This window comes from Klebsiella sp. SYXHC3 (assembly GCF_057196925.1).
The window spans coordinates 1-57,671 of sequence record NZ_JBXUNG010000012.1 but is presented as its reverse complement, the minus strand read 5'-3'; the positions used below and the strand labels follow the sequence as shown (position 1 = coordinate 57,671).

51 protein-coding genes and 1 other annotated feature (1 of these 52 running past the window's edge) are annotated in these 57,671 nt (G+C 52.8%); of the genes, 40 read left to right on the top strand and 11 right to left on the bottom strand.

Translation table 11 applies throughout. The features are described 5' to 3' along the window. On the top strand, window positions 1–392 hold the 3' portion of the coding sequence (creC, locus tag AC2CGP_RS21575; protein WP_015368365.1) for a two-component system sensor histidine kinase CreC. 1,033 nt of this gene lie to the left of the window's left edge; the window shows 392 of its 1,425 coding nt (coding positions 1,034–1,425); its start codon lies beyond the left edge, outside the window; the stop codon is at window positions 390–392. A gap of 59 nt (window positions 393–451) precedes the next feature. Next, on the top strand, window positions 452–1,807 hold the full coding sequence (gene creD / locus AC2CGP_RS21570) for a cell envelope integrity protein CreD (protein ID WP_045388799.1): 1,356 nt from the start codon (window positions 452–454) through the stop codon (window positions 1,805–1,807). A 65-nt stretch (window positions 1,808–1,872) separates the two neighbouring features. Here creD and arcA read toward each other — a convergent pair whose 3' ends face one another. Then, a complete protein-coding gene (gene arcA, locus AC2CGP_RS21565) occupies window positions 1,873–2,589 on the bottom strand; it encodes a two-component system response regulator ArcA (protein WP_002887843.1) in 717 nt (238 codons plus the stop codon). A gap of 95 nt (window positions 2,590–2,684) precedes the next feature. On the opposite strand from arcA, the gene yjjY reads away from it, so the two are divergent. From yjjY to thrC, 6 genes are all read left to right on the top strand, one after another. Continuing rightward, the gene (gene yjjY / locus AC2CGP_RS21560; protein ID WP_001541509.1) at window positions 2,685–2,825 is read left to right on the top strand and encodes a YjjY family protein; all 141 of its coding nucleotides are present in this window, start codon (window positions 2,685–2,687) and stop codon (window positions 2,823–2,825) included. Window positions 2,826–3,221: 396 nt separating this feature from the next. After that, window positions 3,222–3,908, top strand: coding sequence for a tRNA/rRNA methyltransferase (locus tag AC2CGP_RS21555; RefSeq protein ID WP_047036853.1), 687 nt, complete (start codon window positions 3,222–3,224; stop codon window positions 3,906–3,908). A 210-nt stretch (window positions 3,909–4,118) separates the two neighbouring features. Next, window positions 4,119–4,187, top strand: coding sequence for a thr operon leader peptide (gene thrL / locus AC2CGP_RS21550; protein WP_004222578.1), 69 nt, complete (start codon window positions 4,119–4,121; stop codon window positions 4,185–4,187). After that, window positions 4,126–4,244 (top strand) — a sequence feature (Thr leader region). It overlaps the preceding gene by 62 nt. Before the next feature lie 25 nt (window positions 4,245–4,269). Further along, entirely contained in the window at window positions 4,270–6,732 is a 2,463-nt protein-coding gene (gene thrA / locus AC2CGP_RS21545) for a bifunctional aspartate kinase/homoserine dehydrogenase I (RefSeq protein ID WP_047036855.1), read from the top strand. Between the two features lies 1 nt (window position 6,733). Then, the gene (gene thrB, locus AC2CGP_RS21540; protein WP_020079659.1) at window positions 6,734–7,663 is read left to right on the top strand and encodes a homoserine kinase; all 930 of its coding nucleotides are present in this window, start codon (window positions 6,734–6,736) and stop codon (window positions 7,661–7,663) included. 3 nt (window positions 7,664–7,666) lie between these two features. Continuing rightward, the gene (thrC, locus tag AC2CGP_RS21535) at window positions 7,667–8,947 is read left to right on the top strand and encodes a threonine synthase (protein WP_015368359.1); all 1,281 of its coding nucleotides are present in this window, start codon (window positions 7,667–7,669) and stop codon (window positions 8,945–8,947) included. A gap of 50 nt (window positions 8,948–8,997) precedes the next feature. Here thrC and yaaA read toward each other — a convergent pair whose 3' ends face one another. Further along, window positions 8,998–9,771 (bottom strand): peroxide stress protein YaaA, encoded by a 774-nt coding sequence (gene yaaA / locus AC2CGP_RS21530; RefSeq protein ID WP_047036859.1) that lies wholly within the window; start codon window positions 9,769–9,771, stop codon window positions 8,998–9,000. Window positions 9,772–9,848: 77 nt separating this feature from the next. Beyond that, entirely contained in the window at window positions 9,849–11,279 is a 1,431-nt protein-coding gene (locus tag AC2CGP_RS21525; protein ID WP_015704336.1) for an alanine/glycine:cation symporter family protein, read from the bottom strand. Between the two features lie 202 nt (window positions 11,280–11,481). Between AC2CGP_RS21525 and tal the strand changes: the two genes are divergently transcribed. The 3 genes from tal (at window position 11,482) to AC2CGP_RS21510 (ending at window position 14,545) form a co-directional block, all read left to right on the top strand. After that, on the top strand, window positions 11,482–12,435 hold the full coding sequence (gene tal / locus AC2CGP_RS21520; RefSeq protein ID WP_015368356.1) for a transaldolase: 954 nt from the start codon (window positions 11,482–11,484) through the stop codon (window positions 12,433–12,435). A gap of 110 nt (window positions 12,436–12,545) precedes the next feature. Continuing rightward, window positions 12,546–13,133 (top strand): molybdopterin adenylyltransferase, encoded by a 588-nt coding sequence (mog, locus tag AC2CGP_RS21515; protein ID WP_015368355.1) that lies wholly within the window; start codon window positions 12,546–12,548, stop codon window positions 13,131–13,133. A gap of 113 nt (window positions 13,134–13,246) precedes the next feature. Then, entirely contained in the window at window positions 13,247–14,545 is a 1,299-nt protein-coding gene (locus AC2CGP_RS21510) for an MFS transporter (RefSeq protein WP_116289440.1), read from the top strand. 46 nt (window positions 14,546–14,591) lie between these two features. Here AC2CGP_RS21510 and satP read toward each other — a convergent pair whose 3' ends face one another. Next, entirely contained in the window at window positions 14,592–15,158 is a 567-nt protein-coding gene (gene satP, locus AC2CGP_RS21505; protein ID WP_015368353.1) for an acetate uptake transporter, read from the bottom strand. Between the two features lie 442 nt (window positions 15,159–15,600). Here satP and dnaK point away from each other — a divergent pair, with 442 nt between their 5' ends. From dnaK to AC2CGP_RS21485, 4 genes are all read left to right on the top strand, one after another. Continuing rightward, window positions 15,601–17,517 carry a molecular chaperone DnaK gene (dnaK, locus tag AC2CGP_RS21500; RefSeq protein ID WP_020079654.1) on the top strand — a complete coding sequence of 639 codons (1,917 nt, stop codon included), beginning with the start codon at window positions 15,601–15,603 and terminating at the stop codon, window positions 17,515–17,517. Between the two features lie 87 nt (window positions 17,518–17,604). Further along, window positions 17,605–18,747 (top strand): molecular chaperone DnaJ, encoded by a 1,143-nt coding sequence (gene dnaJ, locus AC2CGP_RS21495; protein ID WP_020079653.1) that lies wholly within the window; start codon window positions 17,605–17,607, stop codon window positions 18,745–18,747. Between the two features lie 169 nt (window positions 18,748–18,916). After that, complete coding sequence (locus tag AC2CGP_RS21490; RefSeq protein WP_015704338.1) at window positions 18,917–19,861, top strand: LysR family transcriptional regulator; 945 nt, start codon at window positions 18,917–18,919, stop codon at window positions 19,859–19,861. A gap of 126 nt (window positions 19,862–19,987) precedes the next feature. Then, window positions 19,988–20,332, top strand: coding sequence for a phage holin family protein (locus AC2CGP_RS21485; RefSeq protein WP_047041279.1), 345 nt, complete (start codon window positions 19,988–19,990; stop codon window positions 20,330–20,332). A 60-nt stretch (window positions 20,333–20,392) separates the two neighbouring features. On the opposite strand, the gene AC2CGP_RS21480 is transcribed toward AC2CGP_RS21485, so the two are convergent. Both AC2CGP_RS21480 and AC2CGP_RS21475 read right to left on the bottom strand, forming a co-directional pair. Beyond that, a complete protein-coding gene (locus AC2CGP_RS21480) occupies window positions 20,393–20,926 on the bottom strand; it encodes a glycoside hydrolase family 108 protein (RefSeq protein ID WP_015368347.1) in 534 nt (177 codons plus the stop codon). Between the two features lie 15 nt (window positions 20,927–20,941). Next, window positions 20,942–21,385: a winged helix-turn-helix domain-containing protein gene (locus tag AC2CGP_RS21475; RefSeq protein ID WP_015368346.1), complete on the bottom strand. Its 444-nt coding sequence runs from the start codon at window positions 21,383–21,385 to the stop codon at window positions 20,942–20,944. A gap of 390 nt (window positions 21,386–21,775) precedes the next feature. Here AC2CGP_RS21475 and AC2CGP_RS21470 point away from each other — a divergent pair, with 390 nt between their 5' ends. The 14 genes from AC2CGP_RS21470 to nhaR all read left to right on the top strand — a co-directional run bounded on the left by AC2CGP_RS21470 (window position 21,776) and on the right by nhaR (window position 38,503). Beyond that, window positions 21,776–23,893 carry a glycoside hydrolase family 18 protein gene (locus AC2CGP_RS21470; RefSeq protein ID WP_047041281.1) on the top strand — a complete coding sequence of 706 codons (2,118 nt, stop codon included), beginning with the start codon at window positions 21,776–21,778 and terminating at the stop codon, window positions 23,891–23,893. Window positions 23,894–23,981: 88 nt separating this feature from the next. After that, the gene (locus tag AC2CGP_RS21465; RefSeq protein ID WP_411303382.1) at window positions 23,982–27,008 is read left to right on the top strand and encodes a chitinase; all 3,027 of its coding nucleotides are present in this window, start codon (window positions 23,982–23,984) and stop codon (window positions 27,006–27,008) included. 318 nt (window positions 27,009–27,326) lie between these two features. Next, a complete protein-coding gene (locus AC2CGP_RS21460; RefSeq protein ID WP_015704343.1) occupies window positions 27,327–28,019 on the top strand; it encodes a winged helix-turn-helix transcriptional regulator in 693 nt (230 codons plus the stop codon). 315 nt (window positions 28,020–28,334) lie between these two features. Further along, on the top strand, window positions 28,335–28,877 hold the full coding sequence (locus tag AC2CGP_RS21455; RefSeq protein ID WP_015704344.1) for a fimbrial protein BcfA: 543 nt from the start codon (window positions 28,335–28,337) through the stop codon (window positions 28,875–28,877). Window positions 28,878–28,915: 38 nt separating this feature from the next. Then, window positions 28,916–29,635, top strand: a complete 720-nt coding sequence (locus AC2CGP_RS21450; RefSeq protein WP_020079648.1) for a fimbria/pilus periplasmic chaperone — start codon at window positions 28,916–28,918, stop codon at window positions 29,633–29,635. A gap of 7 nt (window positions 29,636–29,642) precedes the next feature. Beyond that, entirely contained in the window at window positions 29,643–32,246 is a 2,604-nt protein-coding gene (locus AC2CGP_RS21445) for a fimbrial biogenesis usher protein (protein WP_162618998.1), read from the top strand. After that, window positions 32,247–33,254: a fimbrial protein BcfD gene (locus AC2CGP_RS21440; protein WP_049034834.1), complete on the top strand. Its 1,008-nt coding sequence runs from the start codon at window positions 32,247–32,249 to the stop codon at window positions 33,252–33,254. After that, the gene (locus tag AC2CGP_RS21435; protein WP_046883348.1) at window positions 33,255–33,791 is read left to right on the top strand and encodes a fimbrial protein BcfE; all 537 of its coding nucleotides are present in this window, start codon (window positions 33,255–33,257) and stop codon (window positions 33,789–33,791) included. 10 nt (window positions 33,792–33,801) lie between these two features. After that, a complete protein-coding gene (locus tag AC2CGP_RS21430; RefSeq protein WP_047036880.1) occupies window positions 33,802–34,320 on the top strand; it encodes a fimbrial protein BcfF in 519 nt (172 codons plus the stop codon). Further along, window positions 34,313–35,011 (top strand): pili/flagellar-assembly chaperone, encoded by a 699-nt coding sequence (locus AC2CGP_RS21425; RefSeq protein ID WP_047036882.1) that lies wholly within the window; start codon window positions 34,313–34,315, stop codon window positions 35,009–35,011. Before AC2CGP_RS21430 ends, AC2CGP_RS21425 begins: the two co-directional genes overlap by 8 nt. A gap of 58 nt (window positions 35,012–35,069) precedes the next feature. Further along, window positions 35,070–35,909 carry a DsbA family protein gene (locus tag AC2CGP_RS21420; RefSeq protein WP_411303383.1) on the top strand — a complete coding sequence of 280 codons (840 nt, stop codon included), beginning with the start codon at window positions 35,070–35,072 and terminating at the stop codon, window positions 35,907–35,909. Window positions 35,910–35,969: 60 nt separating this feature from the next. Next, the gene (locus tag AC2CGP_RS21415) at window positions 35,970–36,260 is read left to right on the top strand and encodes a hypothetical protein (RefSeq protein WP_047036889.1); all 291 of its coding nucleotides are present in this window, start codon (window positions 35,970–35,972) and stop codon (window positions 36,258–36,260) included. 120 nt (window positions 36,261–36,380) lie between these two features. Then, entirely contained in the window at window positions 36,381–37,553 is a 1,173-nt protein-coding gene (nhaA, locus tag AC2CGP_RS21410) for a Na+/H+ antiporter NhaA (protein WP_047036913.1), read from the top strand. A 50-nt stretch (window positions 37,554–37,603) separates the two neighbouring features. Beyond that, window positions 37,604–38,503, top strand: a complete 900-nt coding sequence (nhaR, locus tag AC2CGP_RS21405; protein WP_032709857.1) for a transcriptional activator NhaR — start codon at window positions 37,604–37,606, stop codon at window positions 38,501–38,503. A gap of 72 nt (window positions 38,504–38,575) precedes the next feature. On the opposite strand, the gene rpsT is transcribed toward nhaR, so the two are convergent. Next, entirely contained in the window at window positions 38,576–38,839 is a 264-nt protein-coding gene (gene rpsT / locus AC2CGP_RS21400; RefSeq protein WP_002887965.1) for a 30S ribosomal protein S20, read from the bottom strand. Window positions 38,840–39,169: 330 nt separating this feature from the next. Here rpsT and ribF point away from each other — a divergent pair, with 330 nt between their 5' ends. From ribF to rihC, 6 genes are all read left to right on the top strand, one after another. Beyond that, complete coding sequence (gene ribF / locus AC2CGP_RS21395) at window positions 39,170–40,108, top strand: bifunctional riboflavin kinase/FAD synthetase (RefSeq protein ID WP_015704352.1); 939 nt, start codon at window positions 39,170–39,172, stop codon at window positions 40,106–40,108. Between the two features lie 45 nt (window positions 40,109–40,153). Next, the gene (gene ileS / locus AC2CGP_RS21390) at window positions 40,154–42,970 is read left to right on the top strand and encodes an isoleucine--tRNA ligase (RefSeq protein WP_020079643.1); all 2,817 of its coding nucleotides are present in this window, start codon (window positions 40,154–40,156) and stop codon (window positions 42,968–42,970) included. Further along, window positions 42,970–43,467 carry a signal peptidase II gene (gene lspA, locus AC2CGP_RS21385; protein WP_015368327.1) on the top strand — a complete coding sequence of 166 codons (498 nt, stop codon included), beginning with the start codon at window positions 42,970–42,972 and terminating at the stop codon, window positions 43,465–43,467. Before ileS ends, lspA begins: the two co-directional genes overlap by 1 nt. A 125-nt stretch (window positions 43,468–43,592) precedes the next feature. Then, complete coding sequence (fkpB, locus tag AC2CGP_RS21380) at window positions 43,593–44,042, top strand: FKBP-type peptidyl-prolyl cis-trans isomerase (protein ID WP_015368326.1); 450 nt, start codon at window positions 43,593–43,595, stop codon at window positions 44,040–44,042. Between the two features lies 1 nt (window position 44,043). Then, complete coding sequence (ispH, locus tag AC2CGP_RS21375; RefSeq protein ID WP_015368325.1) at window positions 44,044–44,994, top strand: 4-hydroxy-3-methylbut-2-enyl diphosphate reductase; 951 nt, start codon at window positions 44,044–44,046, stop codon at window positions 44,992–44,994. Window positions 44,995–45,061: 67 nt separating this feature from the next. After that, complete coding sequence (gene rihC / locus AC2CGP_RS21370; RefSeq protein ID WP_484502452.1) at window positions 45,062–45,976, top strand: ribonucleoside hydrolase RihC; 915 nt, start codon at window positions 45,062–45,064, stop codon at window positions 45,974–45,976. 3 nt (window positions 45,977–45,979) lie between these two features. Here rihC and AC2CGP_RS21365 read toward each other — a convergent pair whose 3' ends face one another. After that, complete coding sequence (locus AC2CGP_RS21365) at window positions 45,980–46,918, bottom strand: LysR family transcriptional regulator (protein ID WP_015368323.1); 939 nt, start codon at window positions 46,916–46,918, stop codon at window positions 45,980–45,982. A 266-nt stretch (window positions 46,919–47,184) separates the two neighbouring features. Here AC2CGP_RS21365 and AC2CGP_RS21360 point away from each other — a divergent pair, with 266 nt between their 5' ends. From AC2CGP_RS21360 to AC2CGP_RS21345, 4 genes are all read left to right on the top strand, one after another. Continuing rightward, window positions 47,185–48,240 carry a 4-oxalomesaconate tautomerase gene (locus tag AC2CGP_RS21360; RefSeq protein ID WP_047077423.1) on the top strand — a complete coding sequence of 352 codons (1,056 nt, stop codon included), beginning with the start codon at window positions 47,185–47,187 and terminating at the stop codon, window positions 48,238–48,240. A gap of 44 nt (window positions 48,241–48,284) precedes the next feature. Further along, window positions 48,285–49,718 (top strand): anion permease, encoded by a 1,434-nt coding sequence (locus AC2CGP_RS21355; protein ID WP_048230097.1) that lies wholly within the window; start codon window positions 48,285–48,287, stop codon window positions 49,716–49,718. Window positions 49,719–49,797: 79 nt separating this feature from the next. After that, a complete protein-coding gene (locus tag AC2CGP_RS21350; protein ID WP_047077421.1) occupies window positions 49,798–51,060 on the top strand; it encodes an SLC13 family permease in 1,263 nt (420 codons plus the stop codon). 55 nt (window positions 51,061–51,115) lie between these two features. Further along, window positions 51,116–53,401 carry a hydratase gene (locus tag AC2CGP_RS21345; protein ID WP_163374642.1) on the top strand — a complete coding sequence of 762 codons (2,286 nt, stop codon included), beginning with the start codon at window positions 51,116–51,118 and terminating at the stop codon, window positions 53,399–53,401. Between the two features lie 69 nt (window positions 53,402–53,470). On the opposite strand, the gene AC2CGP_RS21340 is transcribed toward AC2CGP_RS21345, so the two are convergent. Next, on the bottom strand, window positions 53,471–54,403 hold the full coding sequence (locus AC2CGP_RS21340) for a LysR family transcriptional regulator (protein WP_020079639.1): 933 nt from the start codon (window positions 54,401–54,403) through the stop codon (window positions 53,471–53,473). 92 nt (window positions 54,404–54,495) lie between these two features. Here AC2CGP_RS21340 and AC2CGP_RS21335 point away from each other — a divergent pair, with 92 nt between their 5' ends. Then, complete coding sequence (locus tag AC2CGP_RS21335; RefSeq protein WP_020079638.1) at window positions 54,496–55,125, top strand: alanyl-tRNA editing protein; 630 nt, start codon at window positions 54,496–54,498, stop codon at window positions 55,123–55,125. Between the two features lie 5 nt (window positions 55,126–55,130). On the opposite strand, the gene citB is transcribed toward AC2CGP_RS21335, so the two are convergent. Further along, the gene (gene citB / locus AC2CGP_RS21330; protein WP_015368314.1) at window positions 55,131–55,835 is read right to left on the bottom strand and encodes a citrate response regulator transcription factor CitB; all 705 of its coding nucleotides are present in this window, start codon (window positions 55,833–55,835) and stop codon (window positions 55,131–55,133) included. Continuing rightward, window positions 55,828–57,456 carry a citrate sensor histidine kinase CitA gene (gene citA, locus AC2CGP_RS21325; protein ID WP_045358816.1) on the bottom strand — a complete coding sequence of 543 codons (1,629 nt, stop codon included), beginning with the start codon at window positions 57,454–57,456 and terminating at the stop codon, window positions 55,828–55,830. The genes citB and citA overlap by 8 nt, the downstream gene beginning before the upstream one ends. Window positions 57,457–57,671: the final 215 nt, after the last annotated feature.

Here is a 57,671-nt window from a genome sequence, read left to right as displayed (position 1 = left end):
TGACGGCGAAGGCCATCACCTTACGCTGGCAGGAGAGCGGGGTAACGGTGAATGGCGATAGCGAACTACTGGGGCAGGCGCTGGGCAATCTTATCGACAATGCGATTGACTTTACCCCGTACGGCGGTGAAATTTCCCTGGCGGTAGAGATGCGTAATGAAGAGGCGTGGTTGAGCGTCACGGATAACGGTAGCGGAATTCCTGATTTTGCGCTGGAGCGCATCTTTGAACGCTTTTACTCGCTGCCGCGGGATGACGGCCATAAAAGCAGTGGTCTTGGCCTGGCGTTTGTTCGTGAAGTCGCGCGTCTACATCAGGGCGATATTAGTTTGCACAATCGCCCTGAAGGCGGCGTGGTCGCGACGCTACATCTTCACCGTCCCTTCACATAACTTCAAACACACTGCACATAGCCCCCTTACAGTGAGCCCATCACGATTGGGAGAAGGCTATGATGAAATCACCGTTGTTCTGGAAAATTAGTACGTTGTTGGGCTGTATTTTGCTGTTGTCCGTGCCGCTGATGATGGTCAGAGCGCTTATTGTCGAGCGGGCGGACTATCGTAGCGATGTTGTGGATGCGATAGAGCACAGCACCAGCGGTTCACAAAAGCTGGCCGGGCCGCTGATCGCCATCCCGGTAACCGAGACGCTGACCCGAATGGAGAACCAAAAAGAGGTCGAATATCAGCGTCGCTGGATCTACTACTGGCTACCGGAATCGCTGGCGGTCAGCGGCGCGCAAAATGTGGAGTCGAGAAAAGTCGGCATTTACAGTGGGCAGGTCTGGCATAACACCCTGCAAATTAAGGCGCAGTATGATCCTACGCGGCTGACGGAGCTGAAAAAAGCGAATACCACGTTAGGAAAGCCGTTTTTAGTTCTCAGCGTGAGCGATGCCCGCGGCATCGGCGCCATCAACGCGCCGGTCATTAACGGTACGGCACTGGTCGTTGAACCGGGGCTGGGATTGAACGGCGGCGGTATGGGCATTCATATGCCGATGCCGGTATTAACCGCAGACAACAAACCGCTGGAGATTGCTTTTACCCTCGATCTTAATGGTACCGGCGACTTCTCTGTCGTACCGTTGGGCCGCAACAGCGAGCTGCGGCTAACCAGTAACTGGCCGCATCCGGGATTCCTGGGCAACTTCCTGCCTACAAAGCGCGAAGTGAGCGCCTCGGGTTATAGCGCGCACTGGCAAAGCAGCTGGTTCGCCAACAATATGGGCAGCTATTTCAACGATGATACCGATATTGAATGGCCGCGTTTACCCGCCTTCAGCGTGGACGTGATGTCGCAGGCCGATCAATATCAGCTCACCGACCGGGCGACTAAATACGCCATCCTGTTAATCGCGCTAACTTTTATGGCCTTCTTCGTTTTCGAGAGCCTGACGCATCGCCGTCTGCATCCAATGCAGTATCTGCTGGTGGGGTTATCGCTGGTGATGTTCTACCTGGTGTTGCTGGCGCTCTCGGAACATGTTGGGTTTACGCCTGCCTGGGTCGTTGCCAGCCTGATTGGCGCGGTGATAAACGGCGTTTATTTACAGGCGGTACTGAAAGGGTGGCGTAATAGTCTGTTATTTGTTGCAGCGCTACTGCTGCTGGATGGCGTGATGTGGTTACTGTTGCGTTCGGAGGATAGCGCGTTGCTGCTCGGTACCGGGGTTCTACTGTTGGCGCTGTGCGCGTTGATGTTCCTGACCCGCCGCGTGGACTGGTACGCCTTGTCACTACCGCAAAGCAATCCGCAAAAACCGCAAAGTAAGGATGACGACACGTTACGTATCTGGAAGTAAAAGAGAGATAAAAAAACAGCGCCAGAAGGCGCTGTTTTTGCATTATAGCTGCGGCATAACCGAAGTTATTCCTGCAGATCGCCACAGAAGCGGTAACCTTCACCGTGAATAGTGGCGATGATTTCCGGGGTATCCGGCGTGGATTCGAAATGCTTACGAATGCGACGAATGGTCACGTCCACGGTACGGTCATGCGGCTTAAGCTCGCGACCGGTCATTTTCTTCAGCAGCTCTGCGCGTGACTGGATTTTGCCCGGGTTTTCGCAGAAGTGCAGCATCGCGCGGAATTCACTGCGCGGCAGCTTATACTGCTCGCCGTTTGGGCTCACCAACGAACGGCTGTTGATATCCAATTCCCAACCGTTGAACTTGTAGCTCTCAACGCTGCGACGCTCTTCGCTCACGGTACCGAGGTTCATGGTACGGGAGAGCAGGTTGCGCGCGCGGATAGTCAGTTCACGCGGGTTAAACGGTTTAGTGATATAGTCATCGGCGCCGATTTCGAGGCCAAGAATTTTATCAACTTCGTTGTCGCGGCCGGTAAGGAACATCAGCGCGACGTCAGCCTGCTCACGCAGTTCACGCGCGAGCAGAAGACCATTTTTACCTGGCAGGTTGATATCCATGATCACCAGGTTGATATCATTTTCAGACAGGATCTGATGCATTTCCGCGCCATCGGTCGCTTCGAATACATCATAACCTTCTGCTTCGAAAATACTTTTTAACGTGTTGCGTGTTACCAACTCGTCTTCAACGATAAGAATGTGCGGGGTCTGCATGTTTGCTACCTAAATTGCCAACTAAATCGAAACAGGAAGTACCAAAGTCCCTGACCTGCCTGGTACATGCCACAAATTAACATGTCCGGCGTAACATGACTAAAGTACGTAATTGCGTTCTTGATGCACTTTCCATCAACGTCAACAACATCATTAGCTTGGTCGTGGGTACTTTCCCTCTGGACCCGACGGTGTCAAAAACGGCTGTCATCCTAACCATTTTAACAGCAACATAACAGGCTAAGAGAGGCCGAACACCCAATAAAACTACGCTTCGTTGACATATATCAAGTTCAATTGTAGCACGTTAACAGTCTTGTGAAATCATTGCATCGATTTGCGACTTATCGTCACATTTCTTACACAGCTCAATTAGTTGCAACTATGAATTAATAAATGCAGTGAATCCAAAGCCTGTGGGCAAATGAAAACTGAAATATCATTGCCAAACATATGGATAAATGCGTTCTGTTAACATACTCCGTATTGGTGTCCAATGTGAACAGTTTAGTTTTTTTTAAGAGTAAGAAAGCCCATTTTTAGTGATTTTTGTTGCAGATTTGTAAATTTTCGCCGCGTAAAATGGGGGAGACCGCAGAGTCGCGCCGCGTAAGAGGATAAAGAGAAGCACAATGCGTTTATCAATTATTTTGGTGGCGCCCGCCAGGGCGGAGAACGTGGGCGCGGCGGCGCGAGCGATGAAAACCATGGGATTCAGCGAATTGCGGATTGTCGATAGCGAAGCGCATCAGCAGCCCGCCGCGCGCTGGGTGGCGCATGGTTCGGGAGATATTTTAGATAATATAAAAACCTACCCGACGCTTGAGCAGGCCCTGCACGATGTCGACTTTACCGTCGCCACTACCGCCCGCAGTCGCGCGCGTTTTCACTACTACGCCACGCCGCAGCAGTTGCTACCGCTGCTGGAAGAAAAAGCACAATGGATGAAACATACGGCGCTGGTCTTTGGCCGTGAAGATTCCGGATTAACTAATGATGAACTGGCGCTGGCCGATGTGCTTACCGGCGTGCCGATGGTCGCCGATTATCCCTCCTTGAATCTTGGGCAATCGGTGATGGTGTATTGCTATCAGCTGAGCTCACTGCAGCAGCAGACTGCGGTTCAGCAGCCTGAAACCGACGAAAAACAACTGCAGGCGCTTCGTCAGCGGGCGCTTTCACTACTTGGACGGTTGGGGGTCGATGACGACATGAAACTGGCCGACTGGCTACAACAGCGAATCGGCCTGTTACAGCAGCGCGACACCGCCATGCTGCATCGTTTGTTGCATGATATTGAAAAAAGTCTATCGGAATAAAATGCCGTAATAAGTTTTTTTTATAGTTTTATGTACTGATTGCAATAGCAACAGGCTGGTAATGCGGCGGAAATATCGGGGCGCTGTGGCGGAATGATGATGTTGGTTGAAAAGTCGCCAATTTAGAAATTCGTTGACTTAAGCAGGCAGATACTTTAACCAATATAGGCAGGACACAAGACAGATAAAAATACAGAGTACACAACATCCATGAATCGCATCGGCATGATTACCACCATTATCACCACCACCATTACCACAGGTAACGGTGCGGGCTGACGCGTACAGGAAACAACAGAAAAAAGCCCGCACCTGAACAGTGCGGGCTTTTTTTTTGACAAGAGATCAAGGGGTAAGAACCATGCGAGTGTTGAAGTTCGGCGGTACATCAGTGGCAAATGCAGAACGCTTTCTGCGAGTTGCCGATATTCTGGAGAGCAATGCCAGGCAGGGGCAGGTTGCGACCGTGCTGTCTGCCCCGGCGAAAATTACTAACCATCTGGTCGCGATGATTGAAAAAACTATCAGCGGCCAGGACGCTCTGACCAATATCGCCGACGCCGAACGTATCTTTGCTGACCTGCTGCAGGGGCTGGCCGACATGCAGCCGGGCTTCCCGCTCGCACAGCTGAAAACCTTCGTTGATCAAGAGTTTGCGCAGATTAAACACGTCCTGCACGGTATCAGCCTGCTGGGGCAGTGCCCGGACGGTGTTAACGCCTCGTTGATCTGTCGCGGTGAAAAGCTCTCTATCGCTATTATGGCGGCGCTACTGGAAGCGCGCGGTCATAAAGTCAGCGTGATTAACCCGGTCGAAAAACTGCTGGCCGTCGGCCACTACCTTGAATCCACTGTCGATATTACTGAATCCACTCGCCGTATCGCCGCCAGCCAAATCCCGGCAGACCACATGGTGCTGATGGCCGGTTTTACCGCCGGCAATGAAAAGGGTGAACTGGTGGTGCTGGGGCGTAATGGCTCTGACTATTCCGCAGCCGTGCTGGCCGCCTGTATGCGTGCCGACTGCTGCGAAATCTGGACCGATGTCGATGGCGTTTATACCTGCGATCCGCGTCAGGTACCGGATGCGCGCCTGTTGAAATCCATGTCTTATCAGGAAGCGATGGAGCTTTCCTATTTTGGCGCTAAGGTGCTGCACCCGCGCACCATCGCGCCCATCGCCCAGTTCCAGATCCCATGCCTGATTAAAAATACCGGTAATCCGCAGGCGCCGGGAACGCTTATCGGCGCCAGCCTTGATGAAGACGGCCTGCCGGTAAAAGGGATCTCGAATCTCAACAATATGGCGATGTTCAACGTTTCCGGGCCAGGAATGAAGGGCATGGTTGGCATGGCGGCGCGCGTCTTTGCCACCATGTCCCGCGCCGGTATCTCTGTGGTGCTGATTACCCAATCCTCTTCGGAATACAGCATCAGCTTCTGCGTGCCGCAAAGCGACTGCGCTCGCGCGAAGCGGGTGATGGAAGATGAATTTTATCTCGAATTGAAAGAAGGTCTGCTGGAGCCGCTGTCAATCATGGAGCGCCTGGCAATCATTTCCGTCGTAGGTGATGGGATGCGTACGCTGCGCGGTATCTCGGCGAAATTCTTCGCCGCGCTGGCGCGCGCCAATATTAATATCGTGGCGATTGCCCAGGGCTCTTCCGAGCGCTCAATTTCGGTGGTCGTCAGCAATGACGATGCGACCACTGGCGTGCGCGTCACGCATCAGATGCTGTTTAACACTGACCAGGTTATTGAAGTCTTCGTGATTGGCGTCGGCGGCGTCGGCGGCGCGTTAATCGAACAGATTAAACGCCAGCAGAGCTGGTTGAAGGGCAAGCATATCGATCTGCGCGTATGCGGCGTCGCCAATTCGCAGGCGCTGCTGACCAACGTCCATGGTTTGAATCTGGAAAACTGGCGTGGCGAACTCGCGGAAGCGAAAGAACCCTTTAATCTGGGCCGTTTAATCCGCCTGGTGAAGGAGTATCACCTGCTGAACCCGGTTATCGTTGACTGTACCTCCAGCCAGGCGGTAGCCGACCAGTACGCTGACTTCCTGCGTGAAGGTTTCCACGTGGTGACGCCGAATAAAAAGGCCAACACCTCTTCACTGGATTACTATCACCAGTTACGCCACGCCGCCAGCAGCTCGCGGCGCAAATTCCTCTACGACACCAACGTCGGCGCGGGTCTTCCGGTCATTGAAAACCTGCAGAACCTGCTGAATGCCGGCGATGAACTGCTGCACTTCTCCGGGATCCTGTCTGGTTCGCTTTCATTCATTTTTGGTAAGCTGGATGAGGGTATGAGCCTCTCCGAAGCCACTAAACTGGCGCGTGAGATGGGCTATACCGAACCGGATCCGCGCGACGATCTTTCCGGCGTGGATGTGGCGCGCAAGCTGCTGATCCTTGCCCGCGAAACCGGGCGCGAGCTGGAGCTCTCGGATATTATCGTTGAGCCTGCGCTGCCTGCCTATTTTGATGCCAGCGGCGATGTCGAAAGCTTTATGGCGAGCCTGCCGACGCTTGACGATCAATTCGCCGCGCGGGTTGCTAAAGCGCGCGACGAGGGTAAAGTCTTACGTTACGTCGGCAATATTGAAGAAGATGGCGTCTGCCGGGTGAAGATCGCCGAAGTGGACGGTAACGATCCGCTGTATAAGGTGAAGAACGGCGAGAACGCGCTGGCGTTTTACAGCCACTATTATCAGCCGCTGCCGCTGGTGCTGCGCGGCTATGGCGCGGGTAACGATGTAACCGCGGCTGGCGTGTTCGCCGACCTGCTGCGTACCCTGTCATGGAAGTTAGGAGTTTAAGATGGTCAAAGTATACGCCCCGGCTTCCAGTGCCAATATGAGCGTCGGGTTTGATGTGCTGGGGGCCGCGGTGACGCCGGTCGACGGCACGTTGCTGGGTGATAACGTCTCGGTAGAGGCGGCGGCGGAGTTTAGCCTGCGTAACGTAGGCCGCTTCGCCGGCAAATTACCGTCGGCGCCGCAGGAAAATATCGTCTATCAATGCTGGGAAGCCTTTTGCCGCGAGATCGGTAAAACGGTTCCGGTGGCGATGACCCTGGAAAAGAATATGCCGATTGGCTCGGGCCTTGGCTCCAGCGCCTGTTCGGTGGTCGCCGCGCTGGTGGCGATGAACGAACACTGCGGCAAGCCGCTGAATGAAAACCGGATGCTGGCATTGATGGGCGAGATGGAAGGGCGCATCTCCGGCAGCGTTCACTATGATAACGTGGCGCCGTGCTATCTTGGCGGTATGCAGTTGATGATTGAAGAGCAAGGCATCATCAGCCAGCAGATCCCGGGTTTTGATGAATGGTTGTGGGTGCTGGCCTATCCGGGCATTAAGGTCTCTACCGCCGAAGCGCGCGCGATTCTTCCGGCACAGTATCGCCGTCAGGATTGCATCGCCCATGGTCGCCATCTGGCAGGTTTTATTCACGCCTGCTATAGCCGTCAGCCGCAGTTGGCGGCAAAGTTAATGAAAGATGTTATTGCCGAACCGTACCGCACCAAACTGCTGCCGGGCTTCAGCGAAGCGCGTCAGGCGGCGATGGAAATCGGCGCGCAGGCTTGTGGTATTTCCGGCTCCGGCCCGACGCTGTTCGCGTTGTGCGATAAACCGGACACCGCGCAGCGCGTCGCCGACTGGCTGGCCGCGCATTATCTGCAAAATCAGGAAGGCTTCGTTCATATTTGCCGGCTGGACACGGCGGGCGCTCGAGTAGTGGGATAAGTGATGAAACTGTATAACTTAAAAGATCATAACGAACAGGTCAGCTTTGCGCAGGCCGTGACGCAAGGGCTTGGCAAACAACAGGGGCTGTTCTTTCCGCACGATTTGCCGGAATTCAATCTGACCGAAATCGATGAAATGCTGGAGCAGGATTTCGTGACCCGCAGCGCGAAAATCCTGTCGGCCTTTATTGGCGATGAGATCCCGCAGAATGAACTGCAGGCCCGCGTAGCTTCGGCGTTCGCCTTCCCGGCGCCGGTCACTCAAGTACAGGATGATGTCGGCTGCCTGGAGCTGTTCCACGGCCCGACCCTGGCGTTTAAAGATTTTGGCGGCCGTTTTATGGCCCAGATGCTGACGCATATCGCAGGCGATAAGCCGGTGACGATCCTGACCGCGACCTCCGGCGACACCGGCGCGGCCGTGGCGCATGCCTTCTACGGCCTGCCGAACGTCAAAGTAGTTATCCTCTATCCGCGCGGTAAGATTAGCCCGCTGCAGGAGAAGCTGTTCTGCACCCTGGGCGGCAACATCGAAACCGTGGCGATTGACGGTGATTTCGACGCCTGTCAGGCGCTGGTTAAGCAGGCGTTTGACGATGAAGAACTGAAGGTCGCGCTTGGTCTCAACTCCGCCAACTCTATTAATATCAGTCGTCTGCTGGCGCAGATCTGCTACTACTTCGAGGCGGTCGCGCAGCTGCCGCAGGAGGCCCGTAACCAGCTGGTGGTGTCGGTGCCAAGCGGCAACTTCGGCGATCTCACCGCCGGCCTGCTGGCGAAATCGCTGGGGCTGCCGATTAAGCGTTTTATTGCCGCTACCAACGCCAACGATACCGTGCCGCGCTTCCTGCAGGATGGCAACTGGGCGCCGAAGGCGACGCAGGCGACCCTGTCTAACGCCATGGACGTCAGCCAACCGAACAACTGGCCGCGCGTGGAAGAGCTGTTCCGCCGCAAAATCTGGCGTCTTAATGAGCTGGGATACGCCGCGGTTGATGATGAAACCACCAAAGCAACCATGCGTGAACTGAAATCCATCGGCTACACCTCTGAACCGCATGCGGCGATTGCTTATCGCGCGCTGCGCGACCAATTGCAACCGGGCGAGTACGGGTTATTCCTCGGTACCGCGCATCCGGCGAAATTCAAAGAGAGCGTAGAAGAGATTCTGCAGGAGACGCTGCCGCTGCCGAAAGAACTGGCTGACCGCGCCGACCTGCCGCTGCTGTCGCATAATCTGCCGGCTGATTTCGCCGCGCTGCGTAAGCTGATGATGGGCTAATTAAGACTGAAAACACCCCTGTCGCTTACCGGACAGGGGTGTCGTCGTTTTTACTGCTCGTGGCGCTTAAACACCAGTTCGCCTTTCTCCGATGCTTCCCCATCAAAGAAATAGCCTTCGCTATTAAACGCCTGCAGCTGCTCCGGCCTGGTTAAACGGTTTTCAATGATGTAGCGGCTCATCAGACCGCGCGCTTTTTTGGCATAGAAGCTGATCACCTTGAATTTGCCGTTTTTCTCATCGAGGAACACCGGCTTAATCAATTGGCCCCGCAATTTTTTCGGTTTGACCGATTTAAAATACTCATCGGACGCCAGGTTGATGACGATATCGTCGCCCTGGGCCTGCAGCGCCTGATTGAGCTTATCGGTGATGATATCGCCCCAGAAATGATACAAATCTTTGCCCTGCGGATTTTCCAGCTTAATACCCATCTCCAGACGGTAGGGCTGCATCAGATCCAACGGGCGTAATACGCCGTAAAGGCCGGAAAGCATGCGCAGATGCTGCTGGGCAAAATCGAAATCCGCTTCGCTAAAGGTTTCGGCCTGCAGACCGGTATAAACGTCGCCTTTGAACGCCAGTATCGCCTGACGGGCATTCTGCGGGGTAAAGTCCGGATGCCAGTCGTGAAAACGGGTGGCGTTGAGATCGGCCAGCTTATCGCTGATGCTCATCAGCTTACCGATTTGCGGCGCCGTCAGCTTACGGGCGATACCGATAAGCTGTTGAGAATGCTCCAGCAGTTCGGGCTGGGTATAGCGCGTCGTTGCCAGCGGGCTTTGATAATCGAGCGTTTTAGCAGGTGAAATCAGAATCAGCATATCCAGTCCTTGCAGGGAATTTCGACGAATTTTAACAAAAAAAGAGTACGGTGGGATCGATTGCTGCGATTACCGCGCTATTCACGCGGTATCTCATCCCAGGCGCCGGGCGCCAGATGTTGCTGAATTTCCGGATAGCGAGCGGGGTCGAAGACCGGTTGCACGCCGAGTTTGCGCTGGCGCAGATAATCGCTGGCGAGGATCCGAACCGTTGGCGACAGCAGCAAAATCGCCGTTAAGTTGGTGATCGCCATTAGCGCCATAATAATATCCGCCAGTTGCCAGACCACCGGAAGACTCACCAGGGTGCCTGTCAGTACCATCAACACGGTGATAACCCGGAGCGTCCAGATATGTAGCGGCTTATTGAGACGCAGGAAGATCAGATTGTTTTCGGCATAAATATAATTGGCAACAATCGAACTGAAAGCGAAGAACAGTAGCACGGCAGCCACCAATCCCGGTCCCCAACTGCCAATAAGATCGCCCATCGCGTGCTGCATGGTTTGAATACCGCTGACCGCACTGTCGCGGTTTTCGCGCGGCGCCAGCATGATAATGACCGCGCTGGCGGTACAGATAACAATGGTATCAATAAAGACGCCAATCATCTGTACGATGCCCTGCGCCGCGGGATGCGGAGGCCATGATGCAGCGGCAGCGGCAGCATTTGGCGTTGAGCCCATGCCTGCTTCGTTGGAAAACATCCCGCGCTGGAAACCGCCGGTAAGCGCCTGGCTGATGGTATAACCCACCGCGCCCGCCGCCGCTTCCTGCCAGCCAAAAGCGCAGCGGAAGATGGTTTCAAAAACCGCCGGCAGGGCGGCGAAGTGCCAGAGGCCAATCAACAGACTGGCGCCCACCCATATCAGAGCCATAAGCGGCACAAACCACTGCATCAATCGCGCCACGCCGCGTAGACCGCGGACGATAATCAACAGTGTTGCGGCAGCAAGCGCGGCGCCGACGGCGACCATCGGCAAATCGAAGGCATAGGCCATGGCGTGCGCCACCGAGTTGGCCTGCACGGTATTAAAAATCACCCCATAGGCCAGCAGAAGCAGAATTGAGAAGACCACGCCCATCCAGCGCATCTCGAGGCCGCGGGCCATATACCACGCCGGGCCGCCGCGAAACTGGCCTTCGCCATCGCGCTCTTTGTACAGTTGGGCAAGCGAACATTCGGCGAAGCTACTGGCCATGCCGAGTAGTGCGGAGACCCACATCCAGAACACGGCGCCTGGGCCGCCGGCGGCAATCGCTAACGCCACGCCCGCCAGATTACCGCTGCCGACGCGAGCCGCCAGGCTGGTGCACAGCGCCTGAAAAGACGTTAATCCGCCGGGCTGCGGGCGAAGGCTTTTTTTAAGACTTTTGCCAAACTGGCGAATATAACGGAACTGAATAAACTCCGTTCGCCAGGTGAACCAAATGCCGGCGCCCAGTAACAGGTAAATCATTACCGAGCCCCAGAGTATTTCATTGATAAACGAGAGAAAATCAGGCATTAAACGTCCTCTTGTCCATGCCGGCGCGCGGTGTAAGCGCTACCACTCCGGTGACAATCCTTTAGCATTCAGATAATTAATATGTCGAGTTTATCACACTCTGCGCTCTTGCATTGTCGGCGGTTGCGCTGACCCTATGGCGTGTTATCATCTTGGCAGACCGGTTACATCCCCTTAACTGCTGTTTAAGAGAAACACTATCATGACGGATAAATTGACTTCTCTGCGTCAGTACACCACTGTCGTAGCTGACACCGGAGATATCGCGGCAATGAAGCTGTATCAGCCTCAGGATGCCACCACCAACCCTTCTTTGATCCTCGGCGCGGCTCAGATCCCTGAGTACCGTAAGCTGATTGACGACGCTGTTGCCTGGGCTCGCGGCCAGAGCAGCGATCGCGCGCAGCAGATTATCGATGCTTCCGACAAACTGGCGGTGAACATCGGTCTCGAAATCCTTAAACTGATCCCGGGCCGTATTTCTACCGAAGTTGATGCCCGTCTGTCCTACGACACCGACGCCTCTATCGCGAAAGCGAAACGCCTGATCAAACTGTATAACGATGCCGGTATCGGCAACGATCGTATCCTGATCAAACTGGCTTCCACCTGGCAGGGCATCCGCGCCGCCGAGCAGCTGGAAAAAGAAGGCATCAACTGTAACCTGACCCTGCTGTTCTCCTTCGCTCAGGCTCGCGCTTGCGCCGAAGCGGGCGTCTTCCTGATTTCTCCGTTCGTTGGCCGTATCCTCGACTGGTACAAAGCGAACACGGATAAGAAAGAGTACGCGCCGGCAGAAGATCCGGGCGTGGTTTCCGTTAGCGAAATCTACGAGTACTACAAGCAGCACGGCTATGAAACCGTCGTGATGGGCGCAAGCTTCCGTAACGTTGGCGAAATCCTTGAGCTGGCCGGTTGCGACCGTCTGACCATCGCCCCTGCGCTGCTGAAAGAGCTGGCGGAAAGCGAAGGCGCTGTCGAACGTAAACTGGCGTTCAGCGGCGAAGTGAAAGCGCGTCCGGAACGCATTACTGAATCCCAGTTCCTGTGGCAGCACAACCAGGATCCGATGGCGGTAGACAAACTGGCGGAAGGTATCCGTAAGTTTGCCATCGACCAGGAAAAACTGGAAAAAATGATCGGCGACCTGCTGTAATCATCCCAGCGTGACCGGGCTACCGGTCACGCTACTTCTTTTGAATCCTGTCTGTAATTCTCTCCAGCGTGTATCATTCCGCTTAATTGCACTATTTGAACGGAATGAATATGAATAAATTACGCATCGGCTTAGTTTCTATTTCTGACCGCGCCTCCAGCGGCGTTTACCAGGACAAAGGTATTCCTGCGTTGGAAGAGTGGCTGGCGCGTGCGCTGACAACGCCCTTTGAACTGCAGACTCGCCTGATCCCTGATGAACAGCCCATCATTGAACAAACGCTGTGCGAGCTGGTTGACGAGATGGGCTGTCATCTGGTGTTGACCACCGGCGGCACCGGCCCGGCGCGCCGTGATGTGACGCCGGACGCAACTTTAGCGATTGCCGATCGCGTCATGCCCGGTTTCGGCGAGCAAATGCGCCAGGTTAGCCTACACTTTGTGCCGACGGCTATCCTCTCCCGGCAGGTTGGCGTCATCCGCAAGCAGGCGCTGATCCTCAACCTGCCCGGCCAGCCGAAAGCGATTCAGGAGACCCTCGAAGGGGTCAAAGACGCGGACGGTAAGGTGCTGGTACATGGTGTATTCGCAAGTGTACCTTATTGTGTACAGTTGCTTGAGGGGCCGTATGTGGAGACGGAAGCGAGCGTTGTAGCAGCTTTTCGCCCGAAAAGCGCGCGACGTGAAACTTTATCCTGAATTTAATGCATTGCTGATATAACCTGCATCGCCGGTGGTGTGCTGTTTTATTTACGGTATAGTGTTTTTTACTTTACACATTGCGTAATATTACTGCGGACGAAGCGCCAGTTATGTCACAACACACCCGAGCACTGAATCGACAGGATTATAAAACTCTGACGCTGGCCGCCCTCGGCGGGGCGCTGGAGTTTTATGACTTTATTATCTTTGTTTTCTTCGCCGCCGTCGTCGGCGAACTGTTCTTCCCGGCCGATATTCCGGAATGGCTACGTCAGGTACAGACCTTCGGTATTTTTGCCGCGGGTTATCTGGCGCGCCCTCTTGGCGGCATTATCATGGCCCACTTTGGCGACCTGGTCGGTCGCAAAAAAATGTTCACCCTCAGCATTCTGCTCATGGCGTTGCCGACGCTGGCGATCGGTCTGCTGCCGACTTATGCCTCAATGGGCATCGTTGCGCCGCTGCTATTACTGCTCATGCGTATTTTGCAAGGGGCGGCGATTGGCGGCGAAGTGCCGGGCGCCTGGGTCTTCGTGGCCGAACATGTCCCGGAAAAACGCATCGGTATCGCCTGCGGCACCCTGACCGCGGGATTGACCGTCGGGATCCTGTTGGGTTCGGTGGTGGCGACGCTTATCAACACCAGCATGACGCCGCAAGATATCCACGACGGCGGCTGGCGTATTCCTTTCCTGCTGGGCGGCGTTTTTGGCCTGGTGGCGATGTATCTGCGTCGCTGGCTGCAGGAGACGCCGATATTTCTGGAGATGCAGAAGCGCAAAGCGCTGGCGCAGGAGTTGCCGGTGAAGGCGGTGGCGCTTAAGCACCAGAAGGCCGTCATCGTTTCGATGCTGCTCACCTGGCTGCTGTCCGCCGGCGTGGTGGTGGTGATTCTGATGTCGCCGGTCTGGCTGCAAAAACATTATGGCTTTGCGCCGGCGATTACCCTGCAGGCCAATAGCATCGCCACGATTATGCTGTGCATCGGCTGTCTACTCGCCGGTCTGGCGGCAGACCGTTTCGGCGCCAGCCGCACTTTTATCGTCGGCAGCCTGTTGTTGGCGGCCGCCAGTTGGGCCTTTTACCACCTTTCCGGCGCCAGCCCGCAGCGGCTGTTTCTGCTGTATGGGACGGTGGGGCTGTGCGTCGGCGTGGTGGGGGCGGTACCTTACGTGATGGTGCGCGCTTTCCCGGCGGAAGTGCGTTTTACCGGCATCTCATTTTCCTACAACCTGTCGTACGCCATTTTCGGCGGCCTGACGCCGATCGCCGTTACGATGCTGATGGGGGTTTCGCCGATGGCGCCGGCCTGGTACGTACTGGCGCTGTCGCTGATGGGGCTGGGGTTAGGTATCTGGCTGCGTCAGGGGTTGACGACGCAGGCGGTTTTACCGCAAGGAGAACTGTAGCGTTAAATTTAACGCCGCCGCCCGGTTTGCGGGCGGCGGCAGGCCATTAGCGTGGTTCGCCAATCGGCAGAACGGTGCGGCCGAACTGCTCGTTCAACACTTCACCCATCGCCAGGTAAATAGCGCTCGCGCCGCATACCAGGCCGACCCAACCGGCAATTTTAACAATGCCTTCGTTATCGACCAGGTGACCAATCGCCAGCAGCGCGAACAGTACCGTCAGGCTAAGAAAGACGAACTGCAGCATGCGCGCGGCTTTCAGCGTGCCGAAGAACATGAACAACGTAAAGATACCCCACAGGCCGAGATACATGCCCAGGAAGTGCGCGTTCGGCGCATCAGCCAGGCCCATTTTCGGCATCAGAAGGATCGCGACCAACGTCAGCCAGAAGGAGCCGTAGGACGTAAAAGCGGTTAAACCAAAGGTGTTGCCTTTTTTATACTCGAGCAGGCCGGCAAAAATTTGCGCAATGCCGCCGTAAAAAATGCCCATCGCCAGGATAGCTACATCGAATGCGAAAAGGCCGCTATTTGCCAGGTTAAGCAGAATAGTGGTCATGCCAAAGCCCATAAGGCCCAGCGGTGCCGGATTAGCCAACTTAGTGTTGCCCATAATTCCTCAAAATAATGATTAGAAAGGGAAGCATTACCCCGCCACTTGCGGTGGGGCGCGGCATAATAATGAGGCGTGCAGAGGCTGTCTATGATCTGGCGGGGTATTTTTCAGCAATTTACCTTTCGCGGCGATAATGGCCAACTCTTCGGCGAACGAGTGCGATATCCAATGAATATGTTCTTATTTACTATTTATTTTTTGTATGGGTTATACCGGCTATTTTTATCGTCTGGCGTGTCGTTTGCTCTCGCGTCTGCGTTTTGCCAGAAAAATTTTTTTTGGCCTGCCCCTTGATGAAAACCAGGGCGACCCCATCTTGTAGTCAACCGCAGTGAAGAACCTGAAAAAAAATGATGTCAGGGCAGTTGAAACCGCACGTTTCGCCCTTATTACAGGTTCACAACCACATGTTGATCGAATTTTTAGTGGAGACGTTTAGATGGGTAAAATTATTGGTATCGACCTGGGTACTACCAACTCTTGTGTAGCGATTATGGATGGCACTACCGCTCGCGTGCTGGAGAACGCCGAAGGCGATCGCACCACGCCTTCTATTATTGCCTATACCCAGGATGGTGAAACTCTGGTTGGTCAGCCGGCTAAACGTCAGGCAGTGACAAACCCGCAAAACACCCTGTTTGCGATTAAACGCCTGATTGGTCGCCGCTTCCAGGATGAAGAAGTTCAGCGTGACGTTTCCATCATGCCGTACAAAATCGTTGCTGCAGATAATGGCGACGCCTGGCTTGATGTGAAAGGCACCAAAACCGCGCCGCCGCAGATTTCTGCTGAAGTGCTGAAAAAAATGAAGAAAACCGCTGAAGATTATCTGGGTGAGCCGGTAACTGAAGCTGTTATCACCGTACCTGCGTACTTCAACGATGCTCAGCGTCAGGCAACCAAAGATGCCGGTCGTATCGCAGGTCTGGAAGTTAAACGTATCATCAACGAACCGACTGCCGCTGCGCTGGCTTACGGTCTGGATAAAGAAGTCGGCAACCGCACTATCGCGGTATACGACCTCGGTGGTGGTACCTTCGATATCTCTATTATCGAAATCGACGAAGTTGACGGCGAAAAAACCTTCGAAGTTCTGGCAACCAACGGTGATACCCACCTGGGTGGTGAAGACTTCGATACTCGTCTGATCAACTACCTCGTTGACGAGTTTAAGAAAGAGCAGGGTATTGACCTGCGCAACGACCCGCTGGCGATGCAGCGTCTGAAAGAAGCCGCAGAAAAAGCGAAAATTGAGCTGTCTTCCGCTCAACAGACCGACGTTAACCTGCCGTATATCACCGCAGACGCGACCGGTCCGAAACACATGAACATCAAAGTGACTCGCGCGAAACTGGAAAGCCTGGTTGAAGATCTGGTTAACCGTTCCATCGAGCCGCTGAAAGTTGCCCTGCAGGATGCCGGTCTGTCCGTTTCCGATATCAACGACGTGATCCTCGTTGGTGGTCAGACTCGTATGCCGATGGTGCAGAAGAAAGTTGCTGAGTTCTTTGGTAAAGAACCGCGTAAAGACGTTAACCCGGATGAAGCTGTAGCTATCGGCGCAGCCGTTCAGGGTGGTGTACTGACTGGTGATGTTAAAGACGTTCTGCTGCTGGACGTTACCCCGCTGTCGCTGGGTATCGAAACCATGGGCGGCGTGATGACCGCGCTCATCAGCAAAAACACCACGATCCCGACCAAGCACAGCCAGGTGTTCTCTACTGCGGAAGACAACCAGTCCGCGGTAACCATCCATGTGCTGCAGGGTGAGCGTAAACGCGCTTCCGATAACAAATCTCTGGGTCAGTTCAACCTGGATGGTATTAACCCAGCACCGCGCGGTATGCCGCAGATCGAAGTGACCTTCGATATCGATGCTGACGGTATCCTGCACGTTTCCGCTAAAGATAAAAACAGCGGTAAAGAGCAGAAGATCACCATCAAGGCTTCTTCCGGTCTGAATGAAGAAGAAATTCAGAAAATGGTTCGCGAAGCGGAAGCTAACGCTGAATCTGACCGTAAGTTCGAAGAGCTGGTTCAGACCCGTAACCAGGGCGACCATCTGCTGCACAGCACCCGTAAGCAGGTTGAAGAAGCAGGCGACAAACTGCCGGCTGACGACAAAACTGCAATCGAGTCTGCGCTGACCGCACTGGAAACTTCTCTGAAAGGTGAAGACAAAGCGGACATCGAAGCGAAGATGCAGGCGCTGGCCCAGGCTTCCCAGAAGCTGATGGAAATCGCTCAGCAGCAGCACGCTCAGCAGCAGGCTGGCGGCGCTGACGCTCAAGAAAGCAGCGCGAAGGATGACGATGTTGTCGACGCTGAGTTCGAAGAAGTGAAAGACAAAAAATAATCGCCCTTTGAACGGGTAAAACACTGGCACGGGCGAAGAGGTTTCCTCTCCGCCCGTGCACGCATGTTAAGGGGCTGAAAAACACCAATGGCAAAGCAAGATTATTACGAGATTTTAGGCGTTTCCAAAACAGCGGAAGAGCGTGAAATCAAAAAGGCGTACAAGCGCCTGGCCATGAAATACCATCCGGACCGTAACCAGGGTGACAAAGAGGCCGAAGCCAAATTTAAAGAAATCAAAGAAGCGTATGAAGTCCTGACTGATGCCCAGAAGCGTGCAGCCTACGATCAGTACGGCCACGCCGCGTTTGAACAAGGCGGCATGGGCGGCGGCGGTTTCGGTGGCGGCTTTGGCGGCGGCGCGGATTTCAGCGATATCTTTGGCGATGTGTTCGGCGATATCTTCGGCGGTGGCCGTGGTCGTCAGCGCGCGGCGCGCGGCGCAGATCTGCGTTACAACATGGAATTGACGCTGGAAGAAGCGGTCCGTGGCGTCACCAAGGAAATCCGCATCCCGACGCTGGAAGAGTGCGATGTCTGCCACGGCAGCGGCGCCAAATCCGGAACTCAGCCGCAGACCTGTCCAACCTGTCACGGTTCCGGTCAGGTCCAGATGCGTCAGGGCTTTTTTGCCGTTCAGCAAACCTGTCCACACTGTCAGGGACGCGGTACGCTGATTAAAGATCCGTGCAATAAATGCCACGGTCACGGTCGCGTTGAAAAAACCAAAACCTTGTCGGTGAAAATCCCGGCTGGCGTCGATACCGGCGACCGTATTCGTCTGGCTGGCGAAGGCGAAGCGGGCGAGCATGGTGCTCCGGCGGGCGATCTGTACGTTCAGGTTCAGGTCAAACAGCACGCGATCTTCGAGCGTGAGGGGAATAATCTGTACTGCGAAGTACCGATCAACTTCACCATGGCTGCGCTTGGCGGCGAGATTGAAGTACCGACGCTGGATGGCCGCGTTAACCTGAAAGTTCCTGGCGAAACGCAAACCGGCAAACTGTTCCGCATGCGCGGCAAGGGCGTTAAATCCGTTCGCGGCGGTGCTCAGGGCGATCTGCTGTGTCGCGTGGTGGTAGAAACGCCAGTGGGTCTTAACGACAAGCAGAAACAATTGCTTAAAGAGCTGCAGGAAACTTTTGGCGGTCCGACGGGTGAGAAAAACAGCCCGCGTTCCAAAAGCTTCTTCGATGGCGTGAAAAAATTCTTTGATGATTTAACGCGTTAATTGCGTTTAATCACCTTATTAGCACAAGCCTGAACATCCCTGTTCAGGCTTTTTTCTACCCTAACCTCAGCCTTGAATAGAAACGCTATACTTTGTTTAGCATGTCCGGATTTGATTTATTTTGAGTATTATCTATATTGCTTTTTTCGATAAAAGAGGCTGACAGTGGATGGGATCGAAAGGTGCCAATAAGGGCTTTGATTATAATTTAATCAAGGTTCTTGACGCTGTCATTTCGGCAGGAAATGCCGCGAAGGCGGCGAAAAAATTGGCCATCACTCCCGCCGCGGTCTCTTTGGCATTAAGACGTCTGCAAAACTTCTATCAGCAGGAGCTGTTTGTCAGAAGCAAAGATGGTTTACTGCCAACGGCGAAAGCACTCGAAATACACCAAAGTTTCCGTCAGGCCATGTCGCTTGTCGACAATACTTTTCTGCCGGAAAATAAGGATGATGACACCCGGATTACGATCCTTGGAAGCGATTTCATCGAAAGTTATTACCTTTCCCAACTGTACGGTAGCGCGCTTTTCGAGCAGGGCGTTATCAACCATTTTTCATCCCGCAACATTAGCTGCGATAAAGCTAAAGAGCTTTTATTGACCGCTCAATGTGATTTATCGATCGGTTCTGAACCGCTGGTTGAGCCCGGACTCGATAATCAAATTATTGATAGCTTCAGAAACTTTGTCTGTATTTGTGCCAAAGGTCATTTATTCAGCGAGCTGTCGCAGCTTTCTTTGCATCAATTCTACTCTTCCCGCCATGCCATGTATCAACCGGGGATTACTTCACTCACCATCATCACTGATAACGGATTATTTAAAGATGATGTTTATTATAACGGCTCACGTACTATGGGCTATTGTAGCGATTCTATCACCGGGCTGGTTAGCATGGTAGAAAGAACCGCATTGATTGCACTGTTACCTTTGAAACTGGCGTTGTTTTATAAAAATCAGCGTAAATATGATATAAATTTTATCCAACCGCCCCCTGAGTTGATGTTTAAATCCGTGCAGGTTTATGCTTCATGGAACAAAAGCAGTAGAAATATATCAGCGATAAATGAAACAGTTTCCATGTTACATACGCTGTCCTCATTCAGACGGTAAGTTTCCTCATCTTACCGTCATTAATATGATGTGGTTAGTCATGATGTTCTTTGATTACCTTTCCACTATTCCGCCGCTTACACTCCTGATGAATCTTTTTTAAACTTTAGTTATTCAGGAGCGATTATGTCTATTCCTAATCATTTAGAGACAACGGAAGTTGTATTACTGGAAGTAGAAATACTTCTGATCATTATTTCTATCGGCGCCTGGGGCGGGTTCGTTAGTTTCCTGCTTCGCAGGAATAAAGAAGAGGCTGGCGAAGCCCATCAGGGAATTATGACCTGCCTGACGCAGGTAGTCATATCTTGTTTTACCAGTTTTCTCCTTAGCGCTATTGCTATCGAAAAAGGGTTTAGCTTTAATATGGTGCTGTTAGCCGCTGGTTTAGGCGGTGTATTTGCCGGCCCGATTTTAAAAATCCTCGGAGAAAAAGTTAAAAGTGCTGTTGGCGGTTCGAAACTCAAATAGTATTATCAGGTAATAAAAGGCTCATCCTTGAGTCTTTTATTACGGATTTTTTTGTCTCAACTATGTCACTCGGTTTTTAATCCAGCCGTAAATGAACTCTTCATTTTGTCGGCGATTTTCGCAGATATCCAGATAATAAGCGCCCTGGCTACAGTTGAGCGCTTTCACTAACACCGCTTCTCCTTCTTTACCTCGTTGCGATAAATAGGAATTTAGCGCATGTAAGGTTTGCGGGCCGATGCTGCCATCTGCTTTTATATCCGGATAATACTGCTGCTCGCGGTTCATCACGTTAAGCCAGCGCTGTAGCCACGTGCAAGGGTGATGGGGACCAATATTCACGGCGGCGTCGCAGAGTTCAAATGCTACCGCCCAGGAAAGTTGCGATACTTGTTCAAAGCCGGGTTTGATCCAGTAATCCGTTTCCAGGATTGCATAGGCTTCATTGTGAGAAAGTTCACTCATTTTCCCCTGGTAACCATGCGCTCGCGCCGTTGCTTCTGTGATACCCCAGTTAGTCTCTCCGCCTTTATCCTTCGGGTTGGCGCTGTAACCGCCTTCCAGCCCCAGAATTCCATCAATAATTGGATTCATTTTTTTCTCCCTGAATTAATGAATATGCATGTACATCATTGTACCTAGCGTGACTGAAAAGACGGTGGTCAGGGCTGCCAGCGTTTTACGGAAAAACTGCTTCCTGGCTTTTGGTTTTTTTGGCTCGACTTTCTCAATGGCGATATCCTTATTGACCTGTAATCCCTGGCGCGGGATGGTAATGAAGAGATCGTTTATGCCCAACGCCTTCAGGTCTCGTCTGATTAAATACAGTATCTGCGTTAGATTGGCATCATTCACAAAATGACTTCTGCTACCCCATAGCTCATTAGTGATTTTCTGGCGTTCGATAATCTCCAGATGAGCGTTTTCAATAATGAAGCTAAGACATTTAGAACGCATTGCCGTCATTCTAATAACTTGCGAGTTTGAGCTCGTTCTTAGTTCATATTTCTGTTCATTGTAGATGCAGTTGTTATTGATGAGATAAGTTTTCATAACGTCTTCCTTTAGATTTGCACATCCTGATTGTCGTTGGTGAATATATTGCACAAGAAATGGCTCAATCCATTTTTTGTCATCGGTTTTATTGTATTGCCATTTGTTGGGGAGACCTTCGTCACATAATCTCATGTAAATTAAATGACGGTTAATTACTACCTAAATTATATTTAATATGCTGTCTGTTTTTTATCTTTCCTGCTGAAAGACGAGCCTCATTTTCCCAATGATTCCACGTTGATGTTTCCTGAGTAGACATCATTAAAATAATTTTTCTGTGCTGATGAATTGCTGAGGTTTTGTGATTAGCTAATTTTTGATGAGTAATGGATTGTTGTTTTCGCAGAACGAACTGCGATAAATTTTAAACTTAAAAGGAAATTTAAAATGGCTACCAGCAAACTGATTAAAGGCGATACTCTTACCGAAACCAGCAACGCCGCTGATGGTTTTAACCCAGCAACTGAAGTTAGCAACTATAGCTATACATCAGCTCGTGTCGCAAAGCCGGTCTATAACAAATATAAAGCGGCAACCACTAAGCCGAAGGTATTTGGCTATTATACCGACTGGTCTCAGTATGATGGTCGCCTGCAAGGGGACGATTCTAAAGATAACCGCGGTCGCGGCTACGACCTGACCAATATCTCACCGACTGCTTACGATAAAATTATTTTCGGCTTCGTTGGCGTGACCGGTTTCCATAAAAATGATGGCCAATATCGTGACGTCGTGGCTGAAGGCGCGGAACAGTGCGGTAAAGTTAAGTACGAACCGACTTTCCTTGATCCATGGGGTGATTTCCAGTCTTACGTCAACGTTGGACATAGCGTTAGCGGCTGGGATGTTGATCCGAAGACCGTGACTCAAGAAAATTGTAAAGGTCTGCTTGGCGGTCTGCGCGATCTGCAGGCGAAAGCGAAACAGCAGGGCCATAACCTGGTGCTATCCATGAGCATCGGCGGCTGGACCATGAGTAACGGCTTCCATGAAACCGCAGCGTCTGATTCCGCACGTAAAACCTTCGCCAAAGGCGTGGTGAAACTGTTCAAACAGTTCCCGATGTTCAGCGAAGTGGATATCGATTGGGAATACCCGAACGCTGAAGGCGCTGGCAACCCTTGCGGCCCGGAAGATGGTGAAAACTATGCGTTGCTTATTGGCGAACTGCGTAAGCAACTGGATTCCGCCAGCCTGAGCAATGTGAAAATCTCCATCGCCAGCTCCGCGGTCGTGAAGACCTTTGATTACTCCAACGTGAAAGCGCTGATTAAAGCAGGTCTGTATGGCATCAACCTGATGACCTATGACTTCTTCGGTACCCCGTGGGCGGAAAGCGTTGCTCATCACACTAACCTGAATGCGCTGGAAGAGGGCGGTTGGGGCGTCAACACTATCGTGGAACATCTGCTGTCTGAAGGTTTCCCTGCTGAAAATATCAACATTGGTTATGCCGGCTATACCCGTAATGGCCGTAACGTTGAGCTGGAGTCGCTGTCTCCGCTGAAAGGCACCTATAACCCAGGTAACGGCGATACCACCGGTACTTTCGAATCCGGCACTAATGAATGGTATGACGTGATCTACAACTACCTGGATCTGGAAAACCAGAAAGGCCGTAACGGTTTCAACGTCTACACCGACCAGGTCGCTGATGCTGACTACCTGTATAACCCGGAATCCAAGCTGTTCATGTCTCTGGATACTCCACGTTCAGTAAAAGCGAAGGGCGAATATGCAGCAAGCCTGGGTCTGGGTGGTATGTTTACCTGGACTATCGATCAGGACAATGGCGTGCTGCTGAACGCGGCTCGCGAAGGTCTGGGTTATGAAATTGAGTCTGAAGTCATCGATATGGAACCGTTCTACTTCGAAGGCATCAACGTAGAAAAAGATGAATCCGAAGAAGACGATAAGGCAACTGACGTCAATCATGCGCCAAAAGCCGCTATCGAGCTGCTGGTTGTCGGCGGTTCTACCGTCCAGCTGTCAGGCGCGAATTCTTCTGATGAAGATGATGATGAACTGAGCTACAGCTGGGGCGTACCGTCTGAAATTACCGTCGCGGATAAAACTGCGGAAGTGATTGAGTTTGTGGTGCCTGAAGTGAGTGCGAAAACGGCCTTCCAGTTCACTCTGTTTGTGCGTGACTGCTACAACGAACCTTCCACTCAGCAACGTTTTGTGCTGACGGCGGTGCCAGCATTAGCATCTCAGGGCGAACCTGAACCGGCTGATGAAGAAGAAGATGAAACCGACATTATTCCGCTTCCAGACGAAGATACTACACCGGCTGAAGATGACGCCTCTACCGATGATGCGGCAGACCAGGATGCGCCACACGCGCTGTGGGATGCTAACACCGTATACGGCGCAAGCTGGGGTACCTTCGAAACCGTGAGCTGGAAAGGTCACAACTACCAGGTGAAATGGTGGTCCCAGGGCGACCAGCCTGACCTGAACTGCGGTCAGAGCGGCGCATGGACTGACTTAGGCGCTTACTAATACTTCTGCGCTTAACGAGGTATGGGCTCCATGACAAAGCCCCGGTTTTCCGGGGCTTTTTTCCACCAGGGAATGAGGAATCACGTTGATGACCGTTGTAATTAAAAATAGCCAGATTGATGTGAACAGCTGGTACCAAAAAGTCACTTTAACCTTCACAAACGAAAGTAACCGCTCGGTAGATCTGAACCAGGCGGCAATTAGCTTTACCGCCTCCGGCCATCCGGATCCGTGGGGCAATACGGGAGGCACGCTAAAAGGGGATCGTTCATTAACTTTGCGTGACACCGCCCAGGGAACCCTGGAGTTCAATGAAATCATCATCAACAACAGTAGTGAACTGCTGCTGCAGGCAGGGGAAAGCGGTACCCTGTTTTTTAGCCTGGCTGCCACCCAGGTACCGGTAAAAATGTCCACCTTTACGTTAACTCTGACGGACGATACCGCAGATGAAGTTGAGCCAGAACCTGAAGTACCAGCGGATGATACCGCTGATGAGGTTGAACCAGAACCTGAAGTACCGGCGGATGATACCGCTGATGATATTGAGCCAGAACCTGAAGCGCCCACCGATGATGCGATTACCGGCGCGGGACTGACCCTGGTATCCGGAGAGGTGAAAGCGTCCAGCTGGTACCAACGTATTGCCCTGACGCTGACGAATCACTATTCGCAGTCCGTCGATATTAATCAGTTGAAATTAGGTTTCACCGCGACAGCGCATCCCGATCCGTACAGCCCATTTAGCGGCACCATGCTGGGGAATCAGGCGGTAACGCTGGCCAGCGACGGCGGTTGGCCGATTGAAAAAAATACCATCACAATCAATAACGACGGCGAGTATCTGTTGGCTTCCGGTAAATCGGCGGTGCTGGAGTTTTATCTTTCGGCCACGCAAACGCCCGTTGCGCTTAGCGATCTGACGGCGACGCTGGCCCATGATCCTGGACGCCAGGGACAAATCATTGTGCAATTCCCGGCGCAGGCGCAGAGCACCTCGCTGAAGCCGGAGATCGAACTGCAGTATCCGGATGGCCGCCAGCAGCGCTTTGCCGGTGAATGGGGCGCTTCGCTAACCATCGGCGATCTGAGCGCTGGTCGTTATGGTATGACGGTACTGGAGTTGTGTAACGATGAAATGAGGATTTCACCTGTTACTGAAAACTATGCGTTGACACTCTCGTCCGGTAACGCCGTCGAACGGTGCCAGATTGCTTATCAGCCAGCGGTGCTCTTTGCCGCGATCGAGCTGCTACTGGCGGATGATGAACTGGAAGGCGCGGAAGTCGTCGTTGAGCTGTGGTCGGAAGCAGGCGTGCGCGAACGTACTCTGACGCTGATGGCGAATCAACCGCAGCGCGTCACTCGGCTATTAGCAAATCATCAATATGCTATTTGCCTGCAGCCGACGACGATGAACAACCAGTTGCTGACAACGCCTGCGCAGCCTGCGACCTTCGTGCCGACGGTAGGCACGACGGCTCAGGCAGACGTTGCGCTACAAAAAACGCCCGTTGCGAGCGATAACTTTGTTGAAGTCGCGGTGACGGTATTAGGCTTACCACAGGGTACGGCAGCTCAACGCTATCGTTTCCGCTGCGGCAGCTACCAGTACAGTTTCGTGCTGGCCAGTGATACTCGCCAGCAGAAGCTGCCGCTGCGTTTATCTGCCGGGGAATATAGCGTGCAGGTAGCAGATGTATACATCGCCGGTACGCCGTGGCGCTGTGATGTCAGCGCGCCGTTGCGTTTGCTGCAAAGCGTTAATAACGTCACGCTTGAGTTTATCCAGGGCGTTCCGTTGCAGGTAAAAGGTTGGCCGAATTATCTGGCGCACGGCGGCGTGACGGTGAATGCGGCGGAGACGGTCGATCTTTATCGTGGCGTGCCGTTCAGCGCGCTGTTTAAATATGATGGTTTTGATGGCGGCGGCGATCCGATTCCGGCGGCGGAAGTGGACACTAACGGCGATGGCTTCCTTGATTATGCCTCACTACCGATCCATAAAACCGTGCCTTTGGTTCGCGAGATCGAGGCCGACGCCGGCCGTGCGGTGATGCCGGTGATGGTGGTCTATACCGCCAATGCCAGCGGAGGCAGCGCGGTATCGGACCTGCAGGACGAACAGCGTCTACGCAATCACTTTGGTAGCTTCATTACCCAGTGTCTGGCGGCGCAATCCTGGAAAGATGACCAGCATCCGGTTCCGGCAACCTTTGTCCTGAATCCAGACTTCCTTGGCGCCATGCAGCAGGAGCCTTATGGCTATACCGCGCTGCGTAAGGCCAATAGCGTACAGGTCAATGTCCAACTGGCGGCGGCGATTAATGCGCTTCCTTCGATGCCAGGGTTTAGCGCGCCGACGCTGCCGACTTTCAGCAACGATTTGTACGGCTACGTACAGGCGATTAACTATATCGTTCGCCAGTTCGCGCCGGACATCGCTTTCGGCTGGCAGACCAACGTTTGGGCGACGGGCACGGCAGATTGGCTGCTGCGCGCCAATGCCGCGCCGCGGGAACAAGGGGCGGCGATCGCTGACTTCATTAATGAACTGGGCGTGTACGGCGGCGACTATGCGCCAGACTTTATCGCATTTGATAAATTTGAACGCGACTGCTTCAGCCCGGATGCCTTAGCCCACTACGGCTGGAACGCTACCTGCTGGATGAACTATCTGGGCATGGTGAAGGAGACCGCCAGAGCATTGCAGAAACCGGCGATGTTGTGGCAGATCCCCGGCGGCCATATGCCGACGGTTGCGGAAGGGACCAGTAAAATTGCGGCGGCGCATTTTGCGTCAGGTGCTACTTTCTTCATGGGGGATTCGCGGATTGGCAGCGATATCAACGCCATTACCCCGGCGCTGTTAAATACCGCGATGAACAGCACGACCTATGGCGTCGCGACGGTGGGTGATTTTCTGCGCTGCGATGGCGGATACGATTGGAGCCAGATGCAGGCGTTAAATCTGCCGGACTATAACGTTTTTGCCGTGCTGTGGGGCGGCGGTTCGACCGTCAGTATCACCACTATTCATTCCAACGGTGAAGATGGCGGTTGGTTGGCGGAGAAAATGGTGGAGTACTACGCGGCGCCCCGCTACTTTAGTTAATTCCCTGTATTTCATGTAGCGTTAAGGCGGTGATTCAGTGGCGGTACTATACTGGATCGCTGCCTTTTCTCTTTCTTGTTATATCATAAGAAATAATTTCATTTGTTATAGTGTGTAATGTTAAAAATGATTAATAACATTTTGAGATCTTTGTTGGTTATTTGTTTGAGGATTATCTTATTTGATAAATGATTGATTATTTGTGCTTTCATCATACATTTATTCTATATTTAATATTTATTTATTATTAATTGCAGGCTAACTAATGTATGTATATCTTTATTTCTCATATGATTATGGATATTTAATGAAGATATAATGAAATTAAATGGTTTCGAAAATGATAATGAGAATGCCTTGCACTCATATATTTTCTCTCAGCAGGCTAAACCACATGCAGCGATTGACGCCTTATTTTCAGCGCTCTTGCCCTTTGGTAAATCTTTCGTCGTGCAGTCGGGTGAAGAATTTTCACTATACACAGAGCAGAGCAGCCGCATTGTGTTGCTGGAGTCCGGTATCTTCTCAATTTGCCGCAGTGATCGAGGCTTGAACGTGCTATCGGTTTTCGCCCCGTCAATTGCTGGACTGATAGATAGCTACGGTGTGACATACGATGTTCCCACCCGCCCGGAGCATTTTTTGATTGCTGAAACAGAATGCCGTGGTCGTGCAGTCTCGTTAGCGGATTTTATTAAGGTGACGGATGAGTGCAATCTTTGGCACGACGTAGCTCGTTTTCTCGCTTATCGTCTGATGGTGATGAACGTTCGCGACCGGGAGCTGGTTGGCGTTGATTCTTATCTTAAGGTTCGTGCGTTATTAATCGAAATTGCCGCCTACAACGACGAATATCGCCAGAGCATTAATGTTCTGAACTTTATTCAACGTCGTACCGGAATATCGCGGAGTCGTACCATGAAGCTTCTTTCTGAATTGCGAAAGGGCGGATATATCAATATTGATGGTGGACGTCTGTTAGGGATTAAAAAACTGCCATTGGCTTACTAGTTGCTGTATCTAAATAACAGCCATAACGATTTATTTACTGTAAAAACAGTCAGTTAATGGTGGTCCTATAAAAACAGTTTTTGTCGATTGCAACTCTCTGGCCAATTTATAATAATTAAATAACGGCAGAAATTAATTATCTATCGGCGCTTATAAATAAGCGCTGGTTTGCTATTCATTGAATATAGTATTTCTGTACGCTACAAACTTTAACGTTTTTGCGCCCGGTACCAGCAAGAGATCTCTGTGAAGAGAGCTCGGTACTAAAATTCGTTATTAATTCTGTTTTCGACTTGTGTATTTAAAAGGTTATTTATGAAAAAACATCTTTTAGTGATGGTCATGACTGCCATGACGGCGGGCGGTATGAGCTGCGCGGCGAATGCGGATACCGCGACGGTCTCCGGTGGTACGGTGAATTTTACGGGACAGGTTGTGAATGCCGCATGCTCCGTTTCTGCTGACTCTATCGATCAAACCGTTACCCTGAGCCAGGTTCGCACCAGCAAACTGACGGCAGCCGGAATGGTAGCTAATCAGAAAGAAGATTTCTCAATCAAACTGGAAGATTGCGATACCACCGTCAGCCAGAATGCGGCGGTTATCTTTAATGGTCAGCAGGACAGTTCACTCGCCGGTTCGCTGGCGAATACCGCAGGCGCAGGCTCGGCGACTAACGTTGCGCTGCAGCTCTACGGCCCGGATGGACAGGTTCTGAACATCGGCGACACCTCTGGCACGATCACCCTGATTGATGGTGAAAACACCGTACCGCTGAGCGTTGATTATGTCGCAACCGGCGCGGCGACTGCAGGTAACGTCGCAGCGACCGCGACCTTCAGCATGGTCTATTCCTGATTGGTATCCGCATCTCCTCCGTTGTTGGCAGCGGAGGGATGCATTTCATCTCCTCCCTGGTTATCAAAAGAATGAGTACGCGAATTACCCCGATTTTATTTTTATTAGTACTGCTGGCGGCGCTGGGAATGACTCAGCTGGCCCATGCGGGTGGTATTGCGCTGGGTTCTACCCGGGTTATTTATCCGCAGGGTGATAAGCAGGTCTCTCTGCCGGTGATAAACTCTTCCAGCAATAATGTATTTTTAATTCAGTCGTGGGTGGCGAATGCCGATGGCGGCAGAAGCGCCGATTTTGTCGTTACCCCGCAGCTGTTCGTCATTCAGCCGGGGAAAGAAAATCTGCTGCGTATTATGTACGTTGGCCCCTCCCTGCCGACAGATCGCGAAAGCGTTTTTTATCTCAACAGTAAAGCCATTCCCTCGGTTAATAAAAGTAAACTGGCGGCGAATTCGCTGCAAATCGCCACGCAAAGCGTCATTAAACTGTTTATCCGCCCCAAACACTTACCGGTTGCCTCGGTTGACGCTCCGGCAATGTTGCGCTGCCAGCGTGCAGGCGACCGCCTGACGATCGCCAATCCATCACCCTATTATGTCTCGCTGGTTGATATTCATGTCGGCGGACAGAAATTAGCCAATTCAATGGTGCCGCCGAAAAGCGAGATAACGTTGCACGGCGGAGCAGGGCAGGCGACCTTCCAGTCAATTAACGATTTCGGCGCCATCACGCCGCTGCAAACCTGTCTGAGTCATTGATATTGTGTTGAAACTCGATGTCTCCGCGTGCCAGTTGAAGGTGGGTAGATTGCCGGCGCTTATCAGCCTGGCTCTGATCTCGGCAAGCGTATGCACGCTGCCGAGCAGCTGGGCCGAAAACTATTTTAACCCGGCCTTTTTATCTGACGATCCGTCGAAGATCGCCGACCTTTCCCACTTTGAAGGCAACGGTCAGGCGCCGGGGGTTTATCGGGTCGATGTCTACCTTAATGGCGCATTGTTGACGACGCGCGATATTGCTTTTCACGTCAATAACCAGGCCGCTGATGGTTCTGGCCTTCGTGCCTGCCTGACGACTGAGATGCTCAACGGCATGAACGTGAATATTAGCGCTTTTCCACAATTGGCGAAGGCCGCTACGGGCGACTGCGTCGATCTTGCGGCTACGATCCCCGCCGCCTCCACCGCTTTTGATTTTAGTCAGCAGCGGCTGAATATCAGCATTCCGCAGGCGGCGCTGAACAGCCGGGCGCGGGGCTATATTCCGCCGCAAAACTGGGATGAAGGTATTAATGCGTTGTTGCTCAACTATACGTTTACCGGTGCGAATAGCCGGGACCGTAGCGCTGGCGGTACTGATAGCGATAGCTACTTTCTCGGTCTCAATAGCGGAGTAAATCTTGGCGCCTGGCGTCTACGTGATTATTCGACATGGAACTACAACAGCGATAATCAGCAACAGAAAAGCGACTGGCAGCACATCAGCACCTACGTTGAACGCGATGTGGCGGCGCTGAAAGGCGAACTGACGGCGGGCGACAGCTACACCCCCTCAGGCGTTTTCGATAGCCTGCCGTTTCGCGGGCTACAGCTGGCGTCCGATGACAATATGCTGCCGGACAGCATGAAGGGCTTCGCGCCGACTATCCACGGCATCGCCAAAAGCAACGCCCAGGTGACGATTCGCCAGAATGGCTACACTATAGACCAGCGCTATGTACCGCCTGGCGCATTCACGATTGACGATCTCTATCCGACCTCCTCCAGTGGCGATCTCAACGTTGAGATCAAGGAGTCCGACGGTAGCATCTCCAGTTATAGCGTACCCTATGCCGCCGTACCGGTTCTGCAACGCGAGGGGCGGGTGAAATACGCCGCCACCGCGGCGATCTATCGCGGCGATAGTAGCCAGAAACGGGATGTGAGTTTCGGCCAGGCGACCCTGATGTGGGGGTTGCCGCACGGCTTTACGCTATACGGCGGAACGCAGTTTTCCTCCGATTATCGCGCCCTGGCGCTGGGAACCGGGGCCAACTTCGGTAACTGGGGGGCGATTTCCGTCGATCTTACCCAGGCTTACAGTACGCTGGCGGATGAGAGCGAGCACCAGGGGCAATCGCTGCGCTTTTTATATGCCAAATCTTTAAATGACCTGGGTACCCATTTTCAGCTGTTGGGATATCGCTACTCAACCTCTGGTTTTTATACCCTCGATGATACCGCGTGGAAGCGGATGTCAGGCTATAACGGCCAGCAGAAGGACGACAGCGATCGTGATGCTGGCGATGACTACAACCTGTATTACACCAAACGCGGCAAGGTACAGATCAACCTCTCTCAGCAGTTCGGTCATTTTGGCTCACTGTATGTCACCGGTAGCCAACAGAGCTATTGGCACACCGATGAAACCAATAAATTACTGCAAATCGGCTACAGCGACACGCTGGCTGGGGTCTCGTGGAGCCTGTCATATAGCAGCAGCCGCGCGCCCGGCGAGGAGCAACGCGACCAGGCGCTGGCGCTCAATCTTTCGCTACCGCTCAGCCAGTGGCTTTCTCACGGCGACGATATTACCCAGAGTCGACATAACGTTTATGCGACGTTTTCCACCAGTAGCGATGGACACGGCGGCGTGACGCAAAATAGCGGTATCAGCGGCATGTTACTGGATCAAAACAACCTGAGCTATAGCGTCCAGCAGGGCTATCAGAATCAGGGGGGTGGTGCGAGCGGCTCCGCCAGCCTCGAATACGACGGGGCAAAGGGCAACCTGAATGTCGGCTACAACAACAGCAACCATGGTGATTATCGGCAACTGAACTATGGCCTCAGCGGCGGCATGGTCGCGCATGCTCATGGTCTGACCCTCAGCCAGCCGTTGGGCGACACCAATGTTCTTATCGCCGTGCCGGGGGCAGGGAATGTCAATATCGAAGATCAACCGGGGATCCACACCGATGGCCGCGGCTACGCGGTGGTATCGTATGCCACTACTTACCGCCAGAATCGCATGGCGCTGGACGTCAACTCGCTAAAAGACGATGTCGATATCGATGATGCGGTGATCAATGTCGTTCCCACCCAAGGGGCGTTGGTGCTGGCCAACTTTACTGCCCGGATCGGCGAGCGCGCGCTATTGACGCTAAGCCATTACGGAAAACCGCTGCCGTTTGGCGCTACGGTATCCATTGCTGGCGCGGCGGAAGAAGGCATCGTTGGCGACGATGGCGAAGTGTATCTCTCAGGCCTTAGCCCGCAGGGCACGCTGAAAGCACAATGGGGGCCGCAGCCTGACCAACAATGTCTCACTCATTATCATCTCCCTGACGTTAGCCAGCCTTTGGCGCGTCAGCATCTGGAATGTCGCTAAATGAAGCCTGTCTCTTTTCTTGTTCTGTTAATGGGGCTGCTGCTGGCCCGCGGTAGTCTGGCGGCCGTTTGCCAGAACACCAATGGCTCGCCCGCGACGGTCGATTATGACCTGACGACGACGCTAACGGCGGCGCAAAATCAGGCCGGTACCACCACACAACTTAGTAAAAACCAGGATGTGAACGTGCAGGCGGTTTGTCCCGCCGGCTCTTCGGATTCGGGGCGGACGTATCGTTCGTATGTCGCTTCTTCATCGATAGTGGAAACCAACGGCGACTGGAAATATATGCAGCTGGATGGCGCCTATCTTGAAGGAGCAATGCGCATTGAAGATTCGTCGGCCGGGGAATTTTATCCACCAATGGATTATGTCTATATGGGCTATGACGCCAACGTTAACAACGGCTCGCCTTTTCCGGTACATGATTCGAATCTGATATTCCAGCTTAAGGTTGTGAAGCCATTTATTGGCACGGTAAATATCGAGCCGAAGACCATGTTTAATGTCTATGTCACCACCACCGGGGACGACCCGCTGAGTACCGTGGTATATAGCATTGTCTACAGCGGCAGCGTGACCGTGCCGCAAAGCTGCGAAATTAACGCCGGGCAAACCATTCTTGTGGATTTTGGCTCGCTGTACAGCGGTGGTTTCAATCGCGCCGGGGAAAAACCAACGGGTGTCCGTAAGAAAAGATTCACCGTGCCGGTGAAGTGCAGTGGGGTGGATTCGCAGGTCAACTTAAGTTTGCGGTTGATAGCCACCGCCGATAGCCACTTAAGCCAGGCTATTGCCTCCGACAATCCTGATGTTGGCGTGGTGGTTGAGAGCAGCGACGGCGCGGTATTAACGCCGAATGACGCCAGCAGCGTTGAGCCTTTTACTACCGATGAAAACGGACACGCGAACCTTTCCCTGCAGGCGTATCCAGTCAGCACCACCGGCCAGACGCCGGCGGAAGGCGCCTTCACCGCACTGGCTAACTTACGGGTGGATTTCGACTAAATGCGCCTGATTCGTTACTTCTTCTTATTCATTCTGCTATGCGGCAGCGGTTGCTATGCCGACGATAGCGGCTACAACCTGGAATTCACCGGCACCATTGTCGCGCAAACCTGCGATATCGAAATTTCCAGCCTCAGCCAGAGTATCGATTTAGGTCAGTTCTCTGTGGAGGATTTCCCCTCTACCGGTACGACGACGAAGTTCAAGCCGTTCAACATCAACCTGAAAAACTGCTCGCGCGGCATTACCGGCAGCAAAATCTGGTTTACCGGCACTGCCGACAGCGACAACCCGGCGCTGCTGGCATTGAGCGATACCGGCATGGGTAGCGAAAAAATGCTGGCAAGCGGCGTTGGCGTGGAGATCCTTGATGAGGACCAGGATGCCGTCAGCATCAATAACACCAGTTCGGTGGTCTACCCGCTGAAAACGGGCCGCAATACCTTATCGTTCTATATCCGCTACAAATCTACCCGGCCAACCGTGACCTCCGGCAATGCGACGGCGGTGATGTATTTCGACCTGCAATATGAATAGGCGCGCGGCAATGATTAAAAAACTGTACCTCTGCTGGGGGCTGGCTCTGGCGGCAAGCGGTGCGCTGGCCCATGACGGCCGGGTCTACGTCACCGGAACCATTACCGACAACACCTGCACGCTGTCGCCGGATTCCGAGAATATTCAGGTTGATATGGGAACCGTTAGCAGCCGCCAGTTTTATCAGGCCGGTGCCGGCGCGGAGTGGCAGCCTTTTTCGATCACGCTGCAAAATTGCGGCAGCACCGCCAGCGGCGTAACGGTGAGCTTTAGCGGTACCAGCGATCCGCAAGATGGCGATTTGTTCGCGTTGAATGCCGGGGCGGATATGGCAAGCGGTATGGGAATTGCGCTGTATGACAAGAATAAACAGCAAATCGCGCCGGGGGCACAGAGCGATGTGCAGGCGCTAACCGCGGGCGCCGCGTCCGAACGTTTACAGTTTTATGCCCGCTATGTAGCTGATGGCGCCCCAGTGGCACCGGGAGCAGCCGATGCTTCCGCGACTTTCGTACTGAGTTATGAATAGACGACATTTCTACTGGCCAGGGCTCTGGCTGCTGCCCGTTGCAATAAGCCATGCCGGTGTGGTGATTGGCGGCACGCGTTTTATTTATCACGCTGAAAGGACGACGTTGAGCGTTCCGCTGCGCAATACCTCGGACAGTGACTGGCTGGTGGATAGCCACGTGCTGAGCGGTGGACGCTGGCCAGGGGGCGATGATTTGTCGCCCCGAAAACCGCCATTCGTGGTCACGCCGCCGCTCTTTTTATTGCGCGCAGGCCAGGAGAACACACTGCGTGTCGCATGGAGCGGCGAGGCGCTGGCGCGGGACCGTGAAAGCTTGTTTACGCTGAGCATTGCCGCTATTCCATCGGGAAAAACCGGCGCCAATAGTGTGCAGATGGCATTTCGCTCGGCGTTAAAACTGATTTATCGACCTGTGGGGCTAATCGGCGATCCGCAGCAGGCCTATCGTCATCTGGTCTGGAACTTAACGGCGGATGGGCTGACGGTACGTAATCCAGGCCCCTATTACGTCACCCTCTTTTCAACCCGCGTCAACGGTACGCCGATCGACGCTGCCGGCGTGGTCGCGCCGTTTTCTACCCGCCGCACAGACTGGTGTCGACAAACGACGCGCTGCGCCGTGCGTTGGCAAAGCCTCAACGATGCCGGAGGCGTAATGCCGCCGGTCACGGCAACGGCGCAACGGTGATGACGATTTTATTCTGCCCCTGTGGGCATCTCCTGAACTTGATAATGAGAACTCAATAATGCGCAAACTTTCCTGTAAATCGGTGGCGGGGATAGCGCTTGGCGGCATCATCTCTTTTTCCACGTTGGCGGCGAAGACCGACCCGGCGATAGGCGATATTGGGCCGACCGCTGAGGCGTATATCGCCAGCCATCCGGATAAAGTTGGCGAAGCGGTAGCGACCTATCTGGCGGATCATCCTGAATTCCTGATTGCCGCCAGCGAAACGCTACATCAGCGCCAGCAGGTTGCCCAGAAGCAGGCTTATGCGCAGCTGGCGCTGCAGTACCGCTCTGAGCTGCTGAGCGGCAACTCTCCCTCCGTTGGCCCGGCGGATGCTAAAGCGGCGGTGGTGATGTTTTTTGACTACCAGTGTTCCTGGTGCAGCAAGATGTCGCCCGTGGTGGAAGAACTGGTGAAATCGAATCCTGATACACGTTTTATCTTTAAAGAGTTTCCGATCTTTTCATCCCGCTGGCCGGTGTCTGGTTTGGCGGCGAGAATCGGCGAACAGGTGTGGCTGAACGATGGCGGGACAAAGTATTTGGCCTGGCATAATGCCCTGTACGCCACGGGTAAAGTGGAAGGACAGCTCACCGATCAGGATGTTTATGCGCTGGCGTCGCACTATCTCACCCAGCCGCAGATTAGGGCGGTTAAAACTGCCCAGCAGAGCGGGGCGGTACATGATGCGCTGCTGAGCAATCAGGCGCTGGCGCAGCATATGAATTTCTCCGGAACCCCGGCTTTTGTGGTGATGCCGCAGGCAGCGGCTCCGGATGCCGGGCGTATCTCGGTAGTACCGGGCAGCACATCGCAGGATGCGTTGCAGATGGCAATTCAGAAAGCTAAAGGTTAAGTCTCAGCGACCGGGGCGCTGTACCCGGTTATCAGCTTCCTCAGACCGAGGATTTGGCGTATGCAATTCAAGAAAGACTGGTTAGGGCTGGCGGCCATTTCACTGTTCACAATTGGCGGCGTGCGGGCTCACACTGCCGGTAATATCCAATTTTTTGGCAATGTAGTTACTGAAAGTTGCTGGAACGAAACGGAAAGTAGCGAGATTTTGTGCCAGCGCGCCGATCGCATCGAACGCCACGTGATTGTGGAAAATATCACCACTTCGCTGGCTTCGGCTTACGCAACGGTGGAGAAAAGTTATCTCGATGCCGACAAGCAGCTCACTCTGTTGCGGGTGGTCTATGATTAACAAATATCGATAAAGATCGGAAAAAGCGATTCTAATGGCAATTTAAATCTGTTTTTTTCGATGTTTTTGCGGCTGTATCATACTTTTATCGAGTTATTGACCAATAAGGTGAGAGTAAAAGTGAAACATCTGCAACGATTTTTCAGTAGCGATGCTTCCGGGGGCATTATTCTAATCTGCGCCGCCGCGCTGGCGATGATTATGGCCAATAGCAGCGTCACCAGCGGTCTGTATCATGCTTTTTTAGATACTCCGGTACAGCTGCGCGTCGGCGCGCTGGAAATTAACAAAAACATGCTGTTGTGGATCAACGATGCGCTAATGGCGGTGTTTTTCCTGTTAATTGGCCTGGAGGTGAAGCGTGAGATGATCCAGGGGGCGCTCGCCAGCCGCCGTCAGGCGGTGTTCCCGGTAGTTGCCGCGATTGGCGGCATGGTGGTGCCGGCGCTTATCTATTTAGCCTTCAATGCCCAGGATCCCGTTGCGCGGGAAGGGTGGGCAATCCCGGCGGCGACCGATATCGCCTTTGCGCTTGGCGTTTTGGCGCTATTAGGCAACCGGGTACCAACGGCGTTGAAAATTTTCCTGATGGCGCTGGCTATTATTGATGACCTCGGGGCGATTGTGATTATCGCGCTGTTTTATACCAACGATCTGTCGGTACTGTCGTTGGCCGTCGCCGCTGGCGCAATTGTGGTACTGGCGGCGCTCAATCTCTGCGGCGTGCGGCGCACCGGTATCTATATTCTGGTTGGCGCGGTGCTGTGGACGGCAGTACTGAAATCTGGCGTACATGCGACCCTGGCGGGGGTTATCGTCGGTTTTATGATCCCGCTGAAGGAACAGAATGGCAAATCGCCGGCGAAGCAGCTTGAGCATGTGCTGCATCCGTGGGTAGCGTTTCTAATCCTGCCGCTGTTCGCTTTTGCCAATGCCGGGGTTTCGCTGCAGGGCGTCACGTTCGCGGGGCTGACTTCGCTGCTGCCTCTGGGGATTATTGCCGGGCTGTTTGTCGGTAAGCCGCTTGGGATTAGCCTGTTCTGCTGGCTGGCGCTGAAGTTTAAGTGGGCCTCGTTGCCGCCGGGAACCCGCTTCCCGCAGATTATGGCGGTCGGCGTACTGTGCGGAATTGGCTTCACCATGTCGATTTTCATCGCCACGCTCGCCTTCAGTAGCGTTGACCCCGGATTGATCAACTGGGCCAAGCTGGGCATTCTGATAGGATCTATTCTGTCGGCTATCGTCGGCTACATGATTCTGCGTAAGCGCGTAACGGATCCTCACAGCGTGTAACTTCATCGGGAGAGCCTGCGGGCTCTCCGGGGCATATCAGGGAGAGAAGCATGTCGCATATCAATTACAACCATTTGTACTACTTCTGGCACGTCTATCGGGAAGGCTCGGTCGTCGGCGCCGCCGAGGCGCTGTATCTGACGCCGCAGACGATTACCGGGCAGATTAAGGCGCTGGAAGAACGATTGCAGGGCAAACTCTTTAAACGTAAAGGACGAGGTCTGGAACCCAGTGAGCTGGGGGAACTGGTGTTTCGCTACGCGGATCGCATGTTCACCCTGAGCCAGGAGATGCTTGATATCGTCAATTATCGCAAAGAGTCGAACCTGCTGTTTGATGTCGGCGTCGCCGATGCGCTATCCAAGCGGCTGGTGAGCGGCGTTCTGGATGCGGCGGTAGTGGAAGATGAACAAATACATCTGCGCTGTTTTGAATCCACCCACGAGATGCTGCTGGAGCAACTGAGCCAGCATAAGCTGGATATGATTATCTCGGATTGCCCGATTGACTCGACCCAGCAGGAAGGGCTGTTTTCGGTGAAAATTGGCGAGTGCGGGGTGAGCTTCTGGTGTATGAATCCGCCGCCGGAAAAACCGTTTCCCGCCTGCCTTGAGGAACGTCGCCTGCTCATTCCCGGTCGCCGTTCCATGCTCGGGCGCAAATTGCTGAACTGGTTTAATTCGCAGGGGCTGCAGGTGGAAATACTCGGCGAGTTCGACGATGCGGCGCTTATGAAAGCCTTCGGCGCGGCGCATAATGCGATTTTTGTGGCGCCAACCCTCTATGCTCACGATTTCTATGCCGATGAGTCGATTGTCGAAATTGGCCGCATGGAAAACGTGATGGAGGAGTACCATGCTATTTTTGCCGAGCGAATGATTCAGCATCCTGCGGTACAGCGTATCTGCAACCGCGATTATTCCTCGCTGTTTGCGCAGCCGCAAAGCTAAGTACCGGCAAACAACAGACATAAAAAAACCCGCTTTCGCGGGTTTTTTTAACAAAGTTCAGCAAGCGGACGATTAAGCCAGTTTGTTGATCTGTGCAGTCAGGTTTGCTTTATGACGCGCAGCTTTGTTTTTGTGGATCAGACCTTTAGCAGCCTGACGGTCCACGATTGGTTGCATTTCGTTAAATGCTTTCTGTGCAGCAGCTTTGTCGCCAGCTTCGATAGCTGCGTATACTTTCTTGATGAAAGTACGCATCATAGAGCGACGGCTTGCGTTGTGCTTGCGAGCCTTTTCAGACTGAACGGCGCGCTTCTTAGCTGATTTGATATTAGCCAAGGTCCAACTCCCAAATGTGTTCTATATGGACAATTCAAAGGCCGAGGAATATGCCCGTTTAGCCTTCTTTTGTCAATGGATTTGTGCAAATAAGCGCCGTTTAAGATAACGAGGCTTCATTACGTAGTGATGGCGCAAGATTCTACCAGCTTGTTGTAGTCGAATACAGTCTTTCCACCATAAAAATCGACGGCTGCGTATAGTTTTTCCTGCATTATTACGCTGAGTGAATGAATTAGCAGGATCTTTCGTAATCGAGGTGCAATCGCTGGTTAACGTCGCCTGTTGTACAAGGTATACTCGGACGATTTTCACTGTTTTGAGCCAGACATGAAGCTGATACGCGGCATACATAATCTCAGTCAGGCCCCGCACGGGTGCGTGCTGACCATTGGAAATTTCGACGGCGTGCATCGCGGGCATCAGGCGCTGCTGCAGCGCCTGCGCGCAGAGGGCCGCCAGCTCGGTCTGCCGGTTGTGGTGATGATTTTTGAGCCGCAGCCGCTGGAGCTGTTTGCCGCCGATAAAGCGCCGGCGCGGATCACGCGGCTGCGTGAGAAGCTTGGCTACCTGGCGGAAAGCGGTGTCGACTACGTGCTGTGTGTCCGTTTCGACCGGCGTTTCGCCGCGCTGACGGCGCAAGATTTCATCAGCGAACTGCTGGTGCGTCAGCTGGGCGTGCGGTTCCTTGCCGTTGGCGATGATTTCCGCTTTGGCGCTGGTCGTCAGGGGGATTTCTTGTTATTACAGAAGGCCGGGGCGGAGTACGGTTTTGACGTCACCAGTACCCAGACCTTTTGCGAAGGTGGCGTGCGTATTAGCAGCACCGCGGTGCGTCAGGCGCTGGCCGACGATGACCTCGCGCAGGCGGAAAACCTGCTGGGGCATCCGTTTACCATCTCTGGTCGCGTCGTCCACGGCGATGAGCTGGGGCGCACCATAGGTTTCCCGACGGCGAACTTACCGCTGCGTCGCCAGGTTTCCCCGGTTAAAGGGGTCTTTGCGGTAGAAGTGACAGGGCTCGGCGATAAGCCATTACCCGGCGTCGCCAATATTGGCACTCGTCCAACGGTCTCCGGCGTGCGACAGCAGCTGGAAGTTCACCTTCTGGACGTTGTAATGGACCTCTACGGTCGCCATATAGATGTAATACTGCGTAAAAAAATACGTAACGAGCAGCGTTTTGCGTCGCTGGATGAGCTAAAAGCGCAAATCGCACGAGATGAGTTAACGGCCCGCGAGTACTTTGGGCTCACCAGGCAGGGATAATCCTACTGGTATTTATCAAACCGAAATAACGGAACCGAGAATCTGATGAGTGACTATAAATCCACCCTGAATTTGCCGGAAACAGGGTTCCCGATGCGTGGCGACCTCGCCAAACGCGAGCCGGGAATGCTGGCGCGTTGGACCGATGATGACCTGTACGGCATCATCCGTGCGGCGAAAAAAGGCAAAAAAACCTTCATTCTGCATGATGGCCCTCCTTATGCGAATGGCAGCATTCATATTGGTCACTCGGTTAACAAGATTCTGAAAGACATTATCGTTAAGTCCAAAGGACTGACGGGCTTTGACTCGCCGTACGTTCCGGGTTGGGACTGCCACGGTTTGCCGATCGAACTGAAGGTCGAGCAGCAATACGGTAAACCGGGTGAGAAATTCACCGCTGCAGAATTCCGCGCCAAGTGCCGTGAATATGCCGCCGAGCAGATCGACGGGCAGCGTAAAGACTTTATCCGCCTGGGCGTGCTGGGCGACTGGTCGCGTCCGTACCTGACCATGGACTTCAAAACTGAAGCCAATATCATCCGCGCGCTGGGTAAAATCATCGGCAACGGTCACCTGCATAAAGGCGCTAAGCCGGTGCACTGGTGCGTTGACTGCCGTTCCGCGCTGGCGGAAGCGGAAGTTGAGTACTATGACAAAACGTCTCCGTCTATCGATGTGGCGTTCCACGCGGTAGATAAAGCCGCCGTGCTGGCGAAGTTCGGCGTAGCCGACGTTAACGGCCCGGTTTCTCTGGTTATCTGGACCACCACGCCGTGGACCCTGCCGGCCAACCGCGCTATCTCTCTGTCTCCTGAGTTCGACTATGCGCTGGTGCAGGTTGACGGCCAGGCGCTGATCCTGGCGAAAGACCTGGTTGAAAGCGTGATGCAGCGCATTGGCGTGGCGGATTACACCATCCTGGCGGCGGTACAGGGTTCCGAGCTTGAACTGATGCGCTTTAAGCATCCGTTCCTCGATTTCGATGTGCCGGCGATCCTTGGCGACCACGTGACGCTGGACGCGGGTACCGGTGCGGTGCATACCGCCGGCGGCCACGGTCCGGACGACTACACTATCAGCCAGAAATACGGTCTGGAAATCGCCAACCCGGTTGGCCCGGACGGCTCTTACCTGCCAGGTACTTATCCGTCTCTGGACGGTATTAACGTCTTCAAAGCCAACGACATCATCGTTGAGATGCTGCGCGATAGCGGCGCGCTGCTGCACGTGGAAAAAATGCAGCACAGCTATCCGTGCTGCTGGCGCCACAAATCGCCGATCATCTTCCGCGCTACCCCGCAGTGGTTCGTCAGCATGGATCAAAAAGGCCTGCGTGCCCAGTCTCTGAAAGAGATCAAAGGCGTGCAGTGGATCCCGGACTGGGGCCAGGCACGTATCGAATCGATGGTTGCCAACCGTCCTGACTGGTGTATCTCCCGTCAGCGTACCTGGGGCGTGCCGATGTCGCTGTTCGTGCATAAAGAAACCCACGAGCTGCACCCGCGTACCCTCGAACTGATGGAAGAAGTGGCGAAACGCGTTGAAGTTGACGGCATCCAGGCGTGGTGGGATCTCGATTCCCGCGACATCCTTGGCGATGACGCCGACAGCTACGAAAAAGTGCCGGATACCCTCGACGTGTGGTTTGACTCCGGGTCCACCCACTCTTCTGTGGTTGATGTGCGTCCGGAATTCGCCGGTCACGCCGCGGACATGTATCTGGAAGGCTCCGATCAGCATCGCGGCTGGTTCATGTCTTCGCTGATGATCTCCACGGCGATGAAAGGCAAAGCGCCCTATCGTCAGGTACTGACCCACGGCTTCACCGTCGATGGCCAGGGCCGCAAAATGTCCAAGTCTATCGGTAACACCGTTAGCCCGCAGGACGTGATGAACAAACTGGGCGCCGATATTCTGCGTCTGTGGGTGGCTTCCACCGACTATACCGGCGAAATGGCGGTCTCTGATGAGATCCTCAAACGCGCCGCGGACAGCTATCGTCGTATCCGTAATACCGCGCGCTTCCTGCTGGCGAACCTTAACGGTTTCGATCCGGCAAAAGATATGGTTAAACCGGAAGAGATGGTCGTTCTGGACCGCTGGGCGGTCGGCTGCGCGCAGGCGGCTCAGGAAGATATCCTCAAAGCCTACGAATCCTACGACTTCCACGAAGTGGTGCAGCGCCTGATGCGCTTCTGCTCCATCGAAATGGGCTCGTTCTATCTCGACATCATCAAAGACCGCCAGTACACCGCGAAAGCGGACAGCGTGGCGCGTCGCAGCTGCCAGACCGCGCTGTTCCATATCGTGGAAGCGCTGGTGCGCTGGATGGCGCCGATCATGTCCTTCACCGCGGACGAAATCTGGGGCTATCTGCCGGGCGAGCGTGAAAAATACGTCTTCACCGGCGAGTGGTATGAAGGCCTGTTCGGCCTGGCCGACGACGAAGCGATGAACGACGATTTCTGGGATGAACTGCTGAAAGTGCGCGGCGAAGTCAACAAGGTGATCGAGCAGGCGCGTGCTGATAAGAAAGTCGGTGGTTCTCTGGAAGCGGCGGTTACGCTGTATGCCGATGCTGACCTGGCGGCCAAGCTCAACGCGCTGGGCGAAGAATTACGATTTGTCCTGTTGACCTCCGGCGCTAACGTTGCTGATTATGCACAGGCGCCGGCTGATGCCTGGCAGAGCGATCTGCTGAAAGGGCTGAAAGTGGTCCTGAGCAAAGCCGAGGGCGAGAAGTGCCCACGCTGCTGGCATTACACCAGCGATGTCGGCAAGGTGGCGGAACACGCAGAAATCTGCGGTCGCTGTGTCAGTAACGTCGCCGGTGACGGCGAGCAACGTAAATTCGCCTGATGAGTAAATCGATCTGTTCAACGGGGCTACGCTGGCTGTGGGTCGTCGTAGCCGTGCTGATTATCGATCTGGGCAGCAAATTCCTGATCCTCCAGAACTTCGCTCTGGGGGAGACGGTTTCGCTGTTTCCATCGCTTAATCTGCATTATGCGCGCAACTACGGCGCGGCTTTTAGCTTCCTCGCCGACAGCGGCGGCTGGCAGCGCTGGTTCTTCGCCGGGATTGCCGTTGGTATCTGCGTGGTGCTGGCGGTGCTGATGTATCGTTCGAAGGCGACGCAAAAGCTGAACAACATTGCCTACGCGCTGATCATTGGCGGCGCGCTGGGTAACCTGTTCGACCGTCTGTGGCACGGCTTTGTGGTCGATATGATCGACTTCTATGTCGGCGACTGGCATTTCGCCACCTTCAACCTTGCCGATAGCGCCATCTGCATCGGCGCGGCGCTGATCGTGCTGGAAGGCTTTTTGCCTTCCAGTGATAAAAAAACATCATAAAAAATTGCCGGATGGCGACGCTAAAGCGTCTTATCCGGCCTACAGTATATATCGCCCTTTGTAGGCCCGGTAAGCGCAGCGCCATCGGGCAAACAAGCGGCGGCAATATAAAAGAGCAAACCTGCATGTCTAACTCTGTACAGAGCAACAGCGCGGTGCTGGTGCACTTCACGCTGAAACTGGATGATGGCTCCACCGCCGAATCCACGCGCGGCAACGGCAAACCAGCGCTGTTTCGTCTTGGTGATGCCTCGCTTTCCGAAGGGCTGGAGCAGCATCTGCTGGGGCTGAAAGCCGGCGATAAAACCACGTTCTCGCTGGAACCTGACGCCGCCTTTGGCGTACCTAGCCCGGATCTGATCCAGTACTTCTCTCGCCGCGAGTTTATCGACGCCGGCGAGCCGGAAATCGGCGCGATTATGCTCTTTACCGCAATGGATGGCAGCGAAATGCCCGGTGTGATCCGCGAAGTGAACGGCGATTCCATCACCGTCGACTTCAACCATCCGCTGGCCGGGCGTACCGTTCATTTTGATATTGAAGTGCTGGAAGTCGATCCGGCGCTGGAGGGGTAAGATGCAGATCCTGTTGGCTAACCCGCGCGGTTTTTGCGCCGGCGTTGACCGCGCTATCAGCATTGTCGAAAACGCGCTGACGCTGTACGGCGCGCCGATCTACGTTCGTCACGAAGTTGTCCATAATCGCTACGTCGTCGATAGCCTGCGCCAGCGTGGGGCGATTTTTATCGAACAGATTAGCGAAGTGCCGGACGGCGCGATCCTGATTTTCTCCGCCCACGGGGTTTCGCAGGCAGTACGCAACGAAGCGAAGAGTCGTGACCTGACGGTTTTCGACGCTACCTGCCCGCTGGTAACTAAAGTCCATATGGAAGTCGCCCGCGCCAGCCGCCGCGGCGAAGAGTCGATTCTGATTGGCCACGCCGGGCATCCGGAAGTTGAAGGCACCATGGGCCAGTACAATAACCCCGAAGGGGGCATGTATCTGGTTGAGTCGCCGGAGGATGTGCTGACGCTGGAAGTGAAAAACGATGCCCGACTGTCGTTTATGACCCAGACCACGCTCTCCGTCGATGATACTTCTGACGTTATCGACGCGCTGCGCGAGCGCTTCCCGAAAATCGTCGGCCCGCGTAAAGACGATATTTGCTACGCCACCACCAACCGTCAGGAAGCCGTACGCGCGCTGGCGGAGCAGGCTGATGTGGTGCTGGTGGTCGGTTCGAAAAACTCCTCGAACTCCAATCGCCTGGCTGAACTGGCGCAGCGGATGGGGAAAGCGGCCTATCTTATCGACGATGCCACCGATATCCAGGAACAATGGGTTAAGTCTGCTGCCTGCGTTGGGGTAACGGCGGGCGCGTCGGCCCCGGATATCCTGGTGCAGAATGTGATTGCCCGTCTGCAGGAGCTGGGCGGCGGCGAAGCGGTGCCGTTGGAAGGCCGTGAAGAGAATATCGTTTTCGAGGTGCCGAAAGAGCTGCGTGTAGATGTCCGTGAAGTAGAATAAGTTCTTTCACCCCGCAGTATGAGAAGATGCCAGACTTAACGTCTGGCATTTTTTTTGGGAGAAAACCATGCGCTTACCGATTATTCTCGACACCGATCCGGGTATTGACGATGCGGCGGCGATCGCCGCCGCGCTCTTCTCGCCGCAGTTGGATTTGCAATTAATGACCACGGTGGCGGGCAACGTCTCGGTGGAAAAGACGACCCGCAACGCGCTGCAACTGCTGCATTTCTGGAATGCCGATGTACCGCTGGCGCAAGGCGCGTCGATGCCGCTGGTACGTCCGTTGCGCGATGCCGCCTCGGTACATGGCGAGTCCGGCATGGAGGGCTATGATTTCGTCGAACATAACCGTCAACCGCTGGCAAAACCGGCATTTCAGGCGATCCGCGATGCGTTGATGCACGCGCCGGAACCCGTGACCCTGGTGGCCATCGGCCCGCTAACCAACATTGCCTTGCTGATAACGCAGTATCCTGAGTGCCTGTTTAATATTCGTCGGCTGGTGCTGATGGGCGGCTCGGCCGGGCGCGGTAACTTTACCCCCAACGCCGAGTTTAATATCGCCATCGCTCCTGAAGCCGCCGCGAAAGTCTTCCAGAGCGGGCTGGAGATTGTGATGTGCGGGCTGGATGTCACCAATAAGGCGATGCTGAGTGCGGACTATCTGGTCACTCTGCCCACGCTCAATCAGACAGGCAAAATGCTTCATGCTTTATTTAGCCATTATCGCAGCGGCAGTATGAGCAGCGGTCTGAGAATGCATGATTTATGCGCTATTGCGTGGTTGGTTCGTCCGGATCTGTTTACGCTCAAACCCTGCTTTGTGGCGGTAGAGACGCAGGGGACCTGGACGGCTGGCGCTACCGTGGTAGATATCGAAGGGCGTCTGGGACAACCGGCCAACGCACAGGTGGCGCTGGATTTGGATGTCGCGGGTTTTCAACGTTGGGCGGCGGAGGTTTTCGCTCTCGCGCCGTGACAGTTATAGCTGCTGGTGTGAATCGACCACATTACACCATAACTCTCTCGCTTCATCCGTCCACATGAGCAGTAATAATGACGCGAAGCGTTCAGCCGCTGCGGAAAGAGGGCGGTTTTTAACGCGAATCATGCCAAGCGTGCGTCTGATTACCGGTTCGACCAGCGGCACGCTGACGACAGCGCTGTTGGCGTGATGCGGCATGGCCAGGCAGGGCAAGGCCGATATGCCAAGCCCCGCCTCGACCAGGCCCAGAGAGGTGGATAAATGTCTGACTTCGTAAAACCAATCTAATTTCCATGGCTTATCCTGCAGGCAACTTTCAATCAGTTGCCGATTACCGCTCGAGCGTCTGACGCCAACTAATCTCTGCGAGACGAGCTCCCGCCATTCCACTAATTTTTTACTGGCCAGCGGATGATCCTGCCGGCAAGCCAGCACGAAGGGTTCATTAACCAGTGGGCTAAATTCGATGTCGGGATGTGTGATGAAGTTCATATTTATTCCAAAATCGACTTCGCCTTTTCTCACCGAGGCCATGCAATTTTCTATACCTTGTTCATAAATTCGAACTTTGATATGGGGGTAACGCTGATTAAATTGAACGATGGCGCGAGGTAAAAAATAAAATACCGCCGTCGGGATACAAGAAAGCGTTACCGTATCATGCACATTAGAAGTCAGGTTGCTGATGTTAAAAATGGCGGCATCAAGGCTGGCAATCAGTGACTTTGCCTTTGGAAGAAGCATTTTTCCTGCTTGAGTGAGCATGATTTTTCGGGTGGTTCGTTCGAAAAGGGCTGTATTGAGGTTACTTTCTATTTTTTGTATTTTGCGGGTCAATGCGGGTTGCGTCAGGTTAAGTACCTCTGCCGCTTTGCTAAATGAACCCAGCTCGGCAACAGTGACAAAAGCTTTCATTCCGGATAGTTCATTGTTCATTGCTGCTCCGTAATCAGAAATAAATAATTTATATATAGAATGGCTCTGTTAATTATTGCCATGACGATAGTAGTGATTAATGTTTTGTAGGTATAAGTCTTATTTTTATATTTTATCAATCACTATCTTCCTTGCAAGTAGAATCAGATGGTAAACGGTTGTGCGAGTAAATGAATAATAAAGTAAATAAAAAACTTTAAATACATTAAGTGCATTAAATTCACGCCCCGTTTATTTAATCTTTTTATATTTGTAAGGAACATGTTATGAAACAAATTCCGTGTGTTCTCATGCGTGGTGGAACATCAAAAGGCGCTTTCCTGTTAGCAGATGATCTACCAGAAGATATTCAAAAACGTGATGAAACATTATTAACTATCATGGGTTCTGGCCATGAACTGGAAATTGATGGCATTGGCGGCGGGAGTCCGCAAACCAGTAAAGTGGCTATTGTCAGTAGATCGACCAGCCAGCAAGCGGATATTGACTACTTATTTGTACAGGTCATTGTCAATGAGCGACGGGTTGATACTACGCCTAATTGCGGCAACATGCTGTGCGCAGTCGGCGGGTTTGCTATCGAAAAAGGACTTGTCGCGGCGAATTCCCCGGTAACGCGGGTGCGAATCAGAAACGTCAATACCAACACCTTTGTTGACGCAGACATTCAAACCCCGGGCGGCCAGGTTGTTTATGAAGGAGATACCCATATTGATGGCGTTCCAGGGCTGGCGGCCCCGGTAGGCCTGACATTCTTAAATGCCGCCGGGGCGAAATCAGGCCAGCTTTTCCCAACCGGCAACCGGGTTGATATTTTGGATGATATTCGCGTCACCTGTATCGATATGGCGATGCCGATGGTTATTATTCCAGCGCATAGCTTGGGTAAAACAGGGTATGAATCGGCGGCGGAATTAGATCAGGATAAGGAATTTTTTCAGCGCCTTGAATCAATACGTAAGCAAGCAGGCGCGGCAATGGGATTTGGCGATGTCTCGAACATGGTAATACCTAAACCAGTGCTGGTTGCCCCACCTCAACACGGTGGAACGCTGAGTGTTCGATATTTCATGCCCCACAACTGTCATAAATCGTTGGCCATAACGGGCGCTATCGGTCTGGCGAGCTCTTGTATTATTGCTGATACCGTAGTTAACGAGCTGACGAGAATATCGGGTGCGGGATTAATCAGAGTTGAACACCCTAGCGGAAGTATTGACGTCAATTTAAGTAATGCTAATGAAACTCCTGAAAATATTCGCGCATCGGTGATTCGTACCGCACGTAAAATTCTTTCTGGCATGGTTTATCTCCCTGAATAAATGCGGCTGCGCACTTATAAAATTCATTCAGGTAAGGGATTAAAATGGATAAAAAAACATTATGCAAGCTATTATTGCTTGTTGCTATTCCATTGCTTATTAGTCTATTTCCGGCCCCGGCTGGGTTGACTGAACTTGCATGGGTATTGTCAGGTATTTATCTGGCTGCAATTGTTGGTTTAGTGATTAAACCATTTTCTGAACCAGTCATACTGTTAGTCGCTGTGGCTGCCTCCATGGTTGTCATTGGCAATTTAGGTGATGGTTCAATAAAATCATCGAGCGTATTAAGTGGCTATGCATCAGGTACCACCTGGTTGGTGTTTTCTGCATTTACCTTAAGTGCCGCTTTTGTTATTACTGGTTTAGGTAAACGGATTGCATATATTCTTATTGGCAAGATAGGGAGTACCACACTTGGCTTAGGCTATGTTACCGCCTTTCTGGATCTGATTCTTTCACCCGCGACACCGTCGAATACGGCCCGTGCTGGCGGTATCGTATTACCTATCATCAATAGCGTGGCTGTCGCGCTAGGATCGGAACCAGAGCATACGGCAAAACGCGTTGGTCATTATTTAATGATGAACGTCTATATGGTTACCAAAACCACCAGTTATATGTTCTTTACCGCCATGGCGGGTAATATCCTGGCGCTCAAAATGATTGAGGATATTTGCCATATCAAATTGAGCTGGGGCGGATGGGCATTGGCTGGCATATTGCCAGGCTTAATCATGCTGTTACTGACACCGCTTATAACCTATAAGCTATACCCGCCCGAATTAAAAAAAGTAGATAATAAAGCCATTGCCAAAGAAGGTCTTGAGTCTTTAGGGCCGATGACCTTACGTGAAAAAATGCTCTCCTGCTTGTTTGTGATGGCGTTAGCGGGTTGGGTATTTAGCACTTCTCTTGGGGTTAATGAATCAACGGTGGCGATTTGCGTCATGGCGTTGATGCTGATATTAAAAATTGTTACCTGGGATGATGTCATTAAAAATAAAGGTGGCTGGAACACGCTAATTTGGTACGGCGGTATCATTGGTTTGAGTTCTTTGCTTTCCAAAGTTGGTTTTTTCTTGTGGTTGGCCGAGTTACTGAAAGATAACATTTCATTTGGTAGCCATAGCACGCTGGCATTCGTTGTCATCGTCGCGTTGAGTATACTGGTTCGTTATTTCTTTGCCTCGGGCAGCGCCTATATTGTGGCGATGGTTCCGGTCTTTGCCATGCTGGCGAATGTTTCCGGTGCGCCAGTTATGTTAACCGCTTTAGCGCTGCTGTTTAGTAATTCCTATGGCGGTATGGTCACCCATTATGGTGGTGCTGCTGGCCCGGTTATATTCGGGGTTGGTTATAATGATATTAAATCCTGGTGGATTGTTGGCGGTATATTAGCGCTATTGACTTTTATTCTGCATATCACCGTTGGGGTATGGTGGTGGGAATTATTAATGTACTGGAAAGTGATTTAACTTGAAGTTTATAAAACGCTGCATCACCTGCTTAGACTAATTATTAAATTCACACGCTGAAAAGAGGTGTTATATCTTTATGTCACCAGTAGCAATTACATTGTCACTGTTGTTATTTTCAATTGTGATGTTTGTTTGGGAAAAAATCCCTCTGGCCGCTACGGCTATGATCGTCTGTATTACTTTAGTTGTAACAGGTGTTTTTGATGTAAAAACGGCTTTTGCGGGGTTTATTAATCAGAACGTTATTTTATTTGTGGCAATGTTCGTGGTTGGCGGCGCCTTATTTGAGACAGGGGTGACGGATAAAATTGGCGGAATCGTTACCCGTTACGCTCGCTCGGAGAAGCAGCTCATCGTTATTATTATGTTGGTTTGCGGAATACTCTCTGGTTTTCTGTCTAATACGGGAACCGCTGCGGTACTGATTCCGGTGGTCATTGGTGCCGCGGTTAAGTCCGGCTATGCGCAATCCCGTTTGTTGATGCCATTGGCGTTTGCTTCAGCGTTGGGCGGAAACTTATCGCTTATTGGCTCGCCGGGTAATCTGATCGCCCAGTCAGCTCTGGAGCAAGTCGGGCAGCGCTTCGGTTTTTTCGAGTATGCCAAACTAGGTATCCCCATGCTGCTTTGCGGGATCATCTACTTTTTGACCATCGGTTATAAACTGCTGCCAGCGCAATCTGTGAGTACTGCGGGGAAATCAGAAAAGAGCAGGAAAGTTGACTGTCCAAAATATAAGCAAGTAATTGCTGTTTTAGTGTTGGTATTTACCGTACTGGGGATGATTTTTGAGAACGTCATTGGTTTGCCGATTGCGATTATCGGTTCAATTGGCGCTTTATTCTTGGTTATTACACGAGTGATTACTGAAAAACAGGCGTATCAGTCAATTGACTCGCAGACGATTTTCCTTTTTGGCGGCACATTAGCTTTAGCGAAAGCACTCGAAACCACTGGCGCTGGTGCAATCATGGCCCACTCAATTATCGATCTGCTTGGTCAACAGGCTTCACCGTTCTTATTGTTAAGTGCCGTTTTGATTATTTCCTGCGTATTAACCAATTTTATGTCGAATACCGCAACGGCGGCCTTGCTTATTCCCATTGGCCTGTCTATTGCAAATTCAATGGGCGCTGATCCGCGAGCGGTGTTGATGGCTATTGTCATTGGCTGTTCATGTGCCTATGCGACACCGGTTGGCACGCCGGCGAATATGATGATTTTTTCCGCCGGGGGATATCGGTTTATGGATTATGTCAGAGTCGGATTACCTCTGATTGCCATCTCGGTAATTGTCAGTTTTATTTTGCTGCCGATATTCTTTCCTTTTTATTCGTAGAGTCACGAAGAAAAGAACACCGTTATTATTTAATCTATCTTAAAGGATGCTAGTCATGATCAAATTACACGATCGTGGGGTATATTTATCCCATCAGTACGGGATCATTCCGGAAGAGGAGTGCGCAAATCCTGTCGCTAAAGATATTGCGCGGAAGGGAACCATCGCCTGGTCAATACTGTCAGCACATAATATTTCTGGCGATGAACAGAAATTAAAAATAAAGTTTGATTCCATGGCTTCCCATGATATCACCTTCGTGGGCATCATCCAGACGGCTAAGGCCTCTGGAATGACGCGCTTTCCCTTGCCGTATGTTTTAACCAATTGCCACAATTCACTTTGTGCAGTGGGCGGTACCATTAACAGCGACGATCATATTTTTGGTCTTACATCAGCACAGAAATATGGCGGCATTTATGTACCGCCGCATATTTCCGTTATTCACCAATACATGCGCGAGATGATGGCCGGCGGTGGCCAAATGATACTGGGCTCGGATAGCCATACGCGTTATGGCGCGCTGGGGACGATGGCCGTCGGTGAAGGCGGCGGTGAGTTAGTTAAACAACTATTGGGAAACACCTGGGATATTGATTATCCCGAGGTCGTCGCGGTGTTTTTAACTGGCAAACCTGCCGCTGGCGTTGGCCCTCAGGATATTGCGCTGGCAATGATTGGTGCGGTATTCAAAAGCGGTTATGTGAAGAACAAAGTGATGGAGTTCGTCGGCCCCGGCGTGGCCAGTATGTCGACTGACTACAGAAACAGTATTGACGTCATGACTACCGAGACCACCTGCTTATCCTCCATCTGGCAGACCGATGAAGAGACGAAAAACTTTTTGCGGCTTCATGGTAGAGAGAAAGACTATCGGGCGCTGTCAGCCAAAGAGATGGCTTACTACGATGGCTGCATTGAGATCGATTTAAGCACCATCAAGCCGATGATCGCGCTACCGTTTCACCCTGCCAATGTCTATGAAATTGATACGCTTAATCAGAATTTGCCGGATATTTTACGCGAAGTTGAAATTGAATCTGAGAAAATCTCGCTGGGGCGCGCGAAGCTATCTCTGTTGGACAAAATAGAGAATGGCAAATTACGCGTTCAGCAGGGGATTATTGCTGGTTGCGCGGGAGGAAACTATGTCAACGTCGCGCAGGCGGCTAATGCCCTGAGGCATCATTCCTGTGGCGACAATATTTTCTCACTTTCTGTATATCCTTCTTCTCAGCCGGTGCTGATGGCGTTAACGAAACGGGGAATGATCAATGATTTAATGAGCGCGGGTGCCATTATTCGTACCGCATTCTGCGGCCCTTGCTTTGGCGCCGGCGATACCCCGATGCATAACGGCTTGAGCATCCGTCATACGACGCGTAACTTTCCGAACCGTGAAGGTTCCAAGCCTGGTAATGGGCAAATGTCAGCGGTGGCGCTGATGGATGCGCGTTCAATTGCCGCGACGGCCGCTAACGGGGGATTGTTAACCTCGGCGGCGGAGCTTGATTGTTGGCACGAAGCTCAGGAATATGAATTTGATGTTTCCCCCTATAAAAACCGGGTTTATCAGGGATTCGTTAAAGGTGTTACGCAGCAACCGCTGATCTATGGCCCAAATATCAAAGACTGGCCGGAAATGAATGCGTTAACGGATAATATTCTGTTAGCCGTTACTTCAAAAATAATGGATCCGGTGACCACTACCGACGAACTGATACCATCAGGTGAAACATCATCGTTTCGTTCAAACCCGTTAGGCCTGGCGGAATTTACCCTTTCCCGACGCGATCCGCAGTATGTGGAGCGGGCTAAAAAAATTGCCTCCATCGAGCAACAACGCGTCAATGGTGAAGATCTTTGCCGTTTAAATCCACAGCTGGAAAATATATTTTCCCAGATCCGGTTGCTGCCGGGTCAGGAAAATATTACCGCGGCACAGACGGAGATCGGTAGCATGATCTATGCGGTGAAACCCGGTGATGGCTCGGCGCGAGAGCAGGCGGCCAGCTGCCAGCGAGTACTTGGCGGGCTGGCAAATATTTGTCAGGAGTACGCGACCAAGCGCTATCGTTCCAATGTGATTAACTGGGGAATGCTGCCGCTGCAGATGAAGGAGGCGCCTGATTTCGAGGTTGGCGATTTTATCTATATCCCGGCAATAAAAAGCGCGCTGAAGGGCGAGTTAAGTGATATCACCGCTTTTGTCGTTAGCGATCATCGCCCGGTGCGGCAGATAACGCTGTATATGGAGAAATTAACTTCATCAGAACAAGAGATTATCAAAGCCGGTGGCCTTATTAATTATAATAAAAATCAATTAACCAGTAGTCATTAATTGATTTCAACCCATGCTGGCAGCTATTTTGCTGTCAGCAGATGAGCTTCTGGAAAATATGAACACGTTTTAGTTGGCGGCTGACAATGTGTTGCCTGCGTTCAACGCCGGCACCTTCTCGCTAAGAAAATCAATCATCACCCGCATTCTGGCGGGCATATGCTTATGGCCTGCCCATAACAACCACAGATTGCCGGAATAGCTGCTGATAAATTCCCACTCCGGCAGCACTTGCACAATTTCACCCTTTGCCAGCGCTTCGCGAGCGGTAAACAGCGGCAGACTGCCGATACCCAGATGTTGCTTAACAGCATCGAGACGCACGGCGGTGTGGTTAGCGGCGTAGCGCCCATGCGTATGCACCGTTTCGCTTTTGCCTTCGCGACGAAATTTCCACCGCGCGTCGGCGGGCGTTTCGCCAAGGCTGATGCAGCTATGCGCGCGCAGATCCTGCGGGGTATGCGGCGTACCGTGGCGCTGTAAATACTCCTTAGTGGCGCAGATGAGATGAGCGATCGGCATCAGTGGTTTGCCATGCAGGCCAGGGGAGGGGATATGGGTGATGCGTAGCGCCAGGTCAATGCCGTCATCGATAAAATCAAGGTCGCGGTCTTCCAACCGTAAGCAGACGTCTACCTGCGGATATTGGTTGAAAAAGCTCATCATTAGCGGATGGATGACAAAGCGTCCGACGGCCTTCGGCACGCTCAGGGTCAGTTTGCCCTGAGCCACCGTTTGGGTACTCCCGGCGGAGTCCATGGCCTGTCGCGCTGCTTCCAGCATTTCAAGCGCAGGTTCATACACCGCTTTCCCGGCATCGCTCAGCCGTAGTTTGCGGGTGGTTCGGTGCAGCAGCTTGCAGCTCATCTCCTGCTCCAGCCGCGAGACGCTGCGGCTCACGGCGGAGGGGGTAAGGCCGTTCTGGCGAGCGACGGCGGAAAAGCTGCCTTGCTCGACAATTTGTACAAAGAGGGCGAGGTCAGGTAGAAGGTTCAAATTCATTTGTGCCCTTGGAGCAAAAGTGCATTGGTTGTAGAGGAGATTATCGCTGTCAATATTATCAATATACTGTGCTGACAGAGAGGAGAACAACCATGACTGAACGTGTTTATTACGCCAGCGACGCCACCGAAGGGCGCGCACAGATTATCGGCTGTCGCGCCGAAGCCGATGGCCGTTACGCCATTGAACTTGATCGTACGCTGTTCCATCCGCAGGGCGGCGGCCAACCGTCGGATAGCGGCTGGATCGACGAGCAGGTCGTGACGGCGGTCGCTACGCGCGGCGATAGCGTACTGCATATCGTTGAGCAGCCGCTGCCGCTGGGCGAGGTGAAGATACGAATCGATGCCTCTGCGCGGCAGCTACATGCCCGTCTGCACTCAGCCGGTCATTTGCTGGGACTGGCAGGCGAGCAGTTAGGCTGGCGACCGGTGAAGGCGCATCACTGGCCTGGCGAGGGGCGGATTACGTTTGCTGCCGGCGCTGGTGCCGCGTTGCCGGAAGCCAGCACACTGCTGACGCAGGTGAGCGCGTGGCAGCAGCAGGATTTACCGCGCCGCATCACCTTCGCTAATGGCTTGCGCGCGGTGGGATTTGGCGATCTGCCGGCTTATCCCTGTGGCGGTACCCATGTTGCCAGTCTGGCGGCGCTGGGGAATATTGTTATCAGCCAGTTGAAAATGAAAAAAGGGCAGATGATCGTCAGCTATAACCTCGAGTAAGTGTTTCAGGCATGCTCCGGATAGGGATGTTTGCCGCGATAAATACGCTCCGGTCGGCCGACTTTGCCATAACTAATTTCCGCTTCCAGAAAATCGTTTTTAACGCCTTGTTCCAGATAGCGGCGGGCGGTGGTTTTACTGCTGCCGAGGATGCGAGCCAGAGAGTCAGCGGTATGCACTACTTTCGGGTCAGAGAACAGCTGCAGCACACGATGAAAGGTACTTTCATCGATCCCGCGCAGCGGCGCTTCAGCGGGCTCTGTTTGCTCGCGAGCCTGAATATTAAACAGGGCGTCGACGTGAGTCTGGCTGGCCTGTTCGCTTGAACGCAGCGAACTGCGGTAGCGGGCGAAGCGCTCCAGGGTGTGTTGTAGACGTTGATAGTGCACCGGCTTAATCAGGTAATCAAATACCCCCAGACGCAGGGCTTCACTGATGGTATCCATATGATTATCAGCGGTAATAAAAATGATTCGCCCTTTGTAGTTGGTGCTGACGGCGTGGCGAATCAGATCCAATCCCTTGCCATCAGGGAGAAAGTTATCTAACAGGATCAGCTGCGGCTGGTAGAGACGCAGCATTTTTTTTGCGCTTTCCAGTTTATCCGCAATGCCGATAACGTTGAACTGGGGGAACTGTTTGATGGTATCCACCAGGATTTCCGCCAGCATAGGTTCGTCTTCAACGATAAGAGTAGTAATGCTATCCATGATGTTCATCTCGGGTCAGGGGGATATAAAGAGTAAAGATGGTGCCAAAAGGAATATTATTTTCGACGACGATACTGCCGCCTGCTTGATCTACGTAACTGCGTACCAGCCAGAGCCCAATACCGTGATCGCCGCTGGCGCTGCTGGTGACGCCGCGTTCGAAGATCCGATCGCGTAGCGCCTCGTCAATGCCGCAACCCTGATCGGCGATCTCGACAATCAGTTCATGACCATCGCTGTTAATCAAACATTCGATCTGTTTCGATCCCAGCGGCTGGCGCAAAGTGGCATTGTAGGCGTTGTCGAGAAGATTCCCCACGATCGAGATCCATTCGCTGTGCGAAAGCGCGCCGGGAAGTTTATCGACGAAACAGGATGGGTCGAACACCAGTTCAAGGCCGAGCTCTTTGGCCCGGTAATATTTACCGATCAGTAACCCGGCAAGGTGATTATCCTGGAAATTACGCGCAATAAAATCGAGCACCTTCTGGTGGCTTTCTGACTGTTGCTGAATCAGATCCAATGCGTGATCGTAGCGTTTGAGAAACAGCAGTCCGGCGATAGTCGAGATCAAATTACGGTGTTCATGCTGTACGGCGCGCAGGTTATCGGCGTACTGCTGCACCTGGCTGAGCTGCAGGCTGAGGGTATTAATATCATCTTTGCTACGAAAACTAATTACCCATCCCTGGGGCGCATTATTTAAGATCACCGCCATACGGCTGGCGATCACTTTGATCTGATTAAAAGTGACGATCGCGTCTTTCTTATTCTCGTGAGGCGCATCGTAGAAGAAGGCCTCTTGCGAAATAACGCTGCTGATCCCTTTGCCGATTAGCGTCGGCTCTGGCTGGCTCAGATTAAGCAGACGGCGGGCGGTCTGATTTATCGCGGTTATTTTATAGTTTGAGTCTATGGCGATAAGCCCTTCAAACACCGATTCAAAGAGCACGCTTTGCTGGATGAGCAGTTGCGATAGCTGCTGGGGCTCCATATTGAGCATCTGCTTTTTGATATGCAACGAGAAGCGGCGGGCGCAATACAGCAGTAATAGCAGGATAATCGCCATCGGGATCAGTAGCGAACTTATCTGCAGGCTGAGCCAGTTTTCTAACTGTTCGATGGTATAGCCGACCGACACGATGCCGATGACTTTCCCGCTGGCGTCCTGAATCGGCGATTTACCCCGTAACGATGATCCTAATGAACCTTTGCGCACAGAGACGTAGCTTTTGGCGTTATACAGCGCCTCATCGCTATCGCCCCCCTCCATCGATTTGCCGATTTCATCAGGGTTAACGTGGTACAGACGTCGGCCTTGCGCATCGCCAACGGTAATGTAGGTGGCGTCAGAGAATGAACGCATGGGGTCGATAAGTTCTTTGATTCTCGCGAGATCGCGTTTCTGGACCGCTTCCACCAGCTCCGGCATCGCCGAAATTTGCATCGCCTGAATCAGCGCCCGTTGTCCGACCTGGTAATGAAGACGTTCCTCTGTAATGTCTGTCAGATACCAGGACATGGCCAACATGACGACGGTCGAGGTAAATAAGATCAGCAGGAAGATGCGGTTTTGAAAGGATCGCCTTGCAAACCAGTGGGTGATTTTGCGGGTAGACATAGGGCCGATAGACATTAAATAGTTAGTTTCCTCGTTTGGCGGCCTGCGTGCTACCAGATGGCACACAGATCCAATAATTTCAGAAAAACGCCCGATCAAAAGCCATTGAGTCGGGCGCTGGTGTGGTTGCCCGGGTTGGGCGCCAGCCGCAACCCGGGAAGGATGCCGGCTTACATCGCCAGCACGTACTTGAGCATCACCCCGGCGGCGATCGC

Coding starts and splice junctions, on each gene's coding strand:
- creD (WP_045388799.1), top strand. CDS start 452: ATGATGAAATCACCGTTGTTCTGGAAAATTAGTACGTTGTTGGGCTGT.
- arcA (WP_002887843.1), bottom strand. CDS start 2,589: ATGCAGACCCCGCACATTCTTATCGTTGAAGACGAGTTGGTAACACGC.
- yjjY (WP_001541509.1), top strand. CDS start 2,685: ATGACTAAAGTACGTAATTGCGTTCTTGATGCACTTTCCATCAACGTC.
- AC2CGP_RS21555 (WP_047036853.1), top strand. CDS start 3,222: ATGCGTTTATCAATTATTTTGGTGGCGCCCGCCAGGGCGGAGAACGTG.
- thrA (WP_047036855.1), top strand. CDS start 4,270: ATGCGAGTGTTGAAGTTCGGCGGTACATCAGTGGCAAATGCAGAACGC.
- thrB (WP_020079659.1), top strand. CDS start 6,734: ATGGTCAAAGTATACGCCCCGGCTTCCAGTGCCAATATGAGCGTCGGG.
- thrC (WP_015368359.1), top strand. CDS start 7,667: ATGAAACTGTATAACTTAAAAGATCATAACGAACAGGTCAGCTTTGCG.
- yaaA (WP_047036859.1), bottom strand. CDS start 9,771: ATGCTGATTCTGATTTCACCTGCTAAAACGCTCGATTATCAAAGCCCG.
- AC2CGP_RS21525 (WP_015704336.1), bottom strand. CDS start 11,279: ATGCCTGATTTTCTCTCGTTTATCAATGAAATACTCTGGGGCTCGGTA.
- tal (WP_015368356.1), top strand. CDS start 11,482: ATGACGGATAAATTGACTTCTCTGCGTCAGTACACCACTGTCGTAGCT.
- mog (WP_015368355.1), top strand. CDS start 12,546: ATGAATAAATTACGCATCGGCTTAGTTTCTATTTCTGACCGCGCCTCC.
- AC2CGP_RS21510 (WP_116289440.1), top strand. CDS start 13,247: ATGTCACAACACACCCGAGCACTGAATCGACAGGATTATAAAACTCTG.
- satP (WP_015368353.1), bottom strand. CDS start 15,158: ATGGGCAACACTAAGTTGGCTAATCCGGCACCGCTGGGCCTTATGGGC.
- dnaK (WP_020079654.1), top strand. CDS start 15,601: ATGGGTAAAATTATTGGTATCGACCTGGGTACTACCAACTCTTGTGTA.
- dnaJ (WP_020079653.1), top strand. CDS start 17,605: ATGGCAAAGCAAGATTATTACGAGATTTTAGGCGTTTCCAAAACAGCG.
- AC2CGP_RS21490 (WP_015704338.1), top strand. CDS start 18,917: ATGGGATCGAAAGGTGCCAATAAGGGCTTTGATTATAATTTAATCAAG.
- AC2CGP_RS21485 (WP_047041279.1), top strand. CDS start 19,988: ATGTCTATTCCTAATCATTTAGAGACAACGGAAGTTGTATTACTGGAA.
- AC2CGP_RS21480 (WP_015368347.1), bottom strand. CDS start 20,926: ATGAATCCAATTATTGATGGAATTCTGGGGCTGGAAGGCGGTTACAGC.
- AC2CGP_RS21475 (WP_015368346.1), bottom strand. CDS start 21,385: ATGAAAACTTATCTCATCAATAACAACTGCATCTACAATGAACAGAAA.
- AC2CGP_RS21470 (WP_047041281.1), top strand. CDS start 21,776: ATGGCTACCAGCAAACTGATTAAAGGCGATACTCTTACCGAAACCAGC.
- AC2CGP_RS21465 (WP_411303382.1), top strand. CDS start 23,982: ATGACCGTTGTAATTAAAAATAGCCAGATTGATGTGAACAGCTGGTAC.
- AC2CGP_RS21460 (WP_015704343.1), top strand. CDS start 27,327: ATGAAATTAAATGGTTTCGAAAATGATAATGAGAATGCCTTGCACTCA.
- AC2CGP_RS21455 (WP_015704344.1), top strand. CDS start 28,335: ATGAAAAAACATCTTTTAGTGATGGTCATGACTGCCATGACGGCGGGC.
- AC2CGP_RS21450 (WP_020079648.1), top strand. CDS start 28,916: ATGCATTTCATCTCCTCCCTGGTTATCAAAAGAATGAGTACGCGAATT.
- AC2CGP_RS21440 (WP_049034834.1), top strand. CDS start 32,247: ATGAAGCCTGTCTCTTTTCTTGTTCTGTTAATGGGGCTGCTGCTGGCC.
- AC2CGP_RS21435 (WP_046883348.1), top strand. CDS start 33,255: ATGCGCCTGATTCGTTACTTCTTCTTATTCATTCTGCTATGCGGCAGC.
- AC2CGP_RS21430 (WP_047036880.1), top strand. CDS start 33,802: ATGATTAAAAAACTGTACCTCTGCTGGGGGCTGGCTCTGGCGGCAAGC.
- AC2CGP_RS21425 (WP_047036882.1), top strand. CDS start 34,313: ATGAATAGACGACATTTCTACTGGCCAGGGCTCTGGCTGCTGCCCGTT.
- AC2CGP_RS21420 (WP_411303383.1), top strand. CDS start 35,070: ATGCGCAAACTTTCCTGTAAATCGGTGGCGGGGATAGCGCTTGGCGGC.
- AC2CGP_RS21415 (WP_047036889.1), top strand. CDS start 35,970: ATGCAATTCAAGAAAGACTGGTTAGGGCTGGCGGCCATTTCACTGTTC.
- nhaR (WP_032709857.1), top strand. CDS start 37,604: ATGTCGCATATCAATTACAACCATTTGTACTACTTCTGGCACGTCTAT.
- ribF (WP_015704352.1), top strand. CDS start 39,170: ATGAAGCTGATACGCGGCATACATAATCTCAGTCAGGCCCCGCACGGG.
- ileS (WP_020079643.1), top strand. CDS start 40,154: ATGAGTGACTATAAATCCACCCTGAATTTGCCGGAAACAGGGTTCCCG.
- lspA (WP_015368327.1), top strand. CDS start 42,970: ATGAGTAAATCGATCTGTTCAACGGGGCTACGCTGGCTGTGGGTCGTC.
- fkpB (WP_015368326.1), top strand. CDS start 43,593: ATGTCTAACTCTGTACAGAGCAACAGCGCGGTGCTGGTGCACTTCACG.
- ispH (WP_015368325.1), top strand. CDS start 44,044: ATGCAGATCCTGTTGGCTAACCCGCGCGGTTTTTGCGCCGGCGTTGAC.
- rihC (WP_484502452.1), top strand. CDS start 45,062: ATGCGCTTACCGATTATTCTCGACACCGATCCGGGTATTGACGATGCG.
- AC2CGP_RS21365 (WP_015368323.1), bottom strand. CDS start 46,918: ATGAACAATGAACTATCCGGAATGAAAGCTTTTGTCACTGTTGCCGAG.
- AC2CGP_RS21360 (WP_047077423.1), top strand. CDS start 47,185: ATGAAACAAATTCCGTGTGTTCTCATGCGTGGTGGAACATCAAAAGGC.
- AC2CGP_RS21355 (WP_048230097.1), top strand. CDS start 48,285: ATGGATAAAAAAACATTATGCAAGCTATTATTGCTTGTTGCTATTCCA.
- AC2CGP_RS21350 (WP_047077421.1), top strand. CDS start 49,798: ATGTCACCAGTAGCAATTACATTGTCACTGTTGTTATTTTCAATTGTG.
- AC2CGP_RS21345 (WP_163374642.1), top strand. CDS start 51,116: ATGATCAAATTACACGATCGTGGGGTATATTTATCCCATCAGTACGGG.
- AC2CGP_RS21340 (WP_020079639.1), bottom strand. CDS start 54,403: ATGAATTTGAACCTTCTACCTGACCTCGCCCTCTTTGTACAAATTGTC.
- AC2CGP_RS21335 (WP_020079638.1), top strand. CDS start 54,496: ATGACTGAACGTGTTTATTACGCCAGCGACGCCACCGAAGGGCGCGCA.
- citB (WP_015368314.1), bottom strand. CDS start 55,835: ATGGATAGCATTACTACTCTTATCGTTGAAGACGAACCTATGCTGGCG.
- citA (WP_045358816.1), bottom strand. CDS start 57,456: ATGTCTACCCGCAAAATCACCCACTGGTTTGCAAGGCGATCCTTTCAA.